The sequence below is a fragment of the Deefgea salmonis genome (assembly GCF_020531905.1).
Taxonomy (GTDB): domain Bacteria; phylum Pseudomonadota; class Gammaproteobacteria; order Burkholderiales; family Chitinibacteraceae; genus Deefgea; species Deefgea salmonis.
In genome coordinates this window covers 1-57671 of sequence record NZ_JAJAWG010000005.1, presented here as the reverse complement: position 1 = coordinate 57671, position 57671 = coordinate 1, and the positions used below count along the sequence as shown (strand labels likewise).

Sequence of the window (57671 nt, the reverse complement as noted above, 5' to 3'; positions counted from 1 at the left end):
CTGTTCAGCTATGCACCCCGCGTCGCTAAGCGGCAAGCCGCTAAGCTTTGGCGTCGCCTCGATTGTCGCGAGCCAAACGATAAAACCGTTCGTCCCTGACGCACTCGGTGCGCTTACACGGGATCTCAAGCCCCATACCAACGATCAATAAAAAACATCGATGTATTGCCAGCAAAGCATTGAAAATCAAAGGCTACAAGCAAATACATCGACACCGTAGGGCGTCAATGAGCGCAGCGAATTGCGCCGAATGCGCCGTAAATAAGCATCGCAACGGCGCGATTCGCGTAGCTTTCAGCACCCTACGATTGCGGTTTACGAGTTACTCGCTGCATCCTACGTCATTGCGCTGTACGCGGTGTTTTAGCGTTTGCGCGTTGTGCAGCTTCCAGATTGGCAATAAGAGCCCCCTGAGATTTCACCTGCTCCAAAAGCGCTTGATTCTCTCGTTCAAGAATAAAACTCTGCTGAGTTCCTCGTTCGATGGCAGTCAGAACTTTATCCTGCCATTGATCACCAGCAGAGTTGTTATTCTTGTCTTGGTAGTATGAGAAACCTGCAAATACCGTTGCGATGAGTGCCAAGAATGCAGAAGAACCAACTGACCACAGAGCAATCTTGATTTGTTTACGCGTTGATTCATCGCTTCTTTGATCGCGCTCGTCCATCTGCTCCATCAAGGTCGTTGCCGCCTCGACCAAGTCTTTGAGTGCCTTGGCCGACTCCGCTGTCATTTTCCCCGTTAGACGCGTCAACTCCATTTCTTCAGAACGCACTTCCGCCAGTTCCCGCGCTTGCTCTACAAACGAGAAATTGGGTCTCCTGAGGTGATCAGTGTGGTTTGAATAATTACCTAAAGTGGATTCGAGTGGTTTTTTGGTGAGTTTTTCGAACTCACTCAAAGTTGAGCCTAGAGCTGATGCGCTTTTGTGCACTTGATCGAAAATTCCACTGCTCGAGATGAGTTTCTTCCAAGCGTGTCTATTCAAATCAATTTCGTGCTGTATCAATCGAATCAGATATGAAGAAGCAGCTTCATCTTCGGTCCTAATAGGTAGCTTAATATCTTGGCTGTCATCCTCACGTTTCTGCCAAGTAGCAGCTTTAATATATTCCTCTGCAAGCTGCTCAACTTCTTCACCTGAAAGCGCCTTCGCAATTGCAGCATCGAGAGGGATACGCTTTGGAAAAGCATCAGATTCAAGCGTTAGGCTGGCAATGCTACTGAGAAAGATTCTGAGCTGATTTGCAGCATCCGCTGGTTCCAGTTCTTCGAAATCGGTCATATCAGTTGTCCGCAGCGGATACAGATAGACAATACCAACCGACGTAGCAGGCTCAGCGATTGGCTTCAAGCCAAGCAGCAACTTCAAAGATATGTTCTTCGGCTCCTCGCCATCTGTTGGATTAGATACAGTCATCAGCCAAGTCCCTTGTTTAGGCGATATTTAGAAAATCAAAAATGTATTTAACACTTCTTCAAAAGCCTGCGCTGAGGCAATGCGTGAGAAGTAGCGTTCTTTTCATCATTTTGCTGACCTACCGTTCAATTGATGGGCGATGTTTGGGTTAATGCTGTGCCGCGCTCGTTGGGCAGGGCGAGATCAAAATCGCCTTTCTTTGCTTACTGGTCTTTGGCGAAGCAAAGAAAGTGAGTCCCCGTCGCGGATTGCGACTGCAAAACACGTGCCGTAGGCACTTAAACTACCATTCGTCGGCACACATCTTATGCCATTGACCTACAAAGCGTAAGCATAATTACACGAATTTTTCATCAAGTTTTCAAACATGCAACACCAACCAATCCACCAGCCCCCTAACCTTCGGGGCCAAATATCGATTCGGTGGATAGAGCAAATACGCGGTGCCTTGGTAGGCGGTTTGCAGTTGCCAGTTGGGGAGCACGCGCGTGAGGCGGCCGTCCTGTAGCGCGGCTTGGGCGGTGAAGTGCGGTAGGCTGGCGATGCCCCAATCATCGAGCGCGGCGGCGAGGCGGATTTCGGTGTGGTTGGCGATAAAGCGCCCGCTCACCGCAACGCTGTGGCTGATGTCGCCTTGGCGCAATAGCCAGCGATTGTCATTGGCGTGTTCGCCCAGATAAATACAATCATGCTGGGTAAGCTCGTCTGGCGCTTGTGGCGTGCCGCGTTGCTGCAGATACCCACTGGATGCGACCAAGACTTGCTCAATCGGCATTAGCGCTTTGGCGATGAAGCCTTCGGGTGGCTGGTCGGTAATACGCACGGCTAAGTCGATGTCTTCTTGCAGCAAATCGGTCAGCCGATCGGTGACGATGAGCTGCACATTCACCTCGGGATAGTGGCGCAAAAATTCGCCCAGCAAGGGCTGAATGACTTGTTTGGCAAAGGCTTTGGGCGCCGACAGCCGCACCCAGCCTTGCGGCGTGGCGCGCACTTCGCTCACAGCAACGGCGGCGCGGGCGGCGGCGAGCATGTCGGTGGCGTGTTGCACGATGGCTTGCCCAGATTCAGTCAGGCGCAGCGTTCGCGTGGTCCGCACAAACAACTGCACTTTAAGCGCCGCTTCGAGCCGCGAGATTTGCCGGCTCACGCTCGACGGCGGGCTATTAAGCGCGCGCGCCGCCGCCGAAAAGCTGCCACTTTCGACGACTTTGACCAGCACTGCCAAATCCGGCAATAGCGCCAGCAATCGATCATTTGTGCTCATCGCGCACAAGTCCTATGCAATTGGAATGGATTATCAATCGCTGAGTATAAATTGATAATGCCAAAACCCAATCGAGCCCGATTGAAAAACCCAGCAAAGTGAACAGCCAAGACTTTGGCGATAAGGAGAAGCCCATGCGCTATCGTTTACCGTTGCCTGAGCTGATGTTATTGGCGGTGGCCATGGTGTGGGGCTGTAGTTATGGCGTCGCCAAAATGGCGCTGCTGTATTACCCGGTGCTGGGCTTTTTGGCATTACGCTTTGGGATTACCTTTGTGCTATTGCTGCCGAGTTTGCGTCATTTGCGTCAGCCTGCAGTGAAAAACGCCATTCGAGTTGGCCTGCCTTTGGGCGGGATTTTGTTGGCGATTTTTCTGTGTGAAACCTTTGGCTTAGCCAAAACCTCGGCGACCAATGCCGCGTTTTTGATTGCGCTATGCGTGGTATTTACTCCGTGGTTTGAGTGGCAAATTCTAAAAAAGTCGCCCGATATTGGGATGTGGATCGCCGCTGCTGTGGCGCTCTTGGGCGCGGCATTGATTGCTAGTAATTTGCATATGGCGTTCAATTTAGGCGATGGTTTGATGGTAGCGGCGGCGGTGTTGCGGGCGCTAATGATGGTTGAAACCAAGCGCCGCTGTACGCAATCACCACCGGATATGCTGGCGCTCACCGCCGTACAATCTGGCGTTTTGGCGCTGGGTTGTCTGGTTTTGGCCTTGTCATCGAGCGACGGATTACCGGCCTTGCCGCAGTCGATGACATTCTGGGGCGGTACTTTGTTTTTGGTACTGCTGTGTACTTTGTTGGCTTTTTTTGCTCAAAATTATGCCATCGCCCGTAGCTCGCCCTCACGCGCCGCGGTGCTGCTCGGCAGCGAGCCATTATTTGGCGCTTTATTTGCGGTGATGTATCTGGGTGAGGCTTTCAATGCACAACTGCTTATCGGTGGTGGCTTGATTGTGTTAGCCTCTTTGACTGCAGTGCTACAGCCATGGGCGGGTCGTCGTTGGCGGGTGGCGCTGCTTTAGCCCGATTCATTCCCAGCAGGACTTATTGTGAACCGTAAAGAAATCATCCAATTGATGAAAAGCCAAAGCACTTGGCGTTTGTATTTGCTAAGCGCGCTCAGTTTAGGGATTTACACGGCGTTTTATGTGCAGCAGCAGAGCCAAAAATTGCTGCAAATCCCAAATATGCCGCCGATTTCTCCGCTGCTGATTCAAGGGCTATTTGGCTGCTATATGTTGAGCGCGATTGTTACCGTGGCGTCGTTTTTTGTGCCGCCTGAGCATGCGTTTAATGTGGCCAGCAGTTTATTGAGTATTGCCACGTCGCTATTGGCGATTGTGTGGGCGTTTCAGATGCGTAGCCGTTTTAATCTGATTTTTGCCAGCCCAGCACCCAGCGCAGATTGGTTTCATGGCGGTTGGACGTTTTTGTTTACGGTGTTTTATATCAATTACAAATTCAACACGCTGCATCAAGATTTAGAAGAAATCGGTTACGCCAGCTAAGTCGGCCCCGATTGTCCCCCAAGCCGCCAGTGATGACTGGCGGTTTTTTTATGCGCTAACGCCCAACATCGCCACCGCGTGCGCCAAGGCGCACCAAAATCCATGCGGCGCAATGCGCTTCGCTTATTGTCGCCCTACAGAAGCATTGCGGCGCACGCGATTAATGATGTATCTCGATCTAGCCCTTGAACAGCAAAGCTTTGCTGGCAATACATCTTAATATCGTCTTGATCGTGGGTCTGGGGCTAGTCATCCCCTGTATCAAGCCGAGTGAGGAACAAGCGGGGCGGGGTTTTTGCGCTCATTGTTTGAGGCCGCAGGCCGAGTTTTGAGCGCAACCGCCTCGATTGTCCGCAGCGAGGGCACCGACGAAGTCGGCGCAGATGCCGGGGGCTGCTTTGGGGTGAAGGGGGCTTTGCAGAAGCAAAGTCCCATTCCCGCCCGCGCGGCGGAACGCGCACCCAAAATCACGCGGCGCAGCCGCATAAAACAAAACCGCCGGAATAAATCGGGCGGTTGTTTTATCGCGGTAAACGTTGGGCTGCGCAAGCTTAGCCCAACCTACGGTACTACAAGCATCGATAATTAATGCCAGCAAGCAGATACCCAATAGATTGGCGATAGTAGCGTGCGCAAATCCGTTGCGCACGCGGATGCAGTGTTGAACCGGCTCACAGTACCGGCCCGAGCATGGCGATGGTGTTATTCCAAAAGCGGCGGTGCATCGGCCATTGCTCGACCATTGCGGCGGTGACGGGCTGGCTTTGCGCCAAATAGTGCGCTTGGCGTTGGCGGATATCTTGGCTGATGGCGGCGTCGTACAGCAGGATGTTGTTTTCAAAATTAAGCTCAAAACTACGCCGATCCATATTGGCCGAGCCGATCAGGCTGACTTCACCATCCAGCGTGAGCGTTTTGGCGTGTAAAACGCCGCCGATGTATTCATAGATTTCAACGCCTGCGGCGAGTAATTCGCCGTAATAGCTGTGGCTGGCAGCGGCGACAATCCATGAATCATTGCGAGCAGGGAAAATAATCGTGGTTTTTACGCCGCGCCGCGCGGTGGCGCATAGCGCCGCTTGCATCGCTTCATCCGGTACAAAATACGGCGTGGTGATAAATAACTCGCGCTGGGCGGCAAACATCAGTGTCACAAACACCTCGGGCATCGCCGAATACTGCAGCGTTGGCCCAGTGCCAATCACTTGAGCAACAAAGCCGCCGGCATTGGCCTGCGGGGTGTATTGCGCGTAGCAGCTTAAGTCTTCGTGGGTTTGCGCCATCCAATCGCTCATAAATAACAGCTGATTTTGCTGGGCAATCGGGCCAGTGAAGCGCAACATAATGTCGACCCACGGGGCGAATTTGGCTTTGACCAAAAACGCCGCATCGGCGCAATTTTGGCTACCGCAATAGGTGATATTGCGATCGATCACGACGATTTTGCGGTGATTACGCAAATCAATGCGGCCACGCAATGGCCGCAAAATCGGGTTACCAATCGGCAGCGCCACGGCCACTTGCACCCCAGCGTCTTGCATCGCTTGCCAATGCGGTGAGGCAATCATCAAGCGCGACCCCAAACCATCGGCCATGGCGCGGCAGGCCACCTTGCGCGCGGCGGCGCGTTGCAAGGCGGCAACCACTTTCAGCCCGCTGTGATCGGTAAGCCAGATATAAAAAATCAGATGCACATGCTCGGTGGCGGCGTCGATATCGGCCACAATGGCGTCAATCGCGGCACTGGAGTCGGCCAGCAAAGTCGCGCGATTACCCGCCACCGGCACAAAGCCATTCACCGATTGGCCAAAACGAAATAGTTGACTAAATCGCTCGGGAATTTGCTGCGGCCATGGGGTGGTTTGGGCCTGCTGCAACACTTGATTGACTTGATGCAAGCGCGCAATGCGATGCCGACCAATACTAGTTTCGCCGAGCAAGATATACGCCAACACCCCCAAGCCCGGCAGCAGCATAATCACCACAATCCACGCCACCCGCGACGCCGGCTCGCGCTGCGGCCGCAAAATCGCCCGCGCAATAAACACCAACTGGATCGCGACAAACACCACGGCCAGTATTTGATTCCAATGCATACATTGCTCCCAGCTTGAATATTGGCAATGTTTAGTCTCGTGTTGATGCCGTGCCGCAGGCACTTAAAATCAACAACACGTTATCTAAATCTACTGAATATTTTGATGCTAACACGCAGGCACGGATGCTGCGGTAAGCGAATTCCCGTTTTGCGTGGGTGAATGTCACCAGTTTGACCTTGGTTTGCCCTGCCACGCGCGGGTATTTTTGCCGCCAGTTCGCGCAAAACGCATGACTTCGGCTTTGAATCGCCCACAACATCGGCCTAAACGTCGCTAAAGCGCGTTTGGTCACAGTCGCGTGGTAAACTGCGCGCCTATCTTCAATTTGCGTGGCAGACATGCCACCGCCGACTAGGGCCTGCCTATGACTGTACTCACCCGGAAACCACAAGAAAGCTTGCAAGACAGTTTGCAACAAGTCACTCGGCTTTTAGAGCGGCACAAGCTCGTGGAAGGGATGGTACATAAGCAAGAAGGTCCCAAGCATGATTTAGTCGAAAAACTCGTTCATCGACAGAACCTCACCGAATTACAAATGAAATTGGCCACGCTGCATCCGGCCGATATTGCGCATATTTTAGAGGCGCTGCCGCACGCTGATCGTTTAATGGTGTGGGGCTTGGTCGACGCTGAAGACGACGGCGAGATTTTGCTCGAAGTCTCCGACGCCGTTCGGGAATCGTTGCTGGCCGATATGGCGCCGCACGAAATGGTCGCCGCCGCCGGGCAACTCGATACCGACGAGCTGGCCGATTTGGTGCCGGACTTGCCGAGCGCCGTGCAAAGTGAAGTGCTCGATACGCTCGACGCAGAAGACCGCGCCGAAGTGCAATCGGCGATGTCGTACACCGAAGATCAAATCGGCTCGCTGATGGATTTTGAGATGGTGACGATTCGCGCCGATATTAAGCTCGAAGTGGTCTTGCGCTATTTACGCCGTTTTGACGAGCTACCCACGCATACCGATAAGCTGTTTGTCGTTGATGATCATGACATCCTTAAAGGGGTATTGCCATTAAACGTATTACTGGTAAGCGATCCAGAGCAATACGTGCAAGAAATGATGGCCGACGATGTGGTGGTGTTTCAACCGTTTGACGACGCAGGCGAAGCGGCGCAAGCGTTTGAGCGTTATGACTTGGTGTCAGCGCCCGTGGTCGATAGCAATCACAAAGTGATTGGCCGCATTACCGTGGATCAAATGGTCGACGTGATTCGTGAAGAATCCGACGCCGAAGTGCTGTCTTTAGCCGGTTTGAAAGACGAAGATTTGTTTTCTAGCGTCGGCAAGGCGGTTAAAAATCGTTGGCCGTGGTTGGCGCTGAATATTTGTACTGCCTTTATCGCCAGCCGCGTGATTGGCTCGTTTGAAGATACCATTTCGCATTTGGTGGCGCTGGCAGCCTTAATGCCGATTGTGTCGGGGATTGGCGGCAATACCGGCACGCAAACTACCACGCTGATTATTCGCGGTTTGGCGCTGGGGCAAATTCAGCCGTCCAATACCCGGATGTTGCTGCTCAAAGAATTAGGCATTGCGCTGATTAATGGCCTGATGTGGGGCAGCGTATTGGGCGTGATGGCGTGGGCTTTATACGGCCAGATGGGTTTGGGCTTGGTGATGATGGGCGCAATGATGCTCAATATGATTGTGGCGGCCTTGGTCGGTTTGTTTGTGCCGCTAATTATGCAAAAATTTGGCCGCGACCCCGCTTATGGCTCGTCGGTGCTGATTACCGCACTCACCGATAGCCTAGGATTTTTTATCTTTTTGGGATTGGCGACGATCTTTTTGATGTAAACCAGAGCCAGCAATATGCCAACGTATCGTGAATTAATTGTCAGCAGTGGTATTGAGCGTTTTGATGCTCAGGTGTTGCTACTGCATATCGTGCAAAAAAACCGCGCTTGGCTGATTGGCCATGATAGCGACGCCGCCAGCGAAGATCAGCACGCAGCGTTTGCTGCTTTGGCAGCGCGGCGACGAGCTGGCGAGCCGGTGGCGTACATCCTTGGTTCGCGTGAGTTTTATTGCCGCGAATTTCAAGTCTCACCCGCCGTGCTGATTCCGCGCCCCGATACCGAATTACTGGTTGAATTGGCGATTGCCCATGCGCCGCAAGCTGGGCACATTATTGATTTGGGTACGGGCTCGGGCTGCATTCCAATTACCCTCAAACTCGAGCGGCCAGATCTGACGGTGGCGGCGCTGGATATTTCGCCGGCAGCTTTGGCTGTAGCGCAAAGCAATGCAGCAGCGCTGGGCGCTGAGGTGCGATTTTTGCCATCGGATTGGCTGGCAGCGGTGGCTGGCGAGCGCTTTGATTTAATCGTTAGCAATCCGCCGTATATTGATGCGGCCGACGCGCATTTAAGCCAAGGCGATTTACGCTTTGAGCCTAGCGGCGCGCTGACTGATGGTCACGATGGTTTGCAGCACTTGACGCACATCATTAGCGCGGCACGAGCTCAGCTCAAACCGGGCGCTTGGCTGTTGCTAGAACACGGCTGGGATCAAGGCGCAGCATGCCGCGAATTATTGCAGCAAGCGGGCTTTAGCGAAGTGCAAACGTGGCGTGATTTGGGCGACAATGACCGCGTGAGCGGTGGCCGCTACGGCTAGAAAATCCATGCTCGGTGGGCTTGCCGCTAACTCGGCATGCGCTTACAATACCCGACTAAATCAATCAAGCTTTTGAGGCCATCATGAGTATTCAAGACACTATTCGCCAGCAAGTGACCGACAATTCTGTGGTGTTGTACATGAAAGGCACGCCATCGTTTCCACAGTGCGGTTTTTCATCGGGCGCAGTACAAATCCTTAAAAACTGTGGCGTGAGTTTTGCTGCGGTGAATGTCTTGGCCGATGCCGATATTCGCCAAGGCATCAAAGAATACGCCAACTGGCCAACGATTCCGCAGTTGTATATCAAGGGTGAATTTGTCGGCGGTTCAGACATTATGAAAGAGCTTTACGCCAACGGCGAATTGCAAACCATGTTGAACGAATTTAAAGACGCTGAATAATCCCTAAATCATTCAGAAGCAAATGACACAACGCCGTCGCAATGACGGCGTTTTTTATGCCGATTACGATGTGAATTTTTACGTTTGTCGGCGATTTATTGCTTTGATATAGCGCAACACTCTGCCATACCCCCTCCCCGCATAATCACGCAAGCCTTGTTTTAATAGGATTGATTATCAATACCCATTAAATCAATCGACACACCCTATTCGTTAGTTAAAATCAATCGGTTCGATCTTTATAATCAAATTTCACTATTTCAAAACGCTGCATATACTTCAACCTTATTATTTGAATCAGAGTGTCAGCGATGCTAAATCTGCTTCTAGAATCCCTCAAAGCGCTAGAAGAGATCAGCGCTCATTTTGCAGCTAGCCATTAGGAGAAAGTCCATGAGCCAATGTCCATTTCAAACCACCACTGCCGGTGCACAAATTGCCGACAATCAAAACAGCCTGACCGCAGGTCCACGTGGTCCAATTTTATTGCAAGACTGGCAGTTGCTGGAAAAACTAGCGCATCAAAATCGCGAACGTATTCCTGAACGCGTAGTCCACGCCAAAGGCTGGGGCGCGCATGGCACTTTCACCGTAACCCACGATATTAGCCAGTACACTAAGGCGAATATTTTTGGCGCCATCGGCAAAAAAACTGATTTACTCGCGCGTTTTTCTACTGTTGCCGGTGAATTGGGTGCGGCCGATGCTGAGCGCGATGTACGCGGTTTTGCGGTGAAGTTTTATACCGAAGAAGGCAATTGGGATTTGGTCGGCAATAATACGCCGGTGTTCTTTATCCGCGATCCGCTGAAATTCCCTGATTTTATCCACACGCAAAAACGCCATCCACGCACGCATTTACGTTCCAATACCGCAATGTGGGATTACTGGTCGTTGTCGCCTGAGTCTTTGCATCAAGTAACAATTTTATTCTCTGATCGCGGCTTGCCAACCGATGTTCGCCATATGAATGGCTATGGCTCGCACACATTTAGCTTTATTAACGCTAAAAACGAGCGTTTCTGGGTGAAATTCCACTTTAAAACCCAGCAAGGCCATCGCCATTGGACCAATGCCGAAGCGGCTGAGGTCGTGGGTCAAACTCGCGAAAGCACGCAAATCGATTTATTAGGCGCGATTGATCAAGGTGATTTCCCACGCTGGACCGTTTCGGTGCAAATCATGCCGGAAGCCGACGCGGACAAAACCAGCTACAACCCATTTGATTTGACCAAAGTATGGCCGCACGGCGATTACCCTTTGATCGAAGTGGGCGTGATGGAATTAAACCGCAATCTGGTGAATTACTTTGCCGAGCTAGAGCAAGCATCGTTTAGCCCATCCAATATCGTTCCGGGGATTGGTTTTTCTCCAGACAAAGTATTGCAAGCGCGCTTATTTAGCTATGCCGATGCACACCGCTATCGCCTTGGTACGCATTACGAATCATTGCCAGTGAACGCACCAAAATGCCCAGTGCATACTTACCATCGCGACGGTGCCATGAACTTTATGCCGATGGATAAAAATCCAGATGCATATTACGAGCCAAATTCATTTGGCGGCCCAGTCGCCAACCCTGCTGTGGCTGAGCCAGCGCTCAAAATCAGCGGCGATGCCGATCGCTTTGATCACCGTGAAGGCAACGATGATTATTCGCAACCGCGCGCACTGTGGGCGATGTTTGATGACGGCCAAAAATCACGCTTGTATAGCAATTTGGCTGCCGCCATGCAGGGCGTACCGGAATTTATCATTGAGCGCCAATTGGGCCACTTTGCATTGATTCATCCTGATTACGCCGCCGGGGTACGCGCCGCTTTGAAATAAGCTCGCACTCGTCGTATTAAACCAATCAGCCCGCTTTGTCGGGCTGATTTTTTATCTGGAAGCGCAATCTTTGTTAGCATAGCGAGATTGATTGATTTTCTTTTGGAGTCGTAATGAGCACCCTCGCTTGTGTCACGCTTGAAACCGCCCCTAATCCAACCGCCAGCGTGATTTGGCTACACGGCCTTGGCGCGGATGGGAATGATTTTGTGAGCATTGTGCCGGAGCTTGGCCTACCGAGCGATTTGGCCGTGCGCTTTATTTTCCCGCATGCGCCAATGATGCCGATTACTTGCAATAACGGCTATGTGATGCGCGCTTGGTACGATATTGTGCATTTTGATCAAATCAGCCGCCAAGCTGACATCGCTGGCGTTGAGCAATCGGTGGCGGCGATTCGCGCCCTGATTGCCGCCGAAAACGCCAAAGGGATACCCAGCCACCGTATCATTCTGGCGGGCTTTTCCCAAGGCGGTGCCATTGCCTATACCGCCGGTTTAACCCATCCAGAAGCGTTGGCAGGCATTGTGGCTTTGTCGACTTATCTGCCAGCAGAATCTTTACTGACATCAGCCACGATTGCCGCCAACCAAAATACGCCAATTTTGGCCGCCCACGGCAGCCACGATCCCGTAGTTGGCATTACCCTCGGTGAAAAAGCCAAACAATTTGTCGCTGATTTAGGGGTGAAAGTTCAATGGCAAACCTACCCGATTCAGCATTCGGTTTGCTTGCCTGAGATTCAATTGATTGGCCAGTTTTTGACTAAATCTTTAGCGTAAATTAAAGCCGCCACCGCGTGCGCAAGTTTGCGCACGCGGTGGGCTGCTATTTAAGCCAAAACAAAATCAGCGATGCGCTGCCCTAAACGCTGGCGATCGGCTTGCCGAGCAAAGGTATGATCGGCATCAGCCCAAGCTTCAAACTGGCAGCAGGGCAAACACGCCGCCACTTGTTCACCCATCTCCACCGGTACTGTCGCATCGGCTTGGCCGTGCACCACCAAAGCGGGGACTTCAAGACTGGCTAAGCCGGAAAATGGCGCGAGTTGCGCCAATTCTTGGCGAAATTGCGCGCTAATCTCTAAACCTAAAAAATCCACACCACCGGCAGCGCCCACCTGGGGATTACTCGCCGCCACCGATTCAACAATTTGCGCCAAATTGGCTGCTGGCGCCAATAAGCACAATGAGCGAATCAATGCCGAATCGGCCAAAGCGGTTTGCAATGCCACCAAACCGCCCATGCTAAATCCGAGCAAATGCCGTTGATATTGTGGATAGTTTTTAGCTAAATACGCCAATAAATGCTGGGTTTGTGCCGCTTGATTGGCGACAGAAACCTCAGCAAATGCCCCATCACTCTCGCCGCAGCCCAAAAAATCAAAGCGAAACACCGCAATGCCACGTTCGGCCAATACTCGTGCCAAAGTAACAAAAAAATAAGTGTATTCCACTCGATTGCCAGTAAAGCCATGCAGCATTAATACCGCTTGCTCGGCGTGCTCAGGCAAATGCGCGCTACCGATCAGCTGCATGCCGGCCATTTCAACGTTTAACGGCGTAATCGCAGTCATATTGGCCTCTTAGCAGCGACTTAAGGCGATTTTGGCTGCCGCCAAAGTGGCATCAATATCGGCATCGCTATGCGCTGCCGAAACAAAACCAGCTTCAAATGCCGATGGGGCTAAATAAATACCTTGATCGAGCATGGCGTGGAAAAAAGCATTAAATCGGGCACGATCAGACGCCATCACATCGGCAAATGACGTTGGCACAACTTCGGCGAAATACACACCAAACATCCCCCCCATTGACTGCGCGCAAAGTCCGTGATCTTTGCCTAATTCATTTAATCCAGCGACTAACTTCGCCGTTTGTGCGCTTAACTTCGCAAAGAAACCATCTTGTCTAATTTCGGCTAACGTCGCCAATCCTGCAGCAACTGCAACCGGATTGCCCGACAAAGTGCCCGCTTGATACACCGGGCCTAAAGGCGCTAAATAGCCCATGATGTCGGCACGACCACCGAAAGCCGCCAAAGGCATACCCCCGCCGACCACCTTACCCAAACACGTTAGATCTGGCGTAATGCCATGTAGTCCTTGCGTGCAATGTAAGTCAACACGGAAGCCGGTCATGACTTCGTCGTAAATCAATACCGCACCATGCTGCGTGGTCAAATTACGCATTGCCGCGACAAATTGCGCGCTCGGCTGCACCATATTCATATTGCCAGCGATAGGCTCAACAATAATCGCGGCAATTTCGCTGCCTTGTTCAGCAAATAAAGCCTCAAGCGCCGCCACATCGTTGTAAGGCAAGACAATCGTATCGGCCGCCACTGCCGCGGGCACCCCAGCGGACGATGGATTACCAAATGTAAGCAAACCAGAGCCGGCTTTCACCAACAAGCTATCGGCATGGCCGTGGTAGCAGCCTTCAAATTTGATCAATTTATCGCGCCCCGTAAAGCCACGCGCCAAGCGAATTGCGCTCATCGTCGCCTCGGTACCGCTCGACACCAAACGAACTTGCTCCAAAGAAGGCAGCATTTCGCACAATACATCGGCAATCGTCACTTCGGCCTCGGTTGGCGCACCAAAACTCATGCCATTTTTAGCGGTATCGATCACCGCCGCGATCACTTTTGGGTGGGCATGACCCAAAATCAGCGGACCCCACGAGCCAACGTAATCAATGTATTTTTTACCATCGGCATCCCAAACATAAGCGCCCTCGCCCTTGGTAAAAAAGCATGGCGTACCACCGACTGAACCAAAAGCACGTACTGGCGAGTTCACGCCACCGGGAATATGTTTTTTAGCCGATTCAAACAGCTGCTCATTGCGTGTAGTCATTTAACTTTCCTTATAAAACAATGGGTATATAGATAAAAGCCTTAATTTATAAGCGTTTTATTCATATACCTACTAAAAAATGTAGGCATCTACGGCAAAGTACGTAGCAAACAAAAAACAAGAACATTCTTATATTTTTAGCAAAAAAGACGCACATGGCATAAAAATACCCACCACGGCCTCCATTGATACGCAACGCAACAGGCCTTTCTTTTTAAATTTGTAAGCCTCCAAGCAACCGGGGGAAAATTTAGTCCAAAAATACGCCGCACTCAAAAAAAACGCCGTTGTCACGACCTAGATTATGCAATAAAGAGCCAATAAAGTGGTCGACCAACACAAACACATACAGACGCAGTAAGGACAAGCAATGCATTGCGGCTTTGCGCTGGAGGCCAGCAGAAAAAATCGTTAGCTAGGCCAATAAAACGCCGGTGAAGACTACTTTTAGCATAAAAACCGCCCACATTAAGACGCAATATTGCCTTTTTTCGGGGGTTTATCTCGGCATCAAGCGTATTGGGTTTGGCAAAAAAGGTCGAGGCTGATGATCCATCGTGGTTTTCGGCTCGAAACATACAGAGTTGATCAATATTTAATCAGTCACGATAAATAGTTACCCACATAGCACTGATTTTTATACGAAAAATCATCAAATCAACGTATTTTACTGCGGGTTTTCAGACTTGTTTGCCGTGCTGAATTTGTCGTAATAGCTATTTGCTATGATCGCAATATTATGGGTATCTGAATATATCCCATACAAATAAAGGCGTAGCGATATATACATCAATATTTTTGAATAAGAATTCTAGTTCACTGCAGAAGTCGTGCTTTGATCGGCAGGATGATTCACGCCATCATAAATTTTAATGTTCGGAATTTGGTATGGATTAACGCCCTCAAGACATCCGACGTTATAACCATATAGATGCGGGTTTGAGCGGCGTTGATGGTGGGTATAAATCCCGCACACCGAGCAGAAATAATGCTTCGCCGTTTGGGTATTAAATTGATACAAGCGCAAAACGGCTTCGCCCTGAATAATTTTAATCCCAGACAACAATACCGAAGCGACCACCGCGCCTTTGCGTCGGCATATCGAGCAGTCGCAATGCCGAGGATCAACAATGCCATCGGGCAAATCAATTTCTAAAACCACCGCACCGCAATGACAACTCGCTGGGTGCTTTAACTGAATAACGGTCTCACCGACTTTCTTGATCATTGAAATCCTCACATTATTTTTAGTTACATCGGCATCTATGCTTGCTCAAGATACTCCCGCCGCAAAACCCCAAACTGCACAAAATCGTTGAACTTTTCACCCCAAAATCCAGCCTCACGCAACTGGCCTTCGTGAACAAAACCGAGCTTGGGCATCAGTTGAAGTGATGCCGCATTGTCAGGGTGAATTTGTGCTTCTATGCGGTTGAGGTTCATTGCGTGAAAACCATACGGCAAAATGGCGGCTAAGGCCTCTTGCATCAAACCTTGCCCCCACGCCGATTGAGCGAGCTCGTAGCCGACCATCGCGCTGCGCCAAGCATGGTTCCAACGGAAAAATCCACAACTACCGAGCAATTTCCCATCTGATTTTTGGCTAATGCCCCAGCGAATACCGGAGTTTCCTTCGCCACGCCAGTGCGAAAAAGTAGCAATCAAGGCCTGCGCTTGTGCTAACTCCATCAGAGGATCAGAACCAAAGTAACGCATCACTTCAGCGCAGCCATGAATAGCAAATAGAGCTTGTGCATCGGTATCAACAATTTCGCGCAGGATAAGGCGCTCAGTGTGTAAAACTGGAAAATCATTCATGCTTAAAACCAACGACTAAACGGGGTAATTGACAGTGCGCTGTTGTAATAACGCGCATCACCGGAAACTTCAGCACCGAGCCATTCCGGCTGTGGATAAGTGCTCGTTTCGCTAGCCAGCTCGAGTTCTGCGACGATTAAGCCGGCATTTTCGCCATGAAATTCATCAATCTCAAAAGTGTGCTGATCCATGCTGAGTAAATGCCGAGTTTTATCCAAAACTTGTGGACAGAGTTTGAGTAATTCGACCGCGTCGACCAGCGGGATTTCGTATTCAAATTCCGAGCGACTAATTCCAGAATTTTTGCCTTTAATCGTTAAAAATGCCGCGTCGCCTTTCACCCGAACTCGCACTGTGCGCTCAGGGTCGGTGCATAAATAGCCTTGCGCGATCCGTGTACTGCGATGGATATCGCAGCGCCAAGTGTCATTTTTAAGTAAAAATTTTCTTTCGATTTCAACGGCCATTATTCAACCGCCTGTTTAATTTTTGCTGATTCGCGTAAGTGATGAGCGCCATCGTCGGCTTTGTAGACGTTTTTATTCCAATCGCTATCGATCTCAAATACGCCCCAATCCTTATGTTTTTGGTCAACTAACGCCTGCCTTGCTTCATCAGCGCTGCAATACACCCCCATGCCGCGATAGAAATTTTCTGGGTCGAGTAAGGCCGTTGGAAAGTCGGCAGGTAAATCCGCTTTGGCGGTGCGCCCTGGCGCTGGCTCACTGTGCTGACTACCAACAATGGCTTTAATTTGATTTGGACCGATGGCGTAAACACCACATTGCTTGGCGGTTGGCGCAGTTTCACCACATCCGGCGAGTAAGCCGACCAGCAAAATAGGCAGCATGATTTTCATTTTTTAATCCTTTTGCATAAAAAATGGGCTATCTCGCAATGGATAGCCCAAAAATTAAAACGGTTTAACAATCACCAAAATCACGATGGCAAATAAAATCAGCACTGGAATTTCATTAAAAAAACGAAACCACACATGGCTGCGGGTATTTTTATTGGCGGCAAAAGCCAATAGCATTTGGCGACAGGCAATATGATAGCCGACTAAAATTGCGACTAAGGCCAATTTGGCATGCATCCAGCGCCAGCCTTCTCCCATATAAAAGTCATAAAAACCCCAAGTCCATACCCCAAAAATCAACGCCAAAATACCCAGTGGCGTCATAAATCGATACAGTTTATGCGCCATCAAATTGAGCCGAGCTAACTCATCGGTCTGCTTGGCCATGGCTAAATTGACAAAAATACGCGGTAAATAAAATAGCCCAGCGAACCAGCTAATAACAAAAATCAAATGTAATGATTTAATCCACAGCACGGTTATTCCTTATTTGAGCGCCAACACACCGACTTAATTTACATTAAGACGCGTTTTTCTTTGGCTTGCTACTGGGTTTCGCTTTGTTTTTCCCGGTTTCGTACAGTGGCATCACCACCGGGATTTTGGCTTGTAATTCAGCAATCCGCGTATGGCTAGATGGGTGAGTTGACATAAATTCCAGCCCTTTACCTGTGCCTTGCGCCGCCATTTTTTGCCATAAACTCACCGCAGCATTGGGGTTATAGCCGGCACGCGCCGCCAACTCTAAACCCATGACATCGGCTTCACTTTCATTGGTTCGGCTATTGGGTAATGAGTAGCTGACATCAACCAGCGTATTTAAACCACTACCGGCAAGATCTTGATAGGCATCATATTTACCACCGGTGGCGATAGAAAACAGCTGCATACCGCCTTGTAAAGCAATGCTTTTTCCGTATTCTTCGCTCATTTTTTCACGGCCATGCTCACGCAAGGCATGGGCGATTTCGTGGCCCATGATTTGCGCGATTTCATCATCGGTGAGTTTTAAGCGCTCAATAATGCCGGTGTAAAACATAATTTTACCGCCAGACATGCAATAGGCATTGAGCTCTGGGCTTTTCTCAACATTAACTTCCCATTGCCATTGCAAAGCATCGGGGCGAAACACCGCCGTTTGCGGAATGAGTCGCTGAGCAATATCGCGCACTCGACGCACCGTTGGGTCATTGCTCGGTAAAAGCTTGCCTTGCGATGATGATTTTTTAATGGTTTCGGCATAGCTAGCGGCCGACATTTGATCCACTTGCTGACTAGACAGCAGCATGCTTTGTTTACGCGTAGCGCCAACTGCACCCGCGTGGGTGGTACTTACTTGCTGACAGGCCGTTAACATCGAGGCCATGGCTAAACTTAGGATTAAACGTTTCATCAGCCTGCTCCAGCAATATTAGATTTGCACCATGTCAAAATCATCTTTACGTGCGCCGCAATCAGGACAAGTCCAGTTCATGGGCACGTCTTCCCACTTCGTTCCGGCTGGAATACCGTCCTCTGGTCGGCCTTCAGCTTCGTCGTAAATAAACGCACAGATTAGGCACATATATTTTTTCATTGCGATAAGTCACTCAGAGTGGTTTAGAATTCTAATTTTACCGAACAAAGAAAATCTGTGCTTATGAATCCAACGCCACCCACTGTACTAGTTTTTGCTGCGAATGATCCTTCTGGTGGTGCGGGTTTAATGGCCGATGTATTGACCCTCGCCTCATTGGGCTGCCACACCTTACCAATTATTACTGCCATCACCGTACAAGACAGCGCTGGCGTGCAAGAATTTCATGCCGTCGATTCTGAAATCGTTGATGAACAAGCGCGCTTTATTTTAGAAGACATCAAAATTGATGTGATCAAAGTCGGCATGGTTGGCAGCGTGGAAAACTTAGCGGTCATTGCTGAAATCGCCTCAGACTATCCAGATATTCCTTTAATTTTAGAGCCGGTATTTAGCATGGGGCGCGGCGAGGAATTATCCAATGAAGAGCTGATTAGCGCGATGCGCGAATTGCTGTTGCCACACACGCATTTGGTTACGCCCAACAATACCGAGGCGAGATTATTGGCTTCGGACGATCCCGACGAACAAGAAGACATGCCACTCGATGCCGCTGCGCAACGCATTTTGGAATGTGGTTGCGAATATGTGCTAATCGCCGGTACGCATGAAAAAACGCCGAAAGTGGTCAATACCCTGTATAGCCGCTTAGGCCGGGTGCGCACCGATCAATGGCCACGTTTACCCGGCAGCTATCATGGTGCGGGAGCGACCTTGGCCTCAGCGATTGCCGGTGCACTTGCCAATGGTGCCGAAATCGCAGATGCCGTCAAAGATGCACAAGACTTTACTTCGCAAGCGCTATCGGCGGCATTTCGCCCGGGAATGGGGCAATTTATCCCTGATCGAATGTTTTGGGCGCGCCCAACTGCCGAAGAAGCGGCCGCCGAAATCGAAGCGGCAATCCGTAAAGAATTAGAGCCACCCACCCAGTCATAACACGATGTTTCACGTGAAACACCTCGGTATCAACGTGCCCAGCCCGCAGGGTTTAGCGGCTTTGGGCCTGATGCTGCGTGACAAACGCGTTGGCGTAGAATGACTACGCTGCGCGCTGCGTGCCTTACCTCAGGCCAAAATCCGCACCAAATCGGCTGGTAAACCCAACGTCAACAGGCCCTAGCGCTAGCGTATTTTTATGCCGCTTCTTGGATTAGCTTCTTGGATTATTTATGCCTCTTCCCCAAGTCATTGTTTTAAACGGTAGCAGCAGCTCGGGCAAAACATCTCTCGCCAAATTATTACAAGAATCGCTGCCCCAGCAATATCTCAATTTCAGCATCGATAGAATACTCGACGCTTTGCCAGCCAGCGATTTGCTCAAGATGCAAACCGGCACTGAAATAACTCGCCCCGGTTACGATTGGCCAAGCTTAGTGCGCGGCTATCATTATTGCTTACCCGCTTTGCTGCAAGCAGGCTGCCATTTATTGATTGATCATGCTTGGTGTGAGCGCGGTGAAAAGCGCGAATTGCTCACCGAACTAGCGGGTTATTCAGTGGCTTTAATTGGCGTGTATTGTAATTTGGAAGTCGCAATGGCACGTGAGCAAGCGCGTAAAGATCGGGCGATTGGCTTAGTCGCGTGGCAAAGTGCCCGCGTTCATCAAGATATGCAATACGATTTAAATATTGATACGACGGGTATATTGCCACAAGCAGCATCTGAAAAGATCTGCAGCGATATACTCAAACATGGCGCATGGTCAGGAGCAATCGAAACGCTAGAACACTTGAATATGCACAACTAAAGCACGATGATAGTAAGGGTCAACGCCATCTTTCCACTCTACCAACGTAAGGAAGTGCCATGTTCGACTACTACCAGCTCACCGTTCCGGTTTACAATCGCGCCCTAAACCAACTTGCGCATCTTCTAGACAAAGCGGCAGAATTTGCGGCAGATAAAAAAATCAGCGACGAAACCATGCTCGGCCTGCGTCTTGCTCCTGATATGTTTAATCTCACCAAGCAAGTGCAAATCGTTTGTGATAACGCTAAATTCTGCGTTGCCCGCCTCTCTGGCGTTGCCGCTCCGATACATGAAGATGATGAAAAAACCTTTGCCGATTTACAACGGCGGATTGTTGCCACCCAAGAATTTATTGAATCAGTATCAGAACACGATTTTAAAGACGCTGCCGGCAAAACGATTACCTTGTCTTTTTTACCCGATCATCCAATGAGTGCGGATTTTTATTTGCTCTCGTTTGTGCAACCTAATTTTTATTTCCACCTGACCACTGCTTATGCCATTTTACGCAGCAACGGCGTCGACATTGGCAAACAAGACTACATGGGTCAAGTTTAATCATTCCACACATAAAAACAGCACGGCTTGCCGTGCTGTTTTTTTATGCATTTTCTGACATTGCTAGCTGTAATAATTGCTGGCGTAATGCTTCGATCGACTCAAGGCAGCCCGCTTGCGCGATTTCTTGCTCACCCTCTGCGCTGATTTTATATAAACCGTAGCGCATCAATTGCGGCTGCTGTGTCGTGCTCCAAACGGGGTGAATGGCGTAAGTCATGATCTTCATCACTTTGAGCGCGACGGCAAGAGGCCGTTGATCTATTGCTCTTAGCTTTAATATCGTTGAGATTGAGCAAAACTGAACTACCACTGGTCGGTAAAATGCTGCACCGCATCACTTGAGGCTGTTTTTTTCTTCCCAACACCAATGCCAAGGCTCATACACATAGCCATAACGATTGTTGCGTGGAAAAGACAAACTAAACCCAAACTCAGCCGCATGCGAATTTAACCAAGTAAATGCCGGCATATATTCAAATTCTTCCGTCACCACAGGGCCGCCCGGCGTAAAAATATCCACCGCCCTACCGGTATGATGCTCGCTACACCCCGGTGGCGCCAGCACCTGCAAAACATCGTCGATCAGCACGCCAGCAGTCAACTTTCTTTGGATTAACGCCACTTGCCGCGTGCTGGCGCGATAAGCCGATGCAATTTGTAAATCAACACCATCTTGCCAAGCCGCTCGCTGCATCTTCTGCCATGCGGCGGCGGCGGCAGGAATCAATTGCCAGATTCGGCCATCGTCACTCTCCGCCACATCGATTAATTCAGTGGCTTCAGCAAACAAGGTTAAATGGCGGCTTTGCAATAATTCAATAGGTATACCCAGCTCAGCCCATGCCAATGCGAGCTCTGGCGTCATACCTAATGGATATGGTTTCATTTAAAATCCAGGCAGTTTAAATGCAGTGCTAATCGGCTTGCCTTTTTTAGCACGCTTACCAATATACGGCGCCATTTCGTTCTCATTTAAAATCCACTCTTGCGCTTTACCGCCACGCCCAGTGTAATTAATGGTTAACGTTAAACCATCACAAATGGTGATGGCATTGAGTTGATCTTTTGCATCCAGTGCCATGGTAATCACGCCACGGCCACCGCCAGTGAGTTGCTTAAATTCGTTATAGGCAAACAAGTGCAATTTCCCGGCCGTGGATAAGCAAGCGACTAACGATGTTTCACGTGGAACAAAAGTCGACACCCGCAGCAAGGTTTCGCCCTCTTCCAAGCTCAAAAAGGCTTTACCGGCTTTTTGTCGACTGAGTAAATTATCAAACAAACAACTAAAGCCATAGCCACTGGAGTTGGCCAGCACCACCCATTCGCCTAATTTAGCCGCCAGCATTTGGGTAATCCGCGTTTTAGCCACCAAATCGACCAAGGTGGTGACTGGCACCCCATCACCACGCCCACCCGGTACCACCGAGGCTTGAATCGAATACACCCGGCCATCGCTACCAAACAGGGCCAGCTGATCAATCGTGCGACATTCAATCGCCGCCAATTGGCTGTCGCCGTCTTTAAAGCTCAGGCTTTGCAAATCAAGAGCGTGCCCTTGGCGTGCGCGTAACCAACCTTTTTCTGACAAGATAATCGTTACCGGCTCATCCACTACGGCCACTTCAGCAACCGCGCGTTCGGCGTGCTCAATTAAAGTGCGACGTGGATCGGCGTATTTCTTTTTGTCCGCTTCGATTTCTTTAATAATGAGCTTTTGCATTGCCGCCGGATTGGCCAACAAGTGTTCTAGCTCGGTTTTTTCCGCCCGTAGCGCAGACAATTCTTGCTCAATCTTAATCCCTTCCAGTCGTGCCAATTGGCGCAAACGAATCTCAAGGATGTCCTCTGCTTGGCGTTCCGACAGATTAAACGCCGCCATCAACGCTGATTTGGGCTCGTCCGAATGACGAATGATGCGAATCACTTCATCAATATTGAGCAGGACCAGCAAGCGGCCTTCCAAAATATGGATGCGATCATCAACTTGGCCCAGACGATACTGGCAACGACGCGTCACCGTCACAAAGCGAAAATCAATCCACTCGGCGATTAAATCACGCAGCGTTTTTTGCCCAGGTCGACCATCTCGGCCAATGGTCACGATGTTGATTGATAAGCTACTTTCTAAGCTGGTATGCGCGAGCAGTAAATTCATCAAATCATCGGAGCTTTGCCGCGATGATTTTGGTTCGAACACCAAACGCACTGATTTGTCTTTACCCGACTCATCGCGAACACGATCGAGCACGCTCAAAATCAATTGCTTGGTTTGCACTTGATCTTGGCTGAGCGCTTTTTTGCCTTTTTTGACTTTGGGATTAGTCAGTTCTTCGATTTCTTCTAATACTTTTTGGCTCGACGTGCCATGTGGTAATTCAGTCACCACCATTTGCCATTGCCCGCGCGCCAGCTCTTCTTTTTCCCATCGGGCACGCACTTTCAAGCTACCACGGCCATTTTCATACGCCGTTGCAATGTCTTTTTGCGAAGAAATAATCTGCCCGCCGCCCGGTAAATCTGGGCCTTGGATATACGTGAGTAACTCAGCAGTGGATAATTTTGGATTACGAATCAGCGCGATGCTGGCATCGGCCACTTCACCTAAATTGTGCGACGGCATTTCGGTCGCCATCCCTACCGCAATCCCCGATGCGCCATTCAGTAGCAACATAGGCAATCGCGCAGGCAATAAAACCGGCTCTTGAAATGCGCCATCGTAGTTCGGCGTGAAATCGGTGGTGCCTTTATCAAGCTCACCGAGTAGCAAATCAGCCACCGGCGTTAAACGCGCCTCGGTGTAACGATAAGCCGCCGCGCCGTCGCCATCGCGTGAACCAAAATTGCCATGCCCATCGATCAAGGGATAGCGCAGCGAGAAATCTTGGGCAATTCGCACCAAGGCGTCATAAGCCGATTGATCGCCATGCGGATGGTATTTACCCAACACATCGCCGACAATCCGCGCCGACTTCATCGGTTTGGCCGTCGCCATTAAACCCAGCTCGTGCATCGCGTATAAAATTCGCCTTTGCACTGGTTTTTGGCCATCTTCAATTTGCGGTAAGGCGCGGCTTTTCACCACACTCATGGCGTATTCAAGATAACTTTTTTCGGCATACAGCCCTAGCTGTACTGATTCACCATCATCAGGTACGGCAGAAACTTGAGTAGCAATAAAACGCGCAGCGCCACCTTGATTGGATTTCAAAGGTGTTGCAGGCATTTCTACGGGGTCGAGTAAATCATCAGACATGGATCAGGCCAAAGTGAATCTAGCCTCGTATTCTATCTGCCTGCATGGCTAGGTTCAAAGCGCTAACGACAAACAACAAAAGATATATTGAACTCAGGCTATATGTAAGAATACTGTTATAGTGTGCGAGGCCCATTTTTATTAGCTTGAGCACGAATTGCAAACCAAGATATCACTACGATTTGCCGTGAGTTTTACCTTTGCTGCCTTACTTATTTTGGCGCTATTGCTAAGTAGTTGGCTGCAATTTCAAAACCAAAATAAGGCCATTGAAAACTTAGCCGAAAAAATTATGGCCGAACAGGCCAATGAAGTTCGGCATCAATTGCTCGACTTTTTAGCCATTCCAATTTTAAATAATCAAATTCTCAATAATTTATTTGAAATTCAAACCATCAACGAGAAAACCGATTTAAGTAAACTGAATCAGCCGTTTATTAACACCTATACCCATGTCTTAGGTAATAAACCCGCACTCAGTCTGATCGGCTTTGGCAGCGCAAGTGGCCAGTTTATTGCCCTACTTCGTGATCAACAAATCACTCGCCTCTTGCTCAAAGACCAAAGAACTCAAAACCAGCTTCAGCTCTATCCGCAAGCCGAGATTGGCGCCGAAAGCCAAATCATTCCCGGTTACGATCCCAGAGATCGGCCTTGGTATCAAGCGGCAATCCACAGCGGTCAAGCCAGTTGGTCTGACGTGTACGCCACATTCGATCAGGCGCAATCGGCCACTTTGTCGTATTCCAGTCCGGTGTATAACCAAGTCAATCAGCTGATTGGGGTTTTAATGAGCGATATAAATATCGATCACTTCAACCAGTTTTTGCTTGAGCAAACCCTACTCGGTCATGGCGCGATCTTTATCGTTGACCAACAGCAGCGTTTAGTCACGCATTCCTCACCACGCAGCGTGATGACTACCATGCATAATCAACCAGCACAGCGCACTTTAGCCAAAGACAGTGAGCAAGCCCAAATCCGTGCCGCAAGTGCACTGCTCAATCAAGGGGCTAATTTAAAAACTCATTTTCAATTACGTGGCGAGCGGATTTATTTTCAATCAATTTCACTGAATAATCAGCCCGGCATTGATTGGCGAATCATTATTTTAATTCCCGAAAAAGACCTGATTGGCAATCTAAAACAAAATCAACGCAATACCGTGCTAGTGATCTTATTGATTGGGCTGGCGGTAGCCATGTTGGCATGGTGGCTATTGGGCCGTATCACGCGGCCGATTATTTCCACCACCTTGGCCGCCGAAAAACTCGGGCATGCCGATTGGCAAGCCATCCCCAGCTCCGGCATTCAGCTCAAAGAAACTGCCCTACTGACCAAAACCTTTAATGAAATGGCAGGCAAGCTCGCGCTGTCTTTTGAGCAGCTCAATCAACAAATCCGTTTTGACTCAATGACCGGACTGATGAATCGCAACGGCCTGGCGGTTGCCATCAATGATTGGGCTTATACTCCAAGCCAGTCGCAATTGATGCTGCTGATTGGTTTAGATGGCTATCGCGCCATCAACGACAGCGTCGGCCATGCGCTAGGCGATGCCTTATTGCAATCGATTTCAGTGCGACTGCTGGAGCATCTGCCACCCAATGCCTTGCTCGCCCGAACGGCTGGCGCTGAATTTACTATTTTATTGCCAGAAATCAGCAGCCCAGAAGAGGCGACCTATACCACGCTACGTTATTTAGCCTATTTCTCAGAGGCCTTTCAAGCCGAACAATCAGCCGATGAAATCGTCGTCACCGCATCCATTGGCGCAGTGTATGAGCGCTTTCGACGTTGTGATTTAACTGATTGGCTGCGTAATGCCAGCGTGGCGCTCGGCAAGGCCAAAGCCAAAGGATTTGGCTCGTATACTTTATTTGAAGCGGAAATGATTGAGCAATCCATCGCCAAAACGCGACTCACTTCAGAGCTTAAACTGGCGCTAGAACGGCAAGAATTTCGGGTGTTTTTCCAGCCGGTGATTGACCTACAAAATGGTGAAACCATCGGCGCAGAAGCGCTAATCCGTTGGGAAAGCCCACGCGGTATGATCTCCCCGGGCGTGTTTATCCCAGCAGCAGAAGATTCAGGACTGATTTTACAAATTGGCAACTGGGTGTTGCGAGAGTCTTGCCAGCAAATTGCCGATCAGCTCAAAGCCGGCTGGCGAGATGATTTTGACGTGCATGTGAATGTCTCAGTACGGCAATTAATTCAATCTGATTTTTATGAGCAACTGCTGTTTATTTTGCAAACCACCGGCTTGCCAGCCCACAATCTGACCTTAGAAATCACTGAATCTTGCTTAGTCACCCAAAGCGAAGTGGTCGCCAAATTAATTCGCCGGGTTCGCGCGCTTGGCGTTGGGATTGCGATTGATGACTTTGGCACCGGCTATTCATCGTTAGCGTATTTGCATCAATTTGATTTTGACTACCTTAAAATCGATCAATCCTTTATCGCCAGAATGCTCGAAAACATTCAAGACGAAGCGATTGTCTCGGCCATTATCAGTATGGCGGCCGGTTTTAAAGTGATTTTAGTCGGCGAAGGGGTAGAAACCGAAGCCCAAGCCAATCGCTTGCGCGAGCTCGGTTGCCAGCGCGTTCAGGGGTATTTCTTTGGGCGACCAGCCCCGCTCGCAGCATGGTCTGAAGATATCATTCAACAAAAAGATCAACAAAAAAGCAAGGGTATATCATTCAACGCTTTTCTTTAAAAGGCTTTGAATAATATACCCAGCTATTGAGCGATTTGTGCCGATTAAAGTGTAGATCGTCGTTCAATCACAACCATCGGCAAACCAAACCAATCAATCCCCGTGCTGCAATACATACTCAATCGCCGCGCAGATCGTTGCCACTTGCGCTCGATTGCATTGTTCAGCCGTGGCATTGGTACTATCGGGATACACCTCGGTCGTCGTCACATACATCGCATCAGTCAGGCCACCGCAAAGACCTAGCGCTTTCTTGGCGTAATTGATCACCCCCAATTGCTGCAATGGTTCACCAATCAGGCAACCCGCGTCATCGGCGGCAGCAATATGCGTCACTTGGCTGACCGCAGAGATTAGCGCGCGTTGAAATTCAGGCTGGGGCTTTTCGCTATCGCCAACCAAATAAAAGCCATCCGGAATATCGTGATATTCAAAAACCAAACCATCACGAGCGGCTTTCGCTGGGCCAAATTCAGAGTTATCGGTGTCGGTTGTTTCGTGTAAATCGATATGCAACGCCACTTTTTGGGTTTGTTGGCGAATAAACGCCATCGCTGCGGCAGATTCTGCTGCTGGGCTATGCTCGACAAAAGCGCGATTTGGATCAATCGCCAATGGATTCCAGCGATTAATCGTTTCATAAGCCCAAGGGCTAATACACGGCAAAATAATGAAATTAACGCTCGATTGATAGTGGCTCAGTTTGTGCGCAATAAACTGCAAAGCGCCTTGCACGCCACTGGTTTCATAACCATGTACGCCACCTGTGACTAAAACCGTTGGGCGATGCGCTTGCCAATTTCGGCTACGCACCGCAAACAATGGATACTGCGCCAAACCCTGAGGCTGATAATCCAACTCCGCATATTCAACCAACTCGGCCCAATCGGCCAGTGGCGAATCTCGATCTAATAATAAAGCCGTTAATGGGCTAACGACTTCATCCCAATAATTGCGTTTTCTTTGCTGTATAGCCAGCCAAGCAGCTTTTTCCAAGGATTCCCAAGCAATACCTGGCGTGCCAATTGGATAAACCGGATGATTTAAAGTGCTCGATTTTGTCATGAAGATACGCCATAGAATTACTCAATCCTTCAACTATACCATCGCAACACTGCGTCGCAAGCGTGCTGGTATGGCGAAAAAACCACCGCAAAAAAATCCAAATAATCCAAGCATAAAAAAAGGCGCCCGAAGGCGCCTAATTTTTCACACTGGCAATCTCTTATTTGGCTGCTGCCGCACCACCAATCACTTCTAGAACTTGCCACTGACCATTTTTAACGGTGTAAACCGTAATCGCACCATTATTGATGTCGCCTTTGGCATCAAACGAAATCGGCCCAGTAACACCCTCGTATTTCATTGCCGCCAGTTTGGGTAGATATTTTGCTGGATCAGCCGAGCCTGCTTCTTGCATGGCTTTCACCATCATATTCACCGAATCGTAGCAATATGGAGAATACAGCTGCACCTCATTGCCAAATTTAGCTTTGAACTTCTCTAAAAATGCCTTGCCGCCTGCTAACTGATCTTTTGGCGTGCCAGGGCTTGTAGCATACATACCATCCGCATCGGCACCGGCGAGTTTAATAAATTCCGGCGTTTGCGCACCATCACCCCCCATGATGATGACATTCAAGCCCAGCTTTTTAGCTTGCTTTTTCATTGGCGCAGCTTGTGCATCCATGCCGCCGTAAAAAATCAAATCCGGCTTGCTGGCTTTAATGCTGGTTAATACCGCATTAAAATCCGTTTCTTGGTTATTACTAAATTCACGCTTCACAATTTGCGCGCCAGCAGCTTTCGCTGCGATTTCAAATTCATCGGCCAAGCCTTGGCCGTATGCAGTGCGATCATCAATAATGGCAATTTTTTTCGCGCCTAATTGACTCACCGCATATTGACCGAGCACTTTACCTTGCTGTGCATCATTGGCCATCACTCGGAATGCGGTTTTAAAACCTTGGTTGGTGTAATTCACCGCGGTGGCCGATGGTGAAATTTGGGCGATACCCGCATCCGAATAGATTTTAGACGCCGGAATCGTCGTGCCTGAATTCATATGGCCAATCACACCGGCCACATTGGCATCGACAAAACGCTGCGCCACATTGGTGGCTGTTTTCGGGTCACCTTGGTCGTCTTCTGAAATCATTTCTAATTTCATTTTTTTGCCGCCAATATCCACCCCACCCGCCGCATTGATTTCATCAATTGCAAGCTTTACGCCGTTTTCATTGTCTTTACCAAAATGCGCAGCAGGGCCGGTTAAAGCCGCAGAATGGCCAATTTTAATCACAGACTGGCTTGGCTGTTCAGCAGCTGGCGTACTCGCAGCATCGCTGCCAACAGGCGCTTGTTTACCACACGCAGCCAAACCCATCACGGCTGCAGCAATCAGACTATAAGAAGTGATATTCATTTCAGGACATTCCAAAACAGATAAAAAGGCGGATCGGTATTAATACCAATTACGTAAGGCTCAGCGCATCATGCAGTAGCAAGCCATAGAGGAATACTAGGGTATTCCTGTAGTTGCTCGTCAGTTCAAACTAATGATTAATTTGCAATCAAGCACAGCTGCTTTATTTTTCGTATTTTCAATGGGCATCGCTGCGTTATAAATCACCTACTAGCATACAAAGTACCTGCGTCGTGCCTTGCCTCAGAGCCCAATCGGCAGCAAATAGGCGGTTAATCCAACGTCAAAAAACCCTAAACTAACAGCCTTTAGCATCGCTCATACAGCACCGCTACTGCGCCAGCAATTGATCATCGATGGCCAAAATACGCCACCAGCATCATCGATGATGATTGATACTCGCTCTGCCGCAGTGCGCATAATGGCCAGTATTGCATTTTTTGGCCGAATTAATTTGCGTCAAAAATTATTCAAATCCAACACAACAACAATATTTTTTCCACATTACGCGTCGGCGAAATTATTTTAATCATCAAAAAATAAAAGCCCCAATATCATATTAGGGCTTTTTTATTTACAAAATCTGTAAAGTAAAGTATTTAAACTGCATTTCTTGATACTGGCCCGATTTGATGAGTTGATCTAAAGCTTTATTAAATTTTGCCACCATTTCATGATCATCTTTAGCCAAAGCAATCGCTTCGCCTCGTCCTAATCGTGGATCGCCCTTGATGATATTGCCGACATAATTGTAGTCTTTAGCATGCCGTGGGTCGCGTAAAAACTCGCCGAACACCGCACTATCACCAAATACTAAATCCACTTCATTGTTATTCATTCCCAGTAACAAGGCATCGGCATCGGGATAGTGTTTTAATTTCACTTTGCTATTATCAAATTCAGTAGTCAGATAGTTGGCAAATGTTGTATTTGAAACCACACCAATGGTTTTACCGGCTAAGCGTTCTGGCGTCATCACCGGCAAAATAAATTGACGATTATTTTTAGCCAAATATGCGGCAGGAACGCGCGCATAAGGTTGCGTAAACTGGACTAATTTTTCACGCTCATCAGTGATCGACATCGTAGCAATAATTGCATCGGCTTTTTTGGTCTGCACCGCAGGAATTAAATCATCCCATTCATAGCGTTCAATACTGCACTTCACCGCCATTTCTTTGCATAGCGCATTGGCCAAATCAATATTGAAACCGACTAATTGTTGGTTTTTATCTAAATATTCAAATGGTGGATATTTACCCTCAAGGGCAATTCGCAAAAGGGGCTGCGATTCAGTGGTCGCACTAGCGACTTGAGTGCTCGACGTTGGGGTATTTTTTGGTATTAACGAAAAATACAACACTGGCGCAGCGATGATTGCAACAGCAATCACAATCCATTTTTTCATGATCATTCATCCATTACTCTGTAAGCCGCAAATCATACGGAGAGCGGATTTTAATCGAATCAGTAGTTTCCCCGCTTGTTTATTATTAAATAAATATTTCACCAACGAAAAATCATCTTCATGAAATAAACAAAGCGTCGTTATTTACCACGTTGCTATCACCACAAAAGCGCCTTTGCAATATTATTCGCTATACTCAGTCGCTTAAACATTGTGGAGACTCAAATGTTCTTTACTAATAAAAAATACATTGCCGATTTAAACGAACAAATTCGTCAACTGCACGCAGAAAATACACAACTAAAAAAAGAAAATTTAAAGCTAAACAGTGATCAGCAATTTATTGCTAGTTTACAAATACAAGATAATGGGGATGGAAAATACTATCCGTCTTTATTTCAGACGATGGCTTTATTTGGAGAGTCACTCCATTTAAGTACGCACTCAATCGGCGAGCTTACCGATAAGCTGCAAGCAGAACTACACTGCGCCGCTGATTTATCTCGCGTGGCGCAAGACAATAATCAAGCGATTAATACGATTGCAAATAGCTTAAATCAACTATCAAACACCGCAGTACAATCAGTCAGTGATGTCGATCAGCTGAATCAGCAATCGGATCAAATTAGCGGCATCGTGCAAATGATCAAAGAAATTGCCGATCAAACCAATTTATTAGCCCTAAATGCCGCAATTGAAGCGGCACGCGCTGGCGAACAAGGCCGTGGTTTTGCGGTTGTTGCCGATGAAGTACGTAAACTCGCAGAACGAACAGGAGCAGCCACCAAAGAGATTAGTCAGTTGGTGGGAGATATTCGCACAGAAACCCAATCGGTTAAATCCACAATGAACACCCTCGCCGAGCAAACGGCACAATTTAGTGTAATGGGCGGCAACGCTGCGAATCAAATGAGTTTATTGATTAAAATATCCGCCGAAATGGAAACGCAGATGGTTAAAAATAGACTCAATACGCTGATTGAAGTGAGTAAACTCGAGCAGATTGCATTTAAATTTAACGTTTACAGCAGCGTTGCCGGTGGTGTTACAAAGCCCAATTTCAATGATCCGCATCAATGCCGCTTTGGTCGCTGGTATTACGGCGGTGAAGGCAAAGCGCAAGCGGGCAATCATCCGGCTTATCGCGAATTAGAAGTGCCACATCATGAAATTCATCAAATAGGTCGCCAAGCCTTTAGCGCATGGCAAGCCGGAAAAAAATCACAGGTGATTGAAGCGCTCAACCAAATGGAAACTACCAGTTTAAAAATGAGCCATGTTTTTGATCAGCTGATCGATTAAGCCGATTACACATCTCGAAGGCTTTTTTGTCGTTTGATCGTGCGCGCAGTGCCGCACGCTCGGCACGATTCAATGATAATTTGGCTTCAACTGCGAATAAATTTCCAAGTAAAAAACCCGCAGCTTGCGGGTTTTTTGTGTGGTATATAGCCATAAGCTAATAATATAAATACCTACAGGGCAATACCCATTATAAATCGGCCTCAACCTCATTACCGCGTGCTTCCAGCCATGCTCGGCGGCTAGACGCCTCAGATTTACTCATCAACATATTCATCACATCACGGGTATTGGCCGCCACATCAGAATGAATAGAGACCCGCATCACGCGGCGCGTATCGGGATTCATCGTTGTGTCGAACAATTGCTCGGCGTTCATTTCACCCAAGCCTTTGAAACGTGAAATATTCCATGCTGATTCACGTAATTTTTCGCCTTTGAGCTTATCTAGAATCGCGGTTAATTCACCTTCGTCGAGCGCATAAAATTTGCGTGGTGGTTTGTTTTTACCACTACCGCCAACGTCAACGCGGTACAGCGGCGGCTGCGCGACATAGATGTGGCCATTCGCGACGAGCTGCGGGAAATGGCGATAAAACAACGTCAGCAACAACACTTGAATATGCGAGCCATCCACGTCCGCATCGGACATGATGATGACTTTGCCGTAGCGTAGACCGCTTAAATCTGCGCCGCTATCGAGCGTATGCGGGTCAACGCCAATGGCGACCGCCATATCGTGGACTTCGTTGTTGCCGAAAATCTGGTCTTTATCGACTTCCCAAGTATTGAGCACCTTACCGCGCAGCGGCAAAATCGCTTGAAAATCTTTATCGCGCCCCATTTTGGCCGAGCCGCCCGCCGAATCCCCTTCGACGAGGAACAATTCGCAGCGCTCGGTTTCATCCGAGGCGCAATCGGTCAATTTACCCGGCAACACCGCCACGCCTGAGGATTTTTTCTTTTCAACTTTTTGCGCATTTTTCTGCCGCGATTGTGCGGCGCGAATGGCCAGTTCGGCGAGTTTTTTACCCAAATCAACGTGTTCGTTCAACCACAACTCAAAGGGTGAACGCACCATTGCCGACACCAGTTTGAGACCATCGCGACTAGTGAGTTTGTCTTTGGTTTGACCTTGAAATTGCGGATCGAGCACTTTGGCAGACAGAACAAACGAGCAGCGACTAAATAAGTCTTCCGGCAGTAATTTCACGCCTTTGGGCAGCAAGTTATGAAAATCAATAAACGTTTTGACAACTTGAAACACCCCGTCGCGCAGGCCAGATTCATGCGTACCGCCGGCTGGCGTTGGAATCAGATTCACATACGATTCGCGATTCACGCTGCCGTCTTCAGTCCATGTTAATGCCCAAGCACAACCTTCCCCACGCGAGAAAACCTCATCTTCACCTTCGATGTATTTTTCGCCCTGCAAAATAGGAATCAGCTGGGTATAACCAGCAACTTGTTCATTGAGATAACCCAATAAACCATCGGGATAACACCAGCGTTTTTCGAGTAATTCACCATTCGCTTGCTCAATATTGAGCGTCACGATCAGCCCAGGCAAAAGCACCGCTTTAGATTTTAATAAATGCTCAAGATCAGCCACCGGAATGGTGGGGTTATCAAAATACTTTGGATCGGGCTCAACAAAAACCCGCGTGCCAGTGTCTTTTTTTAAACATGTTCCAGTCACTAACAAAGGTTCAATCACATCGCCGCCAGAAAAAACTAGGCGGTTAATTTGTCCTTCACGACGAACTTCAACTTCTAGTCGTGTCGACAAAGCATTGGTAACCGAAACACCAACGCCATGTAAACCGCCCGAGAAGGCATAAGCCCCGCCGTCTTTTTTATCAAATTTACCGCCTGCATGCAGCTGAGTAAATACCACTTGCACCGTGGGTACACCCTCTTCCGGATGTAAACCAACCGGAATACCCCGACCATTATCAGCTACCCGCATTGATTGGTTACGATATAAAACCACGTCAATTTGCGAGGCATAACCACCAAGCGCTTCATCGGCAGCGTTATCAATCACCTCTTGGCAAATATGCAAGGGATTATCTGTGCGGGTGTACATGCCAGGACGGTGGCGGACTGGATCAAGGCCTTTTAAAACCTTAACGGAAGATTCGTCGTATTTAGGAGCTGCCATTGTTTCACGTGAAACCGGTAAAAATGATTGGAGGGAAGTCTAGCAGAGAATGGATAGTAGCGTTAATACTAGCTTAGGGCGGGTCTCCTAGTAAACAATAGGTGGACTTTAAGTACTAGATTAGTAATTAATTTAATTATATCTATTTGTATAGTGTTCGACAAAAAGCCGCCTCAAGGGGGAGATCCAAGGAGACGGCAGTTAATGACCAGTAGGCAGAGGGTTGGGGCATTAGCGCTATCGCTGTATTGCTGATCAAACTTAATTTTTAATTATTTACCCCTTTCGTTATGACAGGGTAGTTTAATTGGTAGTGTAAAAATACATCGTTTAAATCTGTAAGTATTCGATAGAGTGTTGGGCTTTAAGCAACTTACAAGAGCCAATCGGCTATCGGAGCTGACCGAATGAAGAATCTAATTCTCACAATTGGTCTAATCGCTACAACTAGCCAACTTCACGCTGAAACCCTAGATAACCTAGCGCACCGCGATAAAGATGCAGCGATTGAGCGGGTCTTGCCAATCTTCCTTGGGTCTATCGAAAGGTCAGAGCACTACAAGAAAACCAAAGAGAACGTAAGTCTAAATTTGAGCGCACTGCAAGCGGCGATTATTGAAGGTGACGCATCGCGCATCAAACAATTAGCCCTTAGTTACGCAGAAGCTTATGGCGAGCTTAAAAAATCCGAAGGTTATGCAAAAGGTCTAGCCACCGCGATGGTTGTTAGTCGAATTATGCGACCCATTGAAACCACTGAAGAAGACTCAGAGTAATAGTGTCAACTCTCCATATTGGACTAGATTAAATGAAGAAATTATTACTCGCCGCCTTATTGGCAAGCATGGTTACGGCAGTATCAGCGGAGCAAAAAGATAGCAAAAACTCTTTAGACAACTACATTGCTAGTAATATTAAAGTTGCTGAACAAGGTGGTGCAGAGCAGCAGGCATTGCTTGGTAGCTGGTACTTTTTCGGTATATTCGTTCCAAAGAATGATGAATTAGCATTAAGTTGGTTAAGTAAAGCTGCGGATCAAGATGACCCGATGGGGCAATATTATCTTGGGAGGATCTACTTAACTGGTCGAGGCGTGTTAAAAGACGAAAAACAAGCGGCACGCTTATTCCTCAAGTCTGCAGAGAAAGGGTATGCATATGCGCAGGCCAAACTTGGCTGGATGTATGAACAAGGACTGGGCGTACCGAAAGATTACCCAATTGCTTTAAATTGGTTTAATAAAGCTGCGGAACAACAAAATAGTGAAGGGCAGTATCATCTTGGTAGAATGTATTCTAGTGGGCAGGGAGTATCTAAAAACTACGGAATTGCGATTAGATGGTATCGTAAAGCGGCTGTACAAGGGCTTGCTGAAGCTCAAAATGCTCTAGGCCAAATGTATCTTTTCGGTATCGGTGTGCCAAAAGACTATGGAGAAGCCTTAGACTGGATTAGTAAATCTGCAGATGGTGGAGATCCTGTAGGTCAAGGCTTACTATCATATATGTATCTATTTGGTAAGGGCGTGCAAAAAGACATAGTGGTTGGATATGCATTGCAAAATCTCGCGGAAGCTGACCCACTTGAAATTGTTCCTAAATTGAGAGATAAAATTAAGCCAATAACTGCTAGGCAAGTTGAAGCAGGTCAGCGATTAACGCGAGAAATAGCTAAGCCCAATAATTTGAATAAAGCAATTGCGGCGTACTTAGAAAATAATAAGTAAACCACGTGCAAGTCCCCGCTAGTCAGCACCAAACGGCCTCAACGGGGTAACTGGTAGCGGCAAGCAAATGATCTTACATAAGGTGTTTAGGTTGGATGCTGTAGGTCAGGGGATATGAGCGTTCTAGCGAACAGTTGACCAGTGATGATAATGGTCTACTTCAGCAATGACTCTCAGTCTATCAGTGGATTGATGGGATATTGATAATCACCACTTCATTAAGTTATACCGCAAGGGTCAATATGACTGACTTGCTGTCTGGGCTGGCAGTTACTTGAGATAGGCCAAATGGTCATTAAACCGAGGTCTTAGCCTGTGGGTTTGACCAACTGTATGACTATAGGAAGGTGAGGACTCTAAGTCTATTGATTGGGATTGATAGCAGTGGTGGTAGTAACAATATGACAGACACATTGTCGGACTAGCAGTTGATAGACCAGACAGACTATCTGTATCACTTGGGTCAACCACCACCACAGCACAATCCATATCTGGTCAACCCAACCTTAAGGGGTCTATTATGGTCTGACCTTAAGTCTCTACTTTAGTTATAACCTTTAGTCCCCCCCTCTGTTTGTCTTCTCTACACGTGTGAATTTTAAGTTTAGCTGGCTGTAACCCGCATAGGTGCTAGATCTAAAGCATTGACATAAAGTCATCGACTGGGGTACAGATAAAGACAGATAGAGGGCATTATTGAGAATTATTCCCATCTAATAAGACCAGTATCTCTTGATTGAACTTAAAGATAAGCCAAGGCTTGCCGCAGCTTCTTTTTGGGTCATTCCAGCGGCTCTAGCAGCTTGTATTGACTCTTGGCTGTCCTTACCAGCACCAGACTTAACATAGCGTCCAGCAGCCTTAGCAGCTTCAATACCAGCCCTTTGTCGTGACCTAATGTTCTCCCGTTCAAGCTCAGCGACAGCAGCCAGCATGGTCAACATAGCCTTGCCGATTGGGGTCGATAGGTCAAACCCTTCACGGACTGACACAACGGTGACCCCGAGACTCTGAAGCTCTTCAATCGTCGTTATTACATCAACCGTATTACGGCCTAGACGGTCAATAGCAGCAACTACAAGCGTCACAGGTGACCCGAGAGTCTTCACATAAGCAAGGAGACTAGCAGCACCTTCACGCTCACTGAATGGCTTAGAACCGCTAGTAGCAGCATCGGTAAAGAGCTGGTCAATCTTATACTTATCAGTGATTGTTGACTCTTGAGCAATGGTCGTCTGTTCGCTGGTGCTGACCCGTGTATAGGCTAGTATCATCGGTCGCTACCTTAGTTATCCACAGGCCACATGATAGCCGTAAGGACTCATCAAGTATACCTGCCGAACCTTGATTGGTAATAGTACGCTTAAGAGACCGAATGATTGACAGGTTAAGTCTACCTATGGTCAGTGGTTTGGTCTGACTTAAGGGGGGGCGGTAGGTGGCCTACGGGGGTATTTCGTGGGTATTAACAATCACATATGGGGTCTCACAGATTATTATTATTTTTATTGAAGTACCTATCAACGACCCGTAGAGCCTCGATTTGGGCTTCTTGTTGGTCTCTAGTCGTTTCCTTAAGTTGAGCCGCCACATGACCATAGGTCTCCGTGTAGACACTCTTATCGCTCTCTGTGTGACCAGAGATAGACTTCCCTACTTCATCAGTGACACCTGACAGTTTCATTAGATTAATTAAACGGTGGCGGTACTGGTGCGCTGTATGACCAAGGCTCTGCAGGGTCTTACCTAGTCGGCCTTCACTCCAACGGTTACGGGCAGTCCTACTGGTCAAGAACTCAGTGAGTCCATTAAGGGTAAATGACTCATGATAATTATGGCGACCATCAACAATGGGAATCCAGCGTATAGAGGCTTCATTCTTTACTGACCGTTCCCCTTTAGCTGCCGCCTTCGTTACCCCGTGAATATGAATCCAGAAGACATCAGGGTCAATCTGGTCAGGCTTTAGGTCTTCTACAGTCAATGGGGTCAATTCGTTAATTCGTGCCCCTGAGAGGCTCATTAGGCCAGCTAACCAGAAGTCAGGGCTACCTGCCAGCATTGAGGAAAGGGCTTTAGGTGAAGCCTTTGAGGTCGGTGATAATAGCTGAGCAATCGCTTCCTGTTTGGCTGTGTCATCGCTTATCCTATTCGGCTCTGGTCTCCAAGGATCAGTCACTAAGGGCTTAGTTAGACCAAGGTCTTCTAGTTCATAGCTTTCAGTAAGCCACTTAGTCAGCATAGCGATATGACCCATGCGTTTCTCAACCGTGGATGACTTAAGCTCCCCTAGTAACACCTCTGCAAGCCCCTTAAGTTTCGGTTTAGAGGTCAACATTTCAAGGTCTAACTTGCCACTAAGGCTTCGCATAGCAAGGACAATCGCGTCATAGGTAGTATCAGATATTCGTTTCTTTGGGTCTGATGGATTCTTTCGAGACTCAAGGTAAAGCGGTATCAGCTCAGCAAGAGGTTTGGCGTTAGGTTTAGCTTTGGTTGGAGCGACTACTGAGCTATTGACCATTGCTGGTGCTGATCTCAACAATCGTTTAACTGTCGTAGGATCTAGCTCATTATCTTCTGGTCGTTTGCTCTTCGCATCTTGAATAGAGACCGCGAGGTTAGCGACATCAGGCAAAGCAAGCTTATCGGCTAACTCTTCAATTGACTGCCAGTACCATGACTGGAGGATATGACCAGCGGCTGACTCGATGAGTCCGGCACGTTCAGCAGCAATCGCCTTCCTGATGATCTCTGGGTCTGTCTCGTGAGCTTGTAGAGCCTCTAGTAGTTCCATTGCTTTAGCCTCAGTTTCAATACGCCTGATAATAGTCGTCTTGCCTGACTGACTCAGCGTCTTAATACCGTAGCTTCGATAGCGACCAGTAGGCCTCACGATGCAATGATAAGCCTTAGATTTAGTAATTACTCGTTGACTTGCTTGATTAACTCTACTAAGCGATTGAAATATAAAGGATAAGTCTGACATAGCCTTCTAGCAGAGAAAGCCTTAAACGACATTGTTTCAAATATCCACAACCACGATGTCTTGCGCAAGCCACGTGCGAATATTCAAGATTGAAAATCTAATTTAGATTCAGCCCATCACACTGAGCTATGCATTGAACGCACTCAGGTTGATTGATGCCGCTTCAGCATATTTGATGTGGTGCTATCGATGTATAGAATAGTATCAACTTGGGTATATCGATGAAAACCATGACTAACAAGGCTTATAGAGCAATACATTCATTCAATACCTCTACGATATTGAATCGCCTCAGCCAAATGCGGCGTTAAAATCGCCTCACTTCCGGCTAAATCAGCAATCGTTCGTGCTACGCGCAATACTCGGTGATACGCACGCGCAGACCAGGCTAATTTTTGAATCGCATTTTGCAACATGGCCAAACCTGCGGCATCCGTTTGGCAATGAGTCTCCATGGCCGCCCCGAGTAAAGTCGAATTATTATGCCCTTGCCGTGCTAACTGCCGCGCACGGGCAGCACAAACCCGTTCGCGCACCAATAGACTGCCTTCGCTTTGCCCTTTGGCCAATAACACCGTATCAGGAATCGCCGGCACTTCAACCACCATATCAATGCGATCAAGTAATGGCCCAGAAATTCGGTTTCGATAGCGCAGCACTTGCTCTGGAGTGCAACGACATGCTTTCTTCAAATGCCCCAAATATCCACAAGGGCAAGGATTCATCGCTGCCACCAGCTGAAACCTCGCCGGAAATTCAGCTTGCCGCGCGGCGCGCGAAATATGAATTTTTCCGCTCTCGAGCGGCTCGCGCAGTACTTCTAAAACTTTTCGATCAAATTCAGGCAATTCATCTAAAAAAAGCACCCCGTGATGCGCCAATGAGATCTCACCGGGTTGCGGAATACTGCCGCCCCCAACTAATGCCACGCTGGACGCCGTATGGTGCGGGCTACGAAATGGCCGCTGACCAACACGGCGAAAATCAAGTCCATTTTGTCCTAAGGACTGAATCGCCGCCGCCTCTAGCGCTTCAAATTCCAATAAGGGTGGCAATAAGCCCGGCAGCCGCTGCGCCAACATTGACTTACCCGTTCCTGGAGGGCCGATCAGTAATAATGAATGATTGCCTGCAGCCGCCACCTCAAGTCCACGCCGAGCAGATGACTGCCCCTTCACATCGGCTAAATCCGGATAAGTCGGACTCGCCCTATCTGCAGGCGCCAAAGCTGGCGGTAACAATTGAGTACCACTCAGATGGTGGCAAACTTCGAGTAAATGCGCAGCAGACAATATCGTTGCATTTTGAATTAAGGCGGCTTCATCGCTACTACTGGCACTAATAATCAGTGTTCGTTGTGCATCACGGGCCGCCATTGCGAAGGCCAAGCCACCACGTACTGCGCGTAATTGCCCAGTTAAACCTAATTCACCCGCAAATTCATAATCGGCTAAATGGTCACAGGGTAATTGCCCACTTGCAGCTAAAACACCCACCGCAATCGCTAAATCATAATGCCCCGCCCCTTTGGGTAAATCGGCTGGCGCTAAATTAACCGTGATCCGGCGATTAGGAAATTCAAAACCAGCAACTTGCAATGCCGCTCGAACCCGTTCACGAGATTCACGAACTTCAGTATCGGCCAATCCCACTAAATTAAATGCGGGCAAGCCATTGGCCAGATGAACTTCAACGGTAACCGACTGCGCACACAAGCCATCCAGTGCGCGAGAATACAAAACGGCAAGCGACATGATTCATTCACAAATGCTATGCTAATTCATACAGTGTAAGCAGGAAAATCAGATTTAATGGAACAATCAACGATTTTAATGCCTAATTTTCGAAATTTAGGTGTGGTGTTGCGCGCCTTAGTCTTGGTGCATTTAGGCGTCTTGATTTATGTATTTATCAGTATTAATCGCTGGAATGAATGGATAAACAAACTGACTGAAATTAGTTTATGGGTTGAACCAGTCCTACTCATTTCATTAGCAGGGCTCGCTGTCATCAGTGCACCATTACAAAAAATGAACTACCAAAATGCCGTGATCAGCGTATTGATCTGGGTTTTCTGTGTCGCATTGAGTATATCGAATCTATTTCAAAATTTAATCCCGCTAGAGCATAGCGTTGTGCCATGGCGCTTTGAGTTTATTGCGCTCTGCGTGACTTTTTTGCTGCTGCATTATTACCAACTTTGGATTCGTGCCCTATCGCCACGCTTGGCCGAGGCCAGACTTGTCGCCTTACAGGCAAGAATAAGACCGCATTTTTTCTTTAATAGTTTGAATGCGGTGCTATCTTTAATACGAAGTCAGCCAAAGTTAGCAGAACGGCTACTAGAGAACCTGTCTGAACTCTTTCGCGTAGCCATGGGTACAGAGACAGGTCTTTCCACAATGGCGCGCGAAGTCGAATTGGCGCAAGGTTATCTTGAAATTGAAAAGGTACGCTTAGGTGATCGCTTACAAGTTGAATGGCATATCGATAAAATGCCTAAAAATGCCCTAATCCCACCATTGATTTTGCAACCATTGCTAGAAAACGCAATTTATCATGGTATTGAGCCAAACATCGAACCTGGGATTATTCAATTGAATATATTTCGAGTGCGTGAGGAAGTACACATCAACATTCGAAATCCTCTTTTAAATAGTACACCGCTACGACGCGGTAATGGCATGGCACAAGAGAATGTACGCGAGCGTTTACTGCTTTATTATGATGCCGAAGCAAATCTCAGCATCAATACAGGAAACGACTATTATCAAATACATATCATGCTGCCCTATCGGGAGCTTTAACAATGAATACTGCGTTACGACTCTTTCTCGTTGATGACGAATTACCGGCACTCAACCGACTACAAGACCTTCTAAATGATTGCGCTCAAGAATGTCCAAATCAAGTCATCGGCACAGCAACCAATGGTATGAGTGCGCTACCGCAAATTGCTGAGCATGACATTGATGTGGTCATTTTAGATATTCAAATGCCACAAATGAGCGGCATTGAGGTGGCCAAAAAATTAATGCATTTAGCCAAGCCACCTGCCGTTATTTTTGCTACCGCATTTGAAGACTACGGGGTCGCCGCATTTGATGTTCGTGCTATTGATTATTTACTTAAACCGATTCGACAAGATCGTCTACTTACAGCATTAAAACGAGTCGTAGAGCAAAGGCAGCAACATCATATGCCAAGCAATCATCCAATCATTGAAGGTGCTCGTAGCCATTTCAGCGTTACTGAACGTGGACGAGTTCATTTAATTCCTGTCAGTGAGGCTCGCTTTTTAAAAGCGGAACAAAAATACATTACATTGCGTACTCGTGATCGTGAATACTTACTTGAAGATTCACTAACTAAGCTTGAAGATGAATTTGGATCAAAATTTGTCCGAATACATCGCAATTGTTTAGTATCTCGCGATAATATTGCTGGATTCGAACGCGAAGTACAAACCGGCGGCGAGGCGCATTGGGTTGTTATATTACGCGATGTACCAGAGCGATTACCTGTGAGCCGTCGCCAACAACATATTATTAAAGATTTCAAAAAAGGCCATGATGGATAATTTTAGTATTAATACCCCTTCATTATTATTTCCTGCTATTTCCTTATTAATGCTGGCGTATACCAATCGATTTTTAACTATTTCAAGTATTATTCGTCAGCTTTATGATCATCATCGTAGTAATCCACATGTTAATATTTTGCGTCAGTTAGCTAATCTAAGAAAGCGTGTTTGGCTTATTCGTTACATGCAAGCTTTTGGTATAACGAGTTTATTACTATGTATTATTTCAATGATTTTCATGGCAATCAACTTAGATCAATTAGCGCAAGGTTTATTTGTTGCCAGTTTAATATTAATGATTGGTTCGCTAATATTATGCTTACAAGAAGTTATGGTATCTGATTCTGCATTAAAAATCTTACTATCTGACATCGAAGATGAAATAAAACAACCTAAAAAATAATTATAAAAACGGGCATTAGCCCGTTTTTTATTAAGCTAATAAAGCTAAAATCCACATTGCTGCTAAATTAAATAAACAAACTAATTGTGCAGCACTACCTAAATCTTTAGCTCTTTTAGCTAAATCATGCTTAGCTAAAGAAGTATGATCTACAGCAGCTTCAATTGCTGAATTTAATAATTCAACAATCATCGTAACTAAGTGACTTGCAACAACAATAGCATGCGCCCATGCAGGCATAGCGAGAAAAAACGACAATGGAATTCCAATTATCGCTAATAAACTGACTTGACGAAAAGCTGCTTCATTTATCCAGCCGGCTTTTAATCCATCAATTGAATAACCTAATGCATTTAATACTCGTTTTGCGCCTGTTTTACCTTTAAAGGGGCTTTCGCTCACTATTTTTCTCCAATAAAAATTAAAATACATCAACATAACAGATATAACTAGTTAATAATGCTACTGGCAGTGCAACAATTAAACCTAAAAACATTGGCAACATTGCTAAAAATAAAAACACAGCACCAATCATAGACATAATTAAAATAGGTTGCCAATTACGCCAAAAAGCAATAAATGATAATTTCATTGCTTCGTTCGCTTTCATCCCTTGAAGCATAACTAACGTAGGCGCATAAAAATAAGCGCTATAAACAATTAAAAAAGAAAACAAAGTAATTATTAACAAAGGCCAAAATAAACTAAGACTTTCAATTGCTTTAATGTTTTTATTAACGGGCAGAAATCCAAAAAAAGATGCTATTGCAAGTAGTACTGTCATCAATACCATAACGAATATGGTACCGAACATATATAAAACACCTACTTTTAATAACTCAACAAACCTTAATTTAAATCCTGAAAATAAATCTATTAACTGTGGTGTCTCTCCAGCGACCTGTTTTTGTGCTGTCCACATAATCCCACCTAAAAAAACAGGCCCTAGCAAAGTAGCAATAAATCCACCAATTATTGGTAATAAAGTAATACTAAAAAATACAGCAACAAAAATACTACAAATACCAACCCAGACTGTTGGTTCTTGTTTAAATAATTTAAATGCATTCACAATCCAATACCAGCCCTGCATTGCTGGATTTTTTTTGGGCTCAATACTTACATCAATAACATTATCTTGTTCTAACATACTCATTACCTAGTTTAAAAAAGGTCAATCTCCACATCGCTGCTGAAATTAAATCTTTTTTTAAGCCTGCATCTTGCCAGATAAAGATGAAGCTCACATGAAAAAGCCGCTGAAATCAGCGGCTCTTTCATTAAAACAATGAAAATTTATGCAATGCAAGCCAATGCTTGACGAGCAATCATCAGTTCTTCATTCGTTGGAATCACATAAACTGCGATTTTACTATCCGCTAAAGAAATGCGACGTGGTTCACTAGAACGTACTGCATTCGCCGCTTCATCAAGCTCAACGCCCAACCAACGCAATTGATGACAAACCGCTTTACGTGTGTGCGCATCATTTTCACCAATGCCAGCGGTAAATACTAAGGCATCAATACCACCGATCGCAGCAGCTAAAGAAGCCGCTTCACGAACCACACTGTTTGCAAAATATTCAACCGCTAATTTTGCACGCGGTGAATCTGAGTTTTCTAAATCACGCATATCGCTGGAGAAACCAGACAAGCCAAGCAAACCAGATTCTTTGTACAGCAAGGTTTCAATTTGTTTTGCATCCATTTTTAAATGGTTCATCAAATGCAATACAACACCGGCATCAATACGGCCACAACGAGTACCCATTGGCAAACCATCTAATGCAGTAAAGCCCATGGTTGTTAATTGACAGCGGCCGCCAAGTAAACCAGCCATTGAAGAACCATTACCTAAGTGAGCAACAACAGTACGACCTTCTGCTGCACGAGTATCAATTTCTGGCAATACGCTGGCAATGTATTCATACGATAAACCATGGAAGCCATAGCGGCGAATACCTTCTTTTTGCGAGAATTCATACGGTAGTGCAAATAATTGGTTTAATTCAGGCTGAGTAGTATGAAATGCAGTATCAAAGCAAGTTACTTGTGGCACATTTGGCAATAATTCTTCAAGAACACGAATCGGAGTAATGTTATGTGGTTCATGTAAAGGTGCCAAAGGAATTAAAGCTTCTAAGCCCGCAATGACTTCAGGTGTCACTAGTTCAGGTTTTGAATAAGTTGTTCCGCCATGAACTACACGATGGCCAATAACTGCAATTGAACGTCCTTCAATACGCGACTCCAACCAGTTAAGCATATAGCGTAAAGCATAATCGTGATTTTTTGGCGCATCACTAGGTAATGTTTCATTGGCTACTTTATTGTCAGCAGCATCTTTTGCACTGAATTTTGGTTCAACATACAAACCTTCCATTTGGCCTTTAAATAAGACAATAGGATCAGCTGCGCTAGTTTCAAATAATGAAAATTTAATACTTGAAGAACCGGCATTGATAACTAAAACTAATTCACTCATTTTTTACTCCAAATTAAAAAATAACAAATGGTATTGATTTGCATGCGTTATCAATACCCAGAAGGCAATACTATTTTAATACATTTTAAAAAATTATCACTATAAAAAAGAGCTAATATTTTAAAATACTATTTAGTTTAAATTGTACTTAAATAATAAAATATCTCAGCATAAATAAATAATTTTTGTATAGCTTGTATAAGGCTTACAATATTTGTAACCATATTGTTGTAATTGACTTATACAGCTTGACTGCAAAAAGTAGTGGATTTAAAGCATGTAAGGTTTAAGTCATATTTACAACTAACTGTAGTTATTTACTTATTATGACGTGTAGTTTGGCAAACACTTGTAGCCTATGCAAAGTAAATTGTGGCATTACATTATCAGGTTTTCATCTTAAATTTAAACCTATCTAGTTGTTTTTATTGATTATTTTTAATAAAAACAACTGGGTTTTAATCGCTAAACTAGTGCTTGATTTATCATTTTTATCGAGAGTTAGTACTACAATCAAGATGATTTTTTCATTCATTGAAAGCTTAAATTTAACGAATGTTAAGCCTTCAAATTTTTGATATTGTTCTTATTTTTACTTAAACCTTTCGAATATGCCAACGGCATTACTAAAAAATTAATAGCATTATAAACCGTGAAAATTATAATAACTTGGTTAATATCAAGGTCTTGAAGGTCATTATTAAAAATGAATACTAATTATACAACACATCTTATTTGTGCTCCTGAGTTAACAGATACTTACAAAGTAACTAATATTAATATTAAATTAGATGAATTTGTAAATAAAAATGAACTATTAATATCGTTAACTAAAGATAATGATCATATTTGCATTAATTCAATTGAAAGTGGTCAAATTGGTTATTTATATATAAATATTGGTGATGAAGTTAAAAGTGGTGATTTATTATTAACTATGGAAGTTGAGGAATTACCTGCTGGATTTTTAGTATTAGAAGAGCAGCAAGTTGTTAAAAGTTTAATTGAAGCAGATGTTGTAAATTCATTACTTATAATACCTTCAGCAGCTAAATTAGCTTCTCGTTTGGGAGTTGATTTAAGTTTAGTAAAACCAAATAATTTATCAGGTTATATCGGTAATGAAGAAGTTGAATTTTTTGTTAAGCATGAATTATTCAAATTACAGCAGTTAAGAAAATTATTAGCATAGTTAGTTTGCTAATAAATATGTATTTGGCATGGTTTTGGTTGTTTTAGATATAAGTTTGTTAGTTGTATGTTTTAAATCATTGATTTTTATAGTGTATTTATTTTTAATTTATTTAAGTGGTTGATTTTTATGGATATTTTTTATTCCTTTGGATTTTCAAGATAGCTTTGATTCAATGCGGTTGTTTTTTATATATATATTGATAAGTAAAAGATAGTAGTAATAGATAAGGATTAGAAAATCTGTGGATAATTTGATAAAGCTATATTTATCAACACTTTATGTTATCCACATACCTGCTGGTAGTACTTGTTCCTACTGTGGATAATATGTGTTGTGTTTTCTCGTTTATCTGTGGGTAACACTTATCCACATTGATCTTAGACTTCCCCACATTTTAAGTGATTGATTTGTATAGGGTTGTGTGAATAAGCGTATAATCGTTGCTTTTCTTGGGGGTGTTTGATGGCAATTCAGTGGTTTCCGGGTCATATGCATGTGGCGCAGAAGAAAGTGGCAGAGACAATGGCCAAGGTGGATATGGTGATTGAAATCGTGGATGCACGTATGCCCTTGTCCAGTAGTAACCCAATGATTGAGAAGTTGCGTTTGCATCGCCAGCGCCCAGCTTTGAAAATTATCAATAAAACAGACTTAGCAGACCCGAAGTTAAGTCAGTTATGGTTGAATTATTTCCGTCAGCAAGCAGGAACTGAAGCTTTGTTGATGGGTGAAGACAACAAGCAAGCTGCAATTAAGCAGATCGCTGTCTTGTGCAAAAAATTAGCACCATTTCGGAATGATGCTGAAAAACCATTACGCGCGATGATTTTGGGGATTCCCAACGTGGGTAAGTCCACTTTATTGAACACGTTGGCTAAGCGAAAAGTGGCTCGTGTTGCAGACACGCCAGGCGTGACTAAGTCTCAGCAGCGGATTGAAACGCTTGATGGCGTTATTTTGTATGACACACCAGGTTTAATGTGGCCTAAAGTTGAACACGAACCTTCGGGCTTTCGCTTGGCTTTAGGCGGCTCGATTGGTCGAAATGCGTATGATGAAATTTTGGTGGCTTATTTTGCCATTGAAACTTTACGTGAGCGCTACCCTCAAGAATTGATGGCACGCTATAAGTTGAATAGCTTGGATGGTAGTGTGGATGAATTGTTTAATTTGATTGGTCGTAAACGTGGCGCTTTGATGGCTGGGGGTGTGATTGATGAACAAAAAACAGCAGATTTAATTATCACGGATTATCGTAGCAAAGCGATTGGTCGAATGACTTTAGAAGTACCGGATGACTTTATCGGGGTTGATTTAGGTTCGGGAGATGATCTTCCTGACGTACTTGAAACCGAAGATGACGATTGATTGGTATTTATGGTAATCACGTGCTGGTTGAATGTAACATCAAGTCATGTGTAAACCGATCTGCATTATATTAAATAGACATAGGTATATGGCTACAGGTCATTATTTTAGAGCACTTCAGCTATATACCTAGCTATGTATTCAATAATTTATTGGGTTTGTGTTGAGATGCATAATCAATATTGTTGCTACATGACGTCAAAATTGTTATTGATAGGAAATCAAAAATGGATGTAGAGCTCGGTCATTTAGAAGGTAAAGTCCTGCAGTTAGTGGACTTGTGCCGTGAATTACGTATTGAGAATCAAACACTTAGAATGGATTTACAATCGGCTCAAGAAGAAAATAAAAGCTTAAATACCAAATTAGTTGGCGCAAAAGATAAAGTGAATGCAATTTTGGCTAAATTACCCGAGGATGGCGCATGACTGATGCCGTGAAGTTGTTGGATATTTCAATCATGGGACGTGAGTTTCGTGTGGCTTGTCCTGCGCATGAAGAAGAAACCTTACTTCAAGCTGTGCAACTTCTCGACGCACGGATGCATGAAATTCGAACTGCTGGTAAGGTCATTGGTATTGAGAAGATTGCAATGATGACCGCTTTAAATATGACGCATGAATTTTTAACGGCAAAGGTTGAAGGTGGCTTTGACTTTAGTGATTTTCAGCGTAAAATCGGAAACATCAGTTCAACGATCGACGCAGTTTTACAGGAATAATTTAAGTATTTCGAATTGCGTCGTGATGCAAGTTAGCTTTCCTGCGGTGTTCGCGACGGTTCTTAATCTTTGAACCGATAAGCTGTATAGCATGTTTGCCAGTCATCTAGACGCCTGTTGTGAGCGTTCCTTGAGAATGCACCTGATGGCATCTGACCGGCAACAACTTGAACCATGGGTTCAAGATGCGAACCGAAACGGCACTGCGGGAAGCCCTCATTTTTTGTGATTACTCAAAAAACTCAATTACGTCGTAATCTTCGGCAACGCCGAACTGCGATATCTAAAATACAGCGACAAGCAGCTGCTTGGGCCGTAACTCATTATCCGCAAATTTTACAAAAACTTCGTCGTGGTAAAAAAATTGCACTATATGTGCCTGTTGGCAGTGAGTTTTCTGCTTGGCCTTTGATTTTTTTAGCATTGCAGCGAGGTTGTTTGGTGTATTTACCGGTTGTACCTAAAGTGGGTCGGCAGTTAAATTTTGTTCGGTTAAATCAATACGCTGTCTGGTCTTGTGGTGCTTTTAATATTCCAATACCCAGTCATTCTGAGCAATGTTCAAGCCGTGATTTGGACACTGTTTTTGTCCCTTTACTGGGTTTTGATTGGCAATTAGCTCGGCTAGGCCAAGGTGGCGGCTATTACGACACAACGTTTGCATTTCGTCGATTGCGAAAAATTTGGCTTAAACCAGCATTAATTGGCTTGGCATATTCATGTCAAGAAGTGGAACGATTGCCCTATGAAGCATGGGATTTAAAGTTAGATGCAATTGCGACTGAACAAGCGTGGATTCGTCGCCAGTGTATCAATCAGAGTAGTGAAATTACTGACATACTTTTGCATCCCACTTGTTTATGATATTAAACGTGGAATATGCGATTTGCATCGTGAGTCATGTGAGGTAATTATGCTGGCTGTAATTTCTTTGGCTGTTCGGGCGATGAATGCAGTAGATCTTCATGTTCGGTCTGTTGCAAATACAGCTAAGCAGTATTGGTCAGAGATTATGTTGCACCACAATGAGATTGGCTTAAAGGCTAAATTTTGTGTGTGCATGATGGGCTTAGATACTTTTAAGGGCGATCGGATTCAAATTCAAGCTGATGGGCTTGATGTAAATGAAGCAATGATCGTTGTAAGTACCATGATTCGTTCTGGTGGTCGTGATGACTAAATCGGATCAATTTAAAAATAGGGTGGCGTAAGCCGCCCTATTTGCTTCTAAGTCGTAAGTATTCAAAATTGGGTACTGTTTTTTGTAAAAAAATGTAATAAAGTAATATTTAAAATTAAATGAACTCTGGAAGCTGATTAAGCACAAAGCATGAGCTTGTTATAAAGTTAAAATAAAAGAATATGGTTTAAGCATATCTGATTTTGATCTGTAAAATTTACATATAAATTGAGCAATATTACGCCACATGCCAATAGCATTGGCGGGTAAACTAAAAAACAAGAAAATGTCAACGCAATAGAAATTAATGCGGGTCAATTTAAATGACCAATTTGACTAAGAATTAAACCAACAGAGGTTGTTATGTCGATAAATCCAGTTTCGCAATTTGTATTGCTGGCCCCACTATCGGGTGTGATGGTGCCTTTGGATACAGTACCTGATCCAGTTTTTGCCCAAAAAATGGTCGGAGATGGCGTTTCAATAGATCCAACCAGTAATGTTTTGTTGGCACCGATTGCCGGAAAAGTAACGCAAGTGCATTCAGCAATGCATGCCATTACTTTGGTTGCAGCCAATGGTATTGAAGTGTTGATCCATATTGGCTTAGACACTGTGATGTTAAAAGGCCAAGGTTTTACCGCGAAGGTTAAAGAAGGTGATGTCGTTGATGCGGGTCAGCCGTTAATTGAATTCGATATGGATGCCGTAGGCCGTAAAGCATTGTCTTTATTGACGCAAATGGTCATTACCAGTGGCGAAAAAGTAGCGCGCTATATTCCTAGTACAGGTTTGGTCGTTGCAGGTAAAGACATTGCCTTAACACTCGACTTGGCTGAGGGCGTTGTTCAAACTTCAGCCGCCACTGATTCATCCGTTGCTGTGTATTCAGACCCGATTCGTACGCCTAATCCAACCGGTCTACATGCTCGTCCCGCAGCCGTTTTGGCAAATACTGCGAAAACATTTAAGTCAGAAATTAAATTAGTTCGTGCCGACCAAGAAGCAAATGCTAAATCTGTGGTTGCAATCATGGGTCTTGAAGTGCAAAACGGCGATGAAATTCGTGTCCGTGCTGTTGGTGCTGATGCTTCTGCTGCGATTGAAAAATTAACGGCCTTAATTCTTAGCGGCTGTGGCGAAGATGTCGGTGGTGCAGTGCCAAAAAATAAACCTGCACCAGTTAATGCGATTAAAACTAGCAAAGCCAAGCCTAAGTCAGAAGATCCAAATGTGTTGACTGGGGTTTCTGCATCGCCAGGTTTGGCTGTGGGACAAATTTTCCAAGTTAAGCAAGTGGATATTGCGGTCGTTGAAGCCGGTGAGTCGCCAGAATTAGAACGCCGTCGTTTTGATCAAGCGTTGAAAGATGCGCATCAACAACTTGAAAATCTAAAATCTGAAATTAGCGATGAAAGTAAAGCTGAGATTTTTGCTGCTCATCAAGAGTTGCTTGAAGATCCGGATTTATTAGCCATTGCGATTACTGGTATCAGCAACGGCAAGAGTGCCGGTTTTGCGTGGAAAGAAGCCTACAGCACTTATTCAGCTAAGCTTGCCGCACTAAAAAATGAAGTGCTAGCCGGTCGTGCGAATGATATTCGCGACGTCGGTTTACGTGTTTTACGCTTGATCGCTGGCATTGAAGAAACAGCGATGGTCGTTCCAGAAAATGCGATTTTGATTGCAGAAGACCTGACGCCATCCGATACCGCAAGTTTGGATCGTACTCGTGTACTTGGTTTTTGCACCGTCGGTGGCGGGGCAACCAGCCACGTGGCTATTTTAGCTCGCTCGCTCAATATTCCCGCGATCTGTGGCATTGATGAAGACGCATTGAATTTAAGCAATGGTATGCCAGTCATTTTGGATGGTAGCCGTGGTACTTTGCGCAAAAACCCATCAGAAACCGAAGTCAACAATATTCGTGAAAAGCAAGCCAAGCAAGCGATTCAACGTGAGGCTGAATTAGCCGCAGCATTTGAGCCCGCCGTAACGCAAGATGGTATTCATGTCGAAGTAGTTGCAAATATTGGTGGCATTGACGATGCGATTCAAGGCGTAAAACTGGGCAGTGAAGGCGTGGGTTTGTTACGCAGTGAGTTCTTGTACTTAGAGCGCACTGATGCGCCGACTGAAGAAGAGCAAAGCCAGATTTATATCGATATTGCCAAAGCTCTCGGTAATGATCGTACATTTGTAGTGCGTACTTTGGATGTGGGTGGTGATAAACCGTTGGCCTACTTGCCAATGCCTGCCGAAGAAAATCCATTCTTGGGTATTCGTGGCGTGCGTTTATGCTTAGCAGAACCAGAGCTGTTACATACTCAAGTTCGTGCTGTTTTACGCTCTGCGCCGTTCTCTAAGCTAGCCATCATGTTCCCAATGATTACGAGCTTGGAAGAAGTGCGTGAAGTGAAGCGTATTGTTGCTGAAGAAAAAGCGGCGTTAGGAATTACTCAAGACGTTCAAGTCGGCATTATGGTTGAAGTTCCAGCTACTGCTGTTATGGCCGAGCAATTTGCACGTGAAGTTGATTTCTTCTCGATTGGTACCAACGATTTAACGCAATACACTTTAGCGATGGATCGTGGTCATCCAAAATTAGCTAAGCAAGCCGATGTGATGCATCCCGGCGTATTGAATTTAATCAATATGACGGTAAAAGGTGCACATGCCCATGGCAAGTGGGTGGGGGTGTGTGGGGGTATTGCCTCAGACCCTATGGCAATCCCGTTGTTGCTGGGTATAGGTGTGGATGAGTTATCTGCGAGTGTGCCGACTATTCCTGCAATTAAAGCTTTAGTTCGGACCTTAAATAAAGTCGAATGTGAGAAACTCGCAGCAGAAGTTTTACAAATGGGTACTGCAGCTGAAGTTCGTGCTCGTTTGTCGCAACTGGTCGATTAAAGAGGTTTGATATGGTATTGGTCGTTATTGCACTGTTAGTAGGAATTGGGATTGGTTGGGCATTGAAGGGTCGGCAAGTGCCTGTGGCACCGGCATCGGTTACAAAACCGGTTGTGCTCGAGGTGTTACCTTCGTCGTCTGCTGAACTACTCAATCCTGAGTGGTATGCCGCTTTAGGTGGTAAAGCGAATGTACGCTTAGCTGAATCCATTGCAACCACACGCATTCGTGTTGAATTGCTTGATGCCGCTTTGTTAAATGAAGCCGTATTAAAAGATTTAGGCGTAGCAGCCGTCGCAAAAATTGATGCACATACCGTGCATTTAATTAAGTAAATCGTTTGTAAATAAATAGAAAAATCCACCGGTAGATCGGTGGATTTTTTTTATCAAGATTGATGTTAATAGATGAATTTTACTTGCAGTGCTTTATATTAAAAATGACGATGGATTATTTTATTAGTAAGGTATATCCCTGTAAGGTCATCGCTGCATAGTCAATGTTTAATTTTTGTAACAGAATCTAAAGTGAGTTCGATAAACCGGTGATTGCATGACAAATAAGAAACAGCAATCGCCTTTGGAGAAAAATAATGTTTAAGAATGCATTTGCAGTCTTACAAAAAATTGGTAAAGCATTGATGCTACCGGTTGCAGTATTACCTGTGGCTGGTTTATTACTTGGGATTGGTGCTTCAAATTTTCCATTTATCCCAGAAATTGTTTCGCAAATTATGGCGCAAAGTGGCGGTGCTATTTTTGGCCATCTACCGTTGATTTTTGCAATTGGTGTTGCGCTAGGCTTGTCGGATAACGATGGCGTGGCTGGTATTGCTGCGACGGTTGGATTTGTTGTGATGATTGCAACGATGGGTGTTATGGCACCGATCATGGGCGTTGAGCCGGCAATGGTGATGGGCATGAAGTCCATGGAAACCGGTGTTTTTGGTGGGATTATTATTGGTGCTGTTGCGGCAACATTATTTAATAAATACTACCGGATTGAATTACCACCTTATCTTGGATTTTTCTCGGGCAAGCGTTTTGTGCCGATTGTGACCGGGATCGCGGCTATTTTTGTTGGCGTCGTTCTATCCTTTATTTGGCCGCCAGTACAAGGCGCAATTAATAGCTTCTCGCATTGGGCCGCGGTATCAGATACGCGTACTGCTGCGACGGTGTATGGTTTTGTTGAGCGGATGTTGATTCCATTTGGTCTGCATCATATTTGGAATGTGCCGTTTTTCTTTGAAATGGGCGAATTCACCGATGCCGCAGGTAAAGTGGTACATGGTGATATCAATCGTTTCTTTGCCGGTGATCGTACTGCGGGTATTTTGTCTGGTGCATTCTTGTTCAAAATGTTTGGTTTGCCTGCCGCAGCCATTGCGATTTGGCATACTGCGAAACCTGAAAATCGGGTGATGGTAGGTGGGATTATGATTTCAGCTGCGCTGACTTCATTCCTTACCGGGATTACCGAGCCGATTGAATTTGCCTTTATGTTTGCGGCCCCAGTGCTGTATGTTATTCATGCGGTATTGGCAGCGTCGACTCAATTTGTTGCCAATACCTTTGGTATGCATATGGGCTTTACTTTCTCGCAAGGCGGCATCGATTTCTTGATGTTTAACGTCTTTGGTAAAAATGCGCAAAACTGGTGGTATGTCCTGTTCTTTGGGCCAATGTATGCGGCCTTGTATTACTTTACTTTCCGTTACGCCATTCTCAAGTGGAATATGAAAACCCCAGGTCGTGAAGATGTGGCGGTTGATGCGGTTCAACACCAAGCCAGTGGCCAAGGTATGGCGCATGATTTGGTCGTTGCATTTGGTGGTGCAGCAAACATTGAAAGCTTAGATGCATGTATTACACGTTTGCGGATCTCTGTTCGTGATGCGGCCAAAGTCAATCAAGCTTCATTAAAAGCATTGGGTGCAGCTGGCGTGATGCAAGTTGGCAATAATATGCAGGCTATTTTTGGTACTCGTTCAGAAAATCTTAAAACTGATATGACTGAATATCTAAAAGCGGGTGGAACGGGTTTAGCAGCGCCTGCAGCAGTTGTACCTGCGGCCAGCGCGGCAGCCACGATTCGTAATCCAGCATTATTGGCTGCCTTGGGTGGTCAAGCTAATATTAGCGAGACAGCGGCAATTGCGGCAACGCGGATTCGGGTGCAATTAAAGGACGCCAAACAATTTAATGAGGCGGCGGTTTTAGCATCGGGTGTTTCTGCGGTGGCAAAATTAGATGGCAATGTTTTTCATTTGATTGTCGGTGATGCTTCACTTTTGTTGGCGTCGACTGTTTAAATTAAAAGTAATTTTAAAAAGCCCATCCTATGTTGATGGGCTTTTTTTATAATTAATGATTAATTTGATCTTCTGTCGGCATCATTTTTTGCTTTTCGCGCATTATGCATTTGCATGGGAATTATGTGCATATTGATCTGCGAATCACAGCGCACTTGCATGGCTTTCAGCATGTAGCTCATGATTGGCAAACAGCGAGCCGCCAGCATCTGCTCAAGTAGATTGCATCACCAATTTTTCGGGCACCTCAATGCATTTTTTCAATTTCACCGACCGACTGCATGATTAAAATGACTTCAATACCTAGTAGTTTATTTAAAGCTTATGATATTCGGGGGCAGATTCATTTATTAACCCCTGATTTTGCGTATTGGGTTGGTCGCGCTTGCGGTGCAGTAGCTCGCGAGCAAGGCATTGTAAAAATAGCCCTCGGTTTTGATGGGCGTTTATCCAGTCCGGCTCTCGCTATGGCGTTGGCAAAAGGATTGGTTGAGGCCGGTATTACCGTATTAGATCTCGGTTTGTCCTGTACGCCATTGTTGTATTATGCGGCTCGTCATCACGCCGCCGGCTCTGGAATGATGATTACGGGTAGCCATAATCCGCCAGATTACAATGGCATTAAAATTATGCTGGCGGGGGTAACGATTGCCGGCGATGCGCTGCAAGCCTTACGGCAAAAAATGCTCGCACAGCAATTACCACTTCAGGATGGTGGTTCAATCCAGATGCTCGATGTCGTTGCTGATTATGTAGCGGCGCTGGAACAGCAATTGCCGTTGGCAAAACCATTAAAAATCGTGATTGATTGTGGTAACGGTTCTCCGGGGGCATTGGCTCCAGCCTTGTACCGACAATTGTCGTGCGAAGTGATTGAGCTGTATTGTGAAGTCGATGGTCGTTTTCCCAATCATCACCCCGATCCCCAAGTCGCAGAAAATCTTCTTGAGTTGCAAGCGACCGTACTGGCCGAGCACGCCGATGTCGGTTTAGCGTTTGATGGCGACGGCGATCGCTTGGGGGTGGTGACGCGCACTGGAAAAATAATTCCCGGTGACCAATTATTGATGCTATTTACCACTGCCGAGTTAGCCAAACAGGCTGGCCATGTGCTTTTTGATATCAAATCAAGCCGAGCAGTGGCGCAATGGGTTAGTCAGTTGGGAGGCACCTCAGAAGCGATACCAACCGGACATTCGCATATGAAGCGTCGTTTACGTGAAACGGGAGCCATCGTAGCGGGTGAATTGTCTGGGCACTTCGCTTTTGCGGCATGGCAAGTGGATGATGCTTTATATGCCGGTGCCAAGCTATTACAACAAATTGCTGGCGGTGTTGATTTAGATGCCGAGCTGGCACGATTTCCAATCACGGTGTCATCACCAGAGCTGCAAATTCAAGTGACGGGATCGGGTCACGCCTTGGTCGAAGAAATCCGCCAACGGGCCACTTTTCCTACTGCCCACCAAGTGCTGTGTATTGATGGCTTACGCATTGAATATACCGATGGTTTTGGTTTGATCCGCGCATCAAACACCACGCCAGTCTTAACGTTACGCATTGAAGCCGATACCATGCAGGCCTTGCTGCGGATTCGGCAGGAACTTGCCAGCGCGATTGCACCGCTCCCTTTTCCAGAAATTGAAGAATGATGATGAATTTGAAACTACCTCCCCAGCATCTGATCGCCGCCAATGTCGCCAACGCCTTAACCGAAGACATCGGTGATTGCGACTGGACCGTTCAACTGATTCCTGCCGCACAACACGGCAATGCACGCATTGTGGTGCGAGAGCCAGCCATCATTTGTGGGCAAGCTTGGTTTAATGAAGTCTTTCATCAGGTCGATGCCAGCATTCAAATTGAATGGAAAGTAGCAGAAGGGGAGTATGTCGCTGCAGGACATATTATTTGTGAGCTACAAGGCAATACCCGTTCATTACTGACTGCAGAGCGTTCAGCACTCAATTTTTTACAGACGCTATCAGCAGTTGCCACAGAAACCCATCGCTACGTTGAGGCAGTAGAAGGCACCGCTGCTAAAGTCCATGACACCCGTAAAACCATCCCAGGGCTACGTCGAGCACAAAAATATGCCGTTACAATCGGTGGCGGCGAAAATCAACGCATTGGCTTATACGACGGCATCTTAATCAAAGAGAATCATATTTTAGCCGCAGGCAATATCGCCAATGCAATCGGCATGGCCCGCACCATTGCACCTGCACACGTCAGCATACAAATTGAAGTTGAAAATCTCGCCGAACTGGAACAAGCCATTACCGCTGGTGCTGTTTCAATTCTATTAGACAATATGAGTCTCGAAGAAATGAGCGCCGCAGTACAACTTGCAAAAGGGCGAGCCATACTAGAAGCCTCTGGCGGGGTTGATCTCACTCAAATTCGGGCGATTGCAGAAACCGGCGTTGATCGAATTTCGATAGGAAAGCTCACCAAAGATATAAAAGCGATCGATTTATCAATGCGATTAGCATAATCCAGATAAAAAAAACGCTAACTCAGAAATAAACGAATTAAATAGCATTTCATTTTTAAAGATAATTGCAGATTAATTAAAAATTAGATCTATTTAAATTCAACAACTTAGCGTCTTAATACGATTTTGTTTGCCACAAGGTGTTGACGTGATCGCAGGGCTGCCGTATATTTCGGCCTCTCTGCTGCTGACACAGCAAACGAAACACCGGTTTCTAGGTTGTTTTGTGTGTCCTAAGCCACTGATCTTTAACAAAATACAGCCGATGAGTGTGAGTGCTTGGTTTGCCAGTCAAACAAGTGCTTACACTCTCAAAATGATCAGTTAGACGCAAGTCTGACGGGTCGCAAGAAGTGGAGGGTGGAGTTAAATCCATCCTGTAGGGCGGGTTTTAACCCGCCTTAAAGCCAAGTTGTACAAATTAGCACAGAGA

The 57671-nt window shown here is 46.2% G+C and carries 55 protein-coding genes and 1 other RNA gene; 30 read left to right on the top strand and 26 right to left on the bottom strand.

Annotation, left to right across the window (positions count from 1 at the left end; translation table 11 throughout):
* Nucleotides 1-341 precede the first annotated feature (341 nt).
* Together LG219_RS09390 and LG219_RS09385 are read right to left on the bottom strand one after the other, a co-directional pair.
* Nucleotides 342-1421, bottom strand: a complete 1080-nt coding sequence (locus LG219_RS09390) for a hypothetical protein (RefSeq protein WP_226764236.1) — start codon at nucleotides 1419-1421, stop codon at nucleotides 342-344.
* A 361-nt stretch (nucleotides 1422-1782) separates the two neighbouring features.
* Nucleotides 1783-2688: a LysR family transcriptional regulator gene (locus LG219_RS09385; RefSeq protein WP_226764235.1), complete on the bottom strand. Its 906-nt coding sequence runs from the start codon at nucleotides 2686-2688 to the stop codon at nucleotides 1783-1785.
* A gap of 134 nt (nucleotides 2689-2822) precedes the next feature.
* Between LG219_RS09385 and LG219_RS09380 the strand changes: the two genes are divergently transcribed.
* The 3 genes from LG219_RS09380 to LG219_RS09370 all read left to right on the top strand — a co-directional run bounded on the left by LG219_RS09380 (nucleotide 2823) and on the right by LG219_RS09370 (nucleotide 4794).
* Complete coding sequence (locus tag LG219_RS09380; RefSeq protein ID WP_226764234.1) at nucleotides 2823-3719, top strand: DMT family transporter; 897 nt, start codon at nucleotides 2823-2825, stop codon at nucleotides 3717-3719.
* Nucleotides 3720-3746: 27 nt separating this feature from the next.
* Nucleotides 3747-4205 carry a hypothetical protein gene (locus LG219_RS09375; protein ID WP_226764233.1) on the top strand — a complete coding sequence of 153 codons (459 nt, stop codon included), beginning with the start codon at nucleotides 3747-3749 and terminating at the stop codon, nucleotides 4203-4205.
* 328 nt (nucleotides 4206-4533) lie between these two features.
* On the top strand, nucleotides 4534-4794 hold the full coding sequence (locus LG219_RS09370) for a hypothetical protein (RefSeq protein WP_226764232.1): 261 nt from the start codon (nucleotides 4534-4536) through the stop codon (nucleotides 4792-4794).
* Nucleotides 4795-4876: 82 nt separating this feature from the next.
* Here the strand turns inward: LG219_RS09370 and cls are convergent, their stop codons facing one another.
* Both cls and LG219_RS09360 read right to left on the bottom strand, forming a co-directional pair.
* Nucleotides 4877-6301, bottom strand: coding sequence for a cardiolipin synthase (gene cls / locus LG219_RS09365; protein WP_226764231.1), 1425 nt, complete (start codon nucleotides 6299-6301; stop codon nucleotides 4877-4879).
* Between the two features lie 31 nt (nucleotides 6302-6332).
* On the bottom strand, nucleotides 6333-6644 hold the full coding sequence (locus LG219_RS09360) for a hypothetical protein (protein ID WP_226764230.1): 312 nt from the start codon (nucleotides 6642-6644) through the stop codon (nucleotides 6333-6335).
* Nucleotides 6645-6668: 24 nt separating this feature from the next.
* Here LG219_RS09360 and mgtE point away from each other — a divergent pair, with 24 nt between their 5' ends.
* The 5 genes from mgtE to LG219_RS09335 all read left to right on the top strand — a co-directional run bounded on the left by mgtE (nucleotide 6669) and on the right by LG219_RS09335 (nucleotide 11943).
* Complete coding sequence (gene mgtE, locus LG219_RS09355; protein ID WP_226764229.1) at nucleotides 6669-8105, top strand: magnesium transporter; 1437 nt, start codon at nucleotides 6669-6671, stop codon at nucleotides 8103-8105.
* Between the two features lie 15 nt (nucleotides 8106-8120).
* Entirely contained in the window at nucleotides 8121-8927 is an 807-nt protein-coding gene (gene prmC, locus LG219_RS09350) for a peptide chain release factor N(5)-glutamine methyltransferase (protein WP_226764228.1), read from the top strand.
* Nucleotides 8928-9010: 83 nt separating this feature from the next.
* Nucleotides 9011-9331 carry a Grx4 family monothiol glutaredoxin gene (grxD, locus tag LG219_RS09345; RefSeq protein WP_250647269.1) on the top strand — a complete coding sequence of 107 codons (321 nt, stop codon included), beginning with the start codon at nucleotides 9011-9013 and terminating at the stop codon, nucleotides 9329-9331.
* A gap of 393 nt (nucleotides 9332-9724) precedes the next feature.
* Nucleotides 9725-11161, top strand: coding sequence for a catalase (locus tag LG219_RS09340; protein ID WP_226764227.1), 1437 nt, complete (start codon nucleotides 9725-9727; stop codon nucleotides 11159-11161).
* A 113-nt stretch (nucleotides 11162-11274) separates the two neighbouring features.
* On the top strand, nucleotides 11275-11943 hold the full coding sequence (locus LG219_RS09335) for an alpha/beta hydrolase (RefSeq protein ID WP_226764226.1): 669 nt from the start codon (nucleotides 11275-11277) through the stop codon (nucleotides 11941-11943).
* A gap of 50 nt (nucleotides 11944-11993) precedes the next feature.
* On the opposite strand, the gene LG219_RS09330 is transcribed toward LG219_RS09335, so the two are convergent.
* The 9 genes from LG219_RS09330 to LG219_RS09290 form a co-directional block, all read right to left on the bottom strand.
* Nucleotides 11994-12737, bottom strand: a complete 744-nt coding sequence (locus LG219_RS09330) for an alpha/beta hydrolase (RefSeq protein ID WP_226764225.1) — start codon at nucleotides 12735-12737, stop codon at nucleotides 11994-11996.
* A gap of 9 nt (nucleotides 12738-12746) precedes the next feature.
* Nucleotides 12747-14021, bottom strand: coding sequence for a glutamate-1-semialdehyde 2,1-aminomutase (hemL, locus tag LG219_RS09325; RefSeq protein ID WP_226764224.1), 1275 nt, complete (start codon nucleotides 14019-14021; stop codon nucleotides 12747-12749).
* A gap of 811 nt (nucleotides 14022-14832) precedes the next feature.
* Complete coding sequence (locus LG219_RS09320; protein ID WP_226764223.1) at nucleotides 14833-15249, bottom strand: GFA family protein; 417 nt, start codon at nucleotides 15247-15249, stop codon at nucleotides 14833-14835.
* Between the two features lie 35 nt (nucleotides 15250-15284).
* Nucleotides 15285-15839 carry a GNAT family N-acetyltransferase gene (locus LG219_RS09315; protein ID WP_226764222.1) on the bottom strand — a complete coding sequence of 185 codons (555 nt, stop codon included), beginning with the start codon at nucleotides 15837-15839 and terminating at the stop codon, nucleotides 15285-15287.
* A 2-nt stretch (nucleotides 15840-15841) separates the two neighbouring features.
* Nucleotides 15842-16306, bottom strand: a complete 465-nt coding sequence (locus tag LG219_RS09310; protein ID WP_226764221.1) for a CYTH domain-containing protein — start codon at nucleotides 16304-16306, stop codon at nucleotides 15842-15844.
* Nucleotides 16306-16698: a DVU_2496 family lipoprotein gene (locus LG219_RS09305; RefSeq protein ID WP_226764220.1), complete on the bottom strand. Its 393-nt coding sequence runs from the start codon at nucleotides 16696-16698 to the stop codon at nucleotides 16306-16308. Before LG219_RS09305 ends, LG219_RS09310 begins: the two co-directional genes overlap by 1 nt.
* A gap of 54 nt (nucleotides 16699-16752) precedes the next feature.
* Entirely contained in the window at nucleotides 16753-17181 is a 429-nt protein-coding gene (locus LG219_RS09300; protein WP_226764363.1) for a CopD family protein, read from the bottom strand.
* A 37-nt stretch (nucleotides 17182-17218) separates the two neighbouring features.
* Entirely contained in the window at nucleotides 17219-18091 is an 873-nt protein-coding gene (locus LG219_RS09295) for a M48 family metallopeptidase (protein WP_226764219.1), read from the bottom strand.
* An 18-nt stretch (nucleotides 18092-18109) separates the two neighbouring features.
* Nucleotides 18110-18274 (bottom strand): rubredoxin, encoded by a 165-nt coding sequence (locus LG219_RS09290; RefSeq protein WP_226764218.1) that lies wholly within the window; start codon nucleotides 18272-18274, stop codon nucleotides 18110-18112.
* A gap of 63 nt (nucleotides 18275-18337) precedes the next feature.
* Here LG219_RS09290 and thiD point away from each other — a divergent pair, with 63 nt between their 5' ends.
* From thiD to LG219_RS09275, 3 genes are all read left to right on the top strand, one after another.
* Nucleotides 18338-19213 carry a bifunctional hydroxymethylpyrimidine kinase/phosphomethylpyrimidine kinase gene (gene thiD, locus LG219_RS09285; protein ID WP_226764217.1) on the top strand — a complete coding sequence of 292 codons (876 nt, stop codon included), beginning with the start codon at nucleotides 18338-18340 and terminating at the stop codon, nucleotides 19211-19213.
* A 233-nt stretch (nucleotides 19214-19446) separates the two neighbouring features.
* Nucleotides 19447-20025: a chloramphenicol phosphotransferase CPT family protein gene (locus LG219_RS09280; RefSeq protein ID WP_226764216.1), complete on the top strand. Its 579-nt coding sequence runs from the start codon at nucleotides 19447-19449 to the stop codon at nucleotides 20023-20025.
* 59 nt (nucleotides 20026-20084) lie between these two features.
* Nucleotides 20085-20585, top strand: coding sequence for a DUF1993 domain-containing protein (locus LG219_RS09275; protein ID WP_226764215.1), 501 nt, complete (start codon nucleotides 20085-20087; stop codon nucleotides 20583-20585).
* A 43-nt stretch (nucleotides 20586-20628) separates the two neighbouring features.
* Here the strand turns inward: LG219_RS09275 and LG219_RS09270 are convergent, their stop codons facing one another.
* The 3 genes from LG219_RS09270 to parC all read right to left on the bottom strand — a co-directional run bounded on the left by LG219_RS09270 (nucleotide 20629) and on the right by parC (nucleotide 23766).
* Nucleotides 20629-20805, bottom strand: a complete 177-nt coding sequence (locus LG219_RS09270; RefSeq protein ID WP_226764214.1) for a hypothetical protein — start codon at nucleotides 20803-20805, stop codon at nucleotides 20629-20631.
* A 117-nt stretch (nucleotides 20806-20922) separates the two neighbouring features.
* The gene (locus LG219_RS09265) at nucleotides 20923-21474 is read right to left on the bottom strand and encodes a M15 family metallopeptidase (protein ID WP_226764213.1); all 552 of its coding nucleotides are present in this window, start codon (nucleotides 21472-21474) and stop codon (nucleotides 20923-20925) included.
* Entirely contained in the window at nucleotides 21475-23766 is a 2292-nt protein-coding gene (gene parC, locus LG219_RS09260) for a DNA topoisomerase IV subunit A (RefSeq protein ID WP_444542517.1), read from the bottom strand. It lies immediately after the preceding gene.
* A gap of 265 nt (nucleotides 23767-24031) precedes the next feature.
* Between parC and LG219_RS09255 the strand changes: the two genes are divergently transcribed.
* Entirely contained in the window at nucleotides 24032-26566 is a 2535-nt protein-coding gene (locus LG219_RS09255; protein ID WP_226764211.1) for a bifunctional diguanylate cyclase/phosphodiesterase, read from the top strand.
* Between the two features lie 93 nt (nucleotides 26567-26659).
* Here the strand turns inward: LG219_RS09255 and LG219_RS09250 are convergent, their stop codons facing one another.
* From LG219_RS09250 to LG219_RS09240, 3 genes are all read right to left on the bottom strand, one after another.
* Nucleotides 26660-27631, bottom strand: coding sequence for a M14 family metallopeptidase (locus LG219_RS09250; protein WP_226764210.1), 972 nt, complete (start codon nucleotides 27629-27631; stop codon nucleotides 26660-26662).
* Nucleotides 27632-27791: 160 nt separating this feature from the next.
* Nucleotides 27792-28991 (bottom strand): branched-chain amino acid ABC transporter substrate-binding protein, encoded by a 1200-nt coding sequence (locus LG219_RS09245; RefSeq protein WP_226764209.1) that lies wholly within the window; start codon nucleotides 28989-28991, stop codon nucleotides 27792-27794.
* A gap of 574 nt (nucleotides 28992-29565) precedes the next feature.
* Nucleotides 29566-30399: a transporter substrate-binding domain-containing protein gene (locus tag LG219_RS09240; RefSeq protein WP_226764208.1), complete on the bottom strand. Its 834-nt coding sequence runs from the start codon at nucleotides 30397-30399 to the stop codon at nucleotides 29566-29568.
* Between the two features lie 225 nt (nucleotides 30400-30624).
* Between LG219_RS09240 and LG219_RS15630 the strand changes: the two genes are divergently transcribed.
* Nucleotides 30625-31701 carry a methyl-accepting chemotaxis protein gene (locus LG219_RS15630; RefSeq protein ID WP_308444081.1) on the top strand — a complete coding sequence of 359 codons (1077 nt, stop codon included), beginning with the start codon at nucleotides 30625-30627 and terminating at the stop codon, nucleotides 31699-31701.
* A 190-nt stretch (nucleotides 31702-31891) separates the two neighbouring features.
* On the opposite strand, the gene parE is transcribed toward LG219_RS15630, so the two are convergent.
* Nucleotides 31892-33865, bottom strand: a complete 1974-nt coding sequence (parE, locus tag LG219_RS09225; RefSeq protein ID WP_226764207.1) for a DNA topoisomerase IV subunit B — start codon at nucleotides 33863-33865, stop codon at nucleotides 31892-31894.
* Between the two features lie 407 nt (nucleotides 33866-34272).
* On the opposite strand from parE, the gene LG219_RS09220 reads away from it, so the two are divergent.
* Entirely contained in the window at nucleotides 34273-34641 is a 369-nt protein-coding gene (locus LG219_RS09220) for a hypothetical protein (RefSeq protein ID WP_226764206.1), read from the top strand.
* 32 nt (nucleotides 34642-34673) lie between these two features.
* Nucleotides 34674-35591 carry a tetratricopeptide repeat protein gene (locus LG219_RS09215; protein WP_226764205.1) on the top strand — a complete coding sequence of 306 codons (918 nt, stop codon included), beginning with the start codon at nucleotides 34674-34676 and terminating at the stop codon, nucleotides 35589-35591.
* Nucleotides 35592-36304: 713 nt separating this feature from the next.
* Here the strand turns inward: LG219_RS09215 and LG219_RS09210 are convergent.
* The 3 genes from LG219_RS09210 to LG219_RS09200 form a co-directional block, all read right to left on the bottom strand.
* Complete coding sequence (locus tag LG219_RS09210) at nucleotides 36305-36865, bottom strand: recombinase family protein (protein WP_226764204.1); 561 nt, start codon at nucleotides 36863-36865, stop codon at nucleotides 36305-36307.
* Between the two features lie 212 nt (nucleotides 36866-37077).
* Entirely contained in the window at nucleotides 37078-38388 is a 1311-nt protein-coding gene (locus tag LG219_RS09205) for a site-specific integrase (protein ID WP_226764203.1), read from the bottom strand.
* Nucleotides 38389-38840: 452 nt separating this feature from the next.
* Entirely contained in the window at nucleotides 38841-40334 is a 1494-nt protein-coding gene (locus LG219_RS09200; RefSeq protein ID WP_226764202.1) for a YifB family Mg chelatase-like AAA ATPase, read from the bottom strand.
* Nucleotides 40335-40391: 57 nt separating this feature from the next.
* On the opposite strand from LG219_RS09200, the gene LG219_RS09195 reads away from it, so the two are divergent.
* The 3 genes from LG219_RS09195 to LG219_RS09185 are packed head-to-tail and all read left to right on the top strand — an operon-like array spanning nucleotide 40392 to nucleotide 42566.
* A complete protein-coding gene (locus LG219_RS09195) occupies nucleotides 40392-41387 on the top strand; it encodes a sensor histidine kinase (RefSeq protein WP_226764201.1) in 996 nt (331 codons plus the stop codon).
* A 2-nt stretch (nucleotides 41388-41389) separates the two neighbouring features.
* Entirely contained in the window at nucleotides 41390-42160 is a 771-nt protein-coding gene (locus tag LG219_RS09190) for a LytR/AlgR family response regulator transcription factor (protein WP_226764200.1), read from the top strand.
* Nucleotides 42150-42566, top strand: coding sequence for a DUF2721 domain-containing protein (locus LG219_RS09185; protein ID WP_226764199.1), 417 nt, complete (start codon nucleotides 42150-42152; stop codon nucleotides 42564-42566). The genes LG219_RS09190 and LG219_RS09185 overlap by 11 nt, the downstream gene beginning before the upstream one ends.
* A 30-nt stretch (nucleotides 42567-42596) precedes the next feature.
* Here LG219_RS09185 and LG219_RS09180 read toward each other — a convergent pair whose 3' ends face one another.
* From LG219_RS09180 to LG219_RS09170, 3 genes are all read right to left on the bottom strand, one after another.
* The gene (locus LG219_RS09180; RefSeq protein ID WP_308444080.1) at nucleotides 42597-42968 is read right to left on the bottom strand and encodes a diacylglycerol kinase; all 372 of its coding nucleotides are present in this window, start codon (nucleotides 42966-42968) and stop codon (nucleotides 42597-42599) included.
* Between the two features lie 19 nt (nucleotides 42969-42987).
* On the bottom strand, nucleotides 42988-43716 hold the full coding sequence (locus LG219_RS09175) for a BPSS1780 family membrane protein (protein ID WP_226764197.1): 729 nt from the start codon (nucleotides 43714-43716) through the stop codon (nucleotides 42988-42990).
* 146 nt (nucleotides 43717-43862) lie between these two features.
* Entirely contained in the window at nucleotides 43863-45053 is a 1191-nt protein-coding gene (locus LG219_RS09170; RefSeq protein ID WP_226764196.1) for an acetate/propionate family kinase, read from the bottom strand.
* Nucleotides 45054-45759: 706 nt separating this feature from the next.
* On the opposite strand from LG219_RS09170, the gene LG219_RS09165 reads away from it, so the two are divergent.
* From LG219_RS09165 to nadC, 12 genes are all read left to right on the top strand, one after another.
* Complete coding sequence (locus tag LG219_RS09165) at nucleotides 45760-46245, top strand: biotin/lipoyl-containing protein (protein ID WP_226764195.1); 486 nt, start codon at nucleotides 45760-45762, stop codon at nucleotides 46243-46245.
* 465 nt (nucleotides 46246-46710) lie between these two features.
* Nucleotides 46711-47616, top strand: coding sequence for a ribosome biogenesis GTPase YlqF (gene ylqF / locus LG219_RS09160; protein ID WP_226764194.1), 906 nt, complete (start codon nucleotides 46711-46713; stop codon nucleotides 47614-47616).
* A gap of 227 nt (nucleotides 47617-47843) precedes the next feature.
* The gene (gene zapB, locus LG219_RS09155; RefSeq protein ID WP_226764193.1) at nucleotides 47844-48044 is read left to right on the top strand and encodes a cell division protein ZapB; all 201 of its coding nucleotides are present in this window, start codon (nucleotides 47844-47846) and stop codon (nucleotides 48042-48044) included.
* Nucleotides 48041-48337 (top strand): cell division protein ZapA, encoded by a 297-nt coding sequence (locus LG219_RS09150; protein ID WP_173532780.1) that lies wholly within the window; start codon nucleotides 48041-48043, stop codon nucleotides 48335-48337. Before zapB ends, LG219_RS09150 begins: the two co-directional genes overlap by 4 nt.
* A gap of 35 nt (nucleotides 48338-48372) precedes the next feature.
* A non-coding RNA gene (gene ssrS, locus LG219_RS09145) (6S RNA) lies at nucleotides 48373-48553 on the top strand.
* A gap of 9 nt (nucleotides 48554-48562) precedes the next feature.
* Nucleotides 48563-49201 carry a 5-formyltetrahydrofolate cyclo-ligase gene (locus tag LG219_RS09140; RefSeq protein WP_226764192.1) on the top strand — a complete coding sequence of 213 codons (639 nt, stop codon included), beginning with the start codon at nucleotides 48563-48565 and terminating at the stop codon, nucleotides 49199-49201.
* 49 nt (nucleotides 49202-49250) lie between these two features.
* Nucleotides 49251-49517, top strand: a complete 267-nt coding sequence (locus LG219_RS09135; protein ID WP_226764191.1) for an HPr family phosphocarrier protein — start codon at nucleotides 49251-49253, stop codon at nucleotides 49515-49517.
* Nucleotides 49518-49880: 363 nt separating this feature from the next.
* The gene (gene ptsP, locus LG219_RS09130; RefSeq protein WP_226764190.1) at nucleotides 49881-52427 is read left to right on the top strand and encodes a phosphoenolpyruvate--protein phosphotransferase; all 2547 of its coding nucleotides are present in this window, start codon (nucleotides 49881-49883) and stop codon (nucleotides 52425-52427) included.
* Between the two features lie 11 nt (nucleotides 52428-52438).
* Nucleotides 52439-52762: a PTS sugar transporter subunit IIB gene (locus LG219_RS09125; protein ID WP_226764189.1), complete on the top strand. Its 324-nt coding sequence runs from the start codon at nucleotides 52439-52441 to the stop codon at nucleotides 52760-52762.
* 257 nt (nucleotides 52763-53019) lie between these two features.
* Nucleotides 53020-54741, top strand: a complete 1722-nt coding sequence (gene ptsG / locus LG219_RS09120; protein ID WP_226764188.1) for a PTS glucose transporter subunit IIBC — start codon at nucleotides 53020-53022, stop codon at nucleotides 54739-54741.
* A gap of 290 nt (nucleotides 54742-55031) precedes the next feature.
* Complete coding sequence (locus LG219_RS09115; protein WP_226764187.1) at nucleotides 55032-56393, top strand: phosphomannomutase/phosphoglucomutase; 1362 nt, start codon at nucleotides 55032-55034, stop codon at nucleotides 56391-56393.
* Nucleotides 56390-57238 carry a carboxylating nicotinate-nucleotide diphosphorylase gene (nadC, locus tag LG219_RS09110; RefSeq protein WP_308444079.1) on the top strand — a complete coding sequence of 283 codons (849 nt, stop codon included), beginning with the start codon at nucleotides 56390-56392 and terminating at the stop codon, nucleotides 57236-57238. The genes LG219_RS09115 and nadC overlap by 4 nt, the downstream gene beginning before the upstream one ends.
* Nucleotides 57239-57671 lie beyond the last annotated feature (433 nt).

Coding starts and splice junctions, on each gene's coding strand:
- LG219_RS09390 (WP_226764236.1), bottom strand. CDS start 1,421: ATGACTGTATCTAATCCAACAGATGGCGAGGAGCCGAAGAACATATCT.
- LG219_RS09385 (WP_226764235.1), bottom strand. CDS start 2,688: ATGAGCACAAATGATCGATTGCTGGCGCTATTGCCGGATTTGGCAGTG.
- LG219_RS09380 (WP_226764234.1), top strand. CDS start 2,823: ATGCGCTATCGTTTACCGTTGCCTGAGCTGATGTTATTGGCGGTGGCC.
- cls (WP_226764231.1), bottom strand. CDS start 6,301: ATGCATTGGAATCAAATACTGGCCGTGGTGTTTGTCGCGATCCAGTTG.
- LG219_RS09360 (WP_226764230.1), bottom strand. CDS start 6,644: ATGTCTGCCACGCAAATTGAAGATAGGCGCGCAGTTTACCACGCGACT.
- mgtE (WP_226764229.1), top strand. CDS start 6,669: ATGACTGTACTCACCCGGAAACCACAAGAAAGCTTGCAAGACAGTTTG.
- prmC (WP_226764228.1), top strand. CDS start 8,121: ATGCCAACGTATCGTGAATTAATTGTCAGCAGTGGTATTGAGCGTTTT.
- grxD (WP_250647269.1), top strand. CDS start 9,011: ATGAGTATTCAAGACACTATTCGCCAGCAAGTGACCGACAATTCTGTG.
- LG219_RS09340 (WP_226764227.1), top strand. CDS start 9,725: ATGAGCCAATGTCCATTTCAAACCACCACTGCCGGTGCACAAATTGCC.
- LG219_RS09335 (WP_226764226.1), top strand. CDS start 11,275: ATGAGCACCCTCGCTTGTGTCACGCTTGAAACCGCCCCTAATCCAACC.
- LG219_RS09330 (WP_226764225.1), bottom strand. CDS start 12,737: ATGACTGCGATTACGCCGTTAAACGTTGAAATGGCCGGCATGCAGCTG.
- hemL (WP_226764224.1), bottom strand. CDS start 14,021: ATGACTACACGCAATGAGCAGCTGTTTGAATCGGCTAAAAAACATATT.
- LG219_RS09320 (WP_226764223.1), bottom strand. CDS start 15,249: ATGATCAAGAAAGTCGGTGAGACCGTTATTCAGTTAAAGCACCCAGCG.
- LG219_RS09315 (WP_226764222.1), bottom strand. CDS start 15,839: ATGAATGATTTTCCAGTTTTACACACTGAGCGCCTTATCCTGCGCGAA.
- LG219_RS09310 (WP_226764221.1), bottom strand. CDS start 16,306: ATGGCCGTTGAAATCGAAAGAAAATTTTTACTTAAAAATGACACTTGG.
- LG219_RS09305 (WP_226764220.1), bottom strand. CDS start 16,698: ATGAAAATCATGCTGCCTATTTTGCTGGTCGGCTTACTCGCCGGATGT.
- LG219_RS09295 (WP_226764219.1), bottom strand. CDS start 18,091: ATGAAACGTTTAATCCTAAGTTTAGCCATGGCCTCGATGTTAACGGCC.
- LG219_RS09290 (WP_226764218.1), bottom strand. CDS start 18,274: ATGAAAAAATATATGTGCCTAATCTGTGCGTTTATTTACGACGAAGCT.
- thiD (WP_226764217.1), top strand. CDS start 18,338: ATGAATCCAACGCCACCCACTGTACTAGTTTTTGCTGCGAATGATCCT.
- LG219_RS09280 (WP_226764216.1), top strand. CDS start 19,447: ATGCCTCTTCCCCAAGTCATTGTTTTAAACGGTAGCAGCAGCTCGGGC.
- LG219_RS09275 (WP_226764215.1), top strand. CDS start 20,085: ATGTTCGACTACTACCAGCTCACCGTTCCGGTTTACAATCGCGCCCTA.
- LG219_RS09270 (WP_226764214.1), bottom strand. CDS start 20,805: ATGACTTACGCCATTCACCCCGTTTGGAGCACGACACAGCAGCCGCAA.
- LG219_RS09265 (WP_226764213.1), bottom strand. CDS start 21,474: ATGAAACCATATCCATTAGGTATGACGCCAGAGCTCGCATTGGCATGG.
- LG219_RS09250 (WP_226764210.1), bottom strand. CDS start 27,631: ATGACAAAATCGAGCACTTTAAATCATCCGGTTTATCCAATTGGCACG.
- LG219_RS09245 (WP_226764209.1), bottom strand. CDS start 28,991: ATGAATATCACTTCTTATAGTCTGATTGCTGCAGCCGTGATGGGTTTG.
- LG219_RS09240 (WP_226764208.1), bottom strand. CDS start 30,399: ATGAAAAAATGGATTGTGATTGCTGTTGCAATCATCGCTGCGCCAGTG.
- LG219_RS15630 (WP_308444081.1), top strand. CDS start 30,625: ATGTTCTTTACTAATAAAAAATACATTGCCGATTTAAACGAACAAATT.
- parE (WP_226764207.1), bottom strand. CDS start 33,865: ATGGCAGCTCCTAAATACGACGAATCTTCCGTTAAGGTTTTAAAAGGC.
- LG219_RS09220 (WP_226764206.1), top strand. CDS start 34,273: ATGAAGAATCTAATTCTCACAATTGGTCTAATCGCTACAACTAGCCAA.
- LG219_RS09215 (WP_226764205.1), top strand. CDS start 34,674: ATGAAGAAATTATTACTCGCCGCCTTATTGGCAAGCATGGTTACGGCA.
- LG219_RS09210 (WP_226764204.1), bottom strand. CDS start 36,865: ATGATACTAGCCTATACACGGGTCAGCACCAGCGAACAGACGACCATT.
- LG219_RS09205 (WP_226764203.1), bottom strand. CDS start 38,388: ATGGAACTACTAGAGGCTCTACAAGCTCACGAGACAGACCCAGAGATC.
- LG219_RS09200 (WP_226764202.1), bottom strand. CDS start 40,334: ATGTCGCTTGCCGTTTTGTATTCTCGCGCACTGGATGGCTTGTGTGCG.
- LG219_RS09195 (WP_226764201.1), top strand. CDS start 40,392: ATGGAACAATCAACGATTTTAATGCCTAATTTTCGAAATTTAGGTGTG.
- LG219_RS09190 (WP_226764200.1), top strand. CDS start 41,390: ATGAATACTGCGTTACGACTCTTTCTCGTTGATGACGAATTACCGGCA.
- LG219_RS09185 (WP_226764199.1), top strand. CDS start 42,150: ATGATGGATAATTTTAGTATTAATACCCCTTCATTATTATTTCCTGCT.
- LG219_RS09175 (WP_226764197.1), bottom strand. CDS start 43,716: ATGTTAGAACAAGATAATGTTATTGATGTAAGTATTGAGCCCAAAAAA.
- LG219_RS09170 (WP_226764196.1), bottom strand. CDS start 45,053: ATGAGTGAATTAGTTTTAGTTATCAATGCCGGTTCTTCAAGTATTAAA.
- LG219_RS09165 (WP_226764195.1), top strand. CDS start 45,760: ATGAATACTAATTATACAACACATCTTATTTGTGCTCCTGAGTTAACA.
- ylqF (WP_226764194.1), top strand. CDS start 46,711: ATGGCAATTCAGTGGTTTCCGGGTCATATGCATGTGGCGCAGAAGAAA.
- zapB (WP_226764193.1), top strand. CDS start 47,844: ATGGATGTAGAGCTCGGTCATTTAGAAGGTAAAGTCCTGCAGTTAGTG.
- LG219_RS09150 (WP_173532780.1), top strand. CDS start 48,041: ATGACTGATGCCGTGAAGTTGTTGGATATTTCAATCATGGGACGTGAG.
- LG219_RS09135 (WP_226764191.1), top strand. CDS start 49,251: ATGCTGGCTGTAATTTCTTTGGCTGTTCGGGCGATGAATGCAGTAGAT.
- ptsP (WP_226764190.1), top strand. CDS start 49,881: ATGTCGATAAATCCAGTTTCGCAATTTGTATTGCTGGCCCCACTATCG.
- LG219_RS09125 (WP_226764189.1), top strand. CDS start 52,439: ATGGTATTGGTCGTTATTGCACTGTTAGTAGGAATTGGGATTGGTTGG.
- ptsG (WP_226764188.1), top strand. CDS start 53,020: ATGTTTAAGAATGCATTTGCAGTCTTACAAAAAATTGGTAAAGCATTG.
- LG219_RS09115 (WP_226764187.1), top strand. CDS start 55,032: ATGACTTCAATACCTAGTAGTTTATTTAAAGCTTATGATATTCGGGGG.
- nadC (WP_308444079.1), top strand. CDS start 56,390: ATGATGATGAATTTGAAACTACCTCCCCAGCATCTGATCGCCGCCAAT.